At 34.7% G+C, this 57,671-nt stretch carries 45 protein-coding genes; 21 read left to right on the top strand and 24 right to left on the bottom strand.

The annotated features are described in order from the left end of the window. Nucleotides 1–141 precede the first annotated feature (141 nt). A complete protein-coding gene (gene ric / locus PBT89_RS02090) occupies nucleotides 142–870 on the bottom strand; it encodes an iron-sulfur cluster repair di-iron protein (RefSeq protein ID WP_270063184.1) in 729 nt (242 codons plus the stop codon). Between the two features lie 214 nt (nucleotides 871–1,084). After that, nucleotides 1,085–1,438, bottom strand: a complete 354-nt coding sequence (locus PBT89_RS02085) for a hypothetical protein (protein WP_270063183.1) — start codon at nucleotides 1,436–1,438, stop codon at nucleotides 1,085–1,087. Nucleotides 1,439–1,748: 310 nt separating this feature from the next. Here PBT89_RS02085 and PBT89_RS02080 point away from each other — a divergent pair, with 310 nt between their 5' ends. The 9 genes from PBT89_RS02080 (at nucleotide 1,749) to PBT89_RS02040 (ending at nucleotide 13,288) form a co-directional block, all read left to right on the top strand. Further along, nucleotides 1,749–2,621, top strand: a complete 873-nt coding sequence (locus tag PBT89_RS02080) for an alpha/beta hydrolase family protein (protein ID WP_270063182.1) — start codon at nucleotides 1,749–1,751, stop codon at nucleotides 2,619–2,621. A 19-nt stretch (nucleotides 2,622–2,640) separates the two neighbouring features. Then, entirely contained in the window at nucleotides 2,641–3,495 is an 855-nt protein-coding gene (locus PBT89_RS02075; protein ID WP_270063181.1) for an alpha/beta hydrolase, read from the top strand. A 22-nt stretch (nucleotides 3,496–3,517) separates the two neighbouring features. Beyond that, entirely contained in the window at nucleotides 3,518–4,021 is a 504-nt protein-coding gene (locus PBT89_RS02070) for a DUF3237 domain-containing protein (protein ID WP_270063180.1), read from the top strand. A 27-nt stretch (nucleotides 4,022–4,048) separates the two neighbouring features. Then, nucleotides 4,049–5,395, top strand: coding sequence for a serine hydrolase domain-containing protein (locus tag PBT89_RS02065; RefSeq protein WP_270063179.1), 1,347 nt, complete (start codon nucleotides 4,049–4,051; stop codon nucleotides 5,393–5,395). 105 nt (nucleotides 5,396–5,500) lie between these two features. Then, nucleotides 5,501–6,184 carry a response regulator transcription factor gene (locus PBT89_RS02060; protein WP_270063178.1) on the top strand — a complete coding sequence of 228 codons (684 nt, stop codon included), beginning with the start codon at nucleotides 5,501–5,503 and terminating at the stop codon, nucleotides 6,182–6,184. Between the two features lie 146 nt (nucleotides 6,185–6,330). Continuing rightward, the gene (locus tag PBT89_RS02055) at nucleotides 6,331–7,530 is read left to right on the top strand and encodes a sensor histidine kinase (RefSeq protein WP_270063177.1); all 1,200 of its coding nucleotides are present in this window, start codon (nucleotides 6,331–6,333) and stop codon (nucleotides 7,528–7,530) included. 230 nt (nucleotides 7,531–7,760) lie between these two features. After that, nucleotides 7,761–9,080, top strand: coding sequence for a TolC family protein (locus PBT89_RS02050; RefSeq protein WP_270063176.1), 1,320 nt, complete (start codon nucleotides 7,761–7,763; stop codon nucleotides 9,078–9,080). Beyond that, on the top strand, nucleotides 9,080–10,180 hold the full coding sequence (locus PBT89_RS02045; protein WP_270063175.1) for an efflux RND transporter periplasmic adaptor subunit: 1,101 nt from the start codon (nucleotides 9,080–9,082) through the stop codon (nucleotides 10,178–10,180). The genes PBT89_RS02050 and PBT89_RS02045 overlap by 1 nt, the downstream gene beginning before the upstream one ends. 18 nt (nucleotides 10,181–10,198) lie before the next feature. Further along, nucleotides 10,199–13,288 carry an efflux RND transporter permease subunit gene (locus PBT89_RS02040; protein WP_270063174.1) on the top strand — a complete coding sequence of 1,030 codons (3,090 nt, stop codon included), beginning with the start codon at nucleotides 10,199–10,201 and terminating at the stop codon, nucleotides 13,286–13,288. A gap of 142 nt (nucleotides 13,289–13,430) precedes the next feature. Here the strand turns inward: PBT89_RS02040 and PBT89_RS02035 are convergent, their stop codons facing one another. Beyond that, nucleotides 13,431–14,300: an SDR family oxidoreductase gene (locus PBT89_RS02035; protein WP_270063173.1), complete on the bottom strand. Its 870-nt coding sequence runs from the start codon at nucleotides 14,298–14,300 to the stop codon at nucleotides 13,431–13,433. A 262-nt stretch (nucleotides 14,301–14,562) separates the two neighbouring features. Between PBT89_RS02035 and gntA the strand changes: the two genes are divergently transcribed. The 3 genes from gntA (at nucleotide 14,563) to PBT89_RS02020 (ending at nucleotide 16,919) form a co-directional block, all read left to right on the top strand. After that, the gene (gene gntA / locus PBT89_RS02030) at nucleotides 14,563–15,249 is read left to right on the top strand and encodes a guanitoxin biosynthesis heme-dependent pre-guanitoxin N-hydroxylase GntA (RefSeq protein WP_270063172.1); all 687 of its coding nucleotides are present in this window, start codon (nucleotides 14,563–14,565) and stop codon (nucleotides 15,247–15,249) included. Between the two features lie 22 nt (nucleotides 15,250–15,271). Continuing rightward, the gene (locus PBT89_RS02025; RefSeq protein ID WP_270063171.1) at nucleotides 15,272–15,856 is read left to right on the top strand and encodes an urea carboxylase-associated family protein; all 585 of its coding nucleotides are present in this window, start codon (nucleotides 15,272–15,274) and stop codon (nucleotides 15,854–15,856) included. Between the two features lie 370 nt (nucleotides 15,857–16,226). Then, entirely contained in the window at nucleotides 16,227–16,919 is a 693-nt protein-coding gene (locus PBT89_RS02020; RefSeq protein ID WP_270063170.1) for a hypothetical protein, read from the top strand. Between the two features lie 72 nt (nucleotides 16,920–16,991). Here PBT89_RS02020 and PBT89_RS02015 read toward each other — a convergent pair whose 3' ends face one another. The 4 genes from PBT89_RS02015 to PBT89_RS02000 form a co-directional block, all read right to left on the bottom strand. Further along, nucleotides 16,992–17,672, bottom strand: coding sequence for a site-2 protease family protein (locus tag PBT89_RS02015; RefSeq protein WP_270063169.1), 681 nt, complete (start codon nucleotides 17,670–17,672; stop codon nucleotides 16,992–16,994). A gap of 304 nt (nucleotides 17,673–17,976) precedes the next feature. Then, entirely contained in the window at nucleotides 17,977–20,106 is a 2,130-nt protein-coding gene (locus PBT89_RS02010) for a catalase (RefSeq protein ID WP_270063168.1), read from the bottom strand. Between the two features lie 318 nt (nucleotides 20,107–20,424). After that, nucleotides 20,425–21,600: a BamA/TamA family outer membrane protein gene (locus PBT89_RS02005; protein WP_270063167.1), complete on the bottom strand. Its 1,176-nt coding sequence runs from the start codon at nucleotides 21,598–21,600 to the stop codon at nucleotides 20,425–20,427. Between the two features lie 134 nt (nucleotides 21,601–21,734). Then, the gene (locus tag PBT89_RS02000) at nucleotides 21,735–22,199 is read right to left on the bottom strand and encodes an Lrp/AsnC family transcriptional regulator (protein ID WP_270063166.1); all 465 of its coding nucleotides are present in this window, start codon (nucleotides 22,197–22,199) and stop codon (nucleotides 21,735–21,737) included. Nucleotides 22,200–22,361: 162 nt separating this feature from the next. Between PBT89_RS02000 and PBT89_RS01995 the strand changes: the two genes are divergently transcribed. The 3 genes from PBT89_RS01995 to PBT89_RS01985 all read left to right on the top strand — a co-directional run bounded on the left by PBT89_RS01995 (nucleotide 22,362) and on the right by PBT89_RS01985 (nucleotide 25,098). Beyond that, a complete protein-coding gene (locus PBT89_RS01995) occupies nucleotides 22,362–23,483 on the top strand; it encodes a 5-methyltetrahydropteroyltriglutamate--homocysteine S-methyltransferase (RefSeq protein ID WP_270063165.1) in 1,122 nt (373 codons plus the stop codon). Nucleotides 23,484–23,630: 147 nt separating this feature from the next. Beyond that, nucleotides 23,631–24,185, top strand: a complete 555-nt coding sequence (locus tag PBT89_RS01990; RefSeq protein ID WP_270063164.1) for a cysteine hydrolase family protein — start codon at nucleotides 23,631–23,633, stop codon at nucleotides 24,183–24,185. Nucleotides 24,186–24,534: 349 nt separating this feature from the next. Further along, on the top strand, nucleotides 24,535–25,098 hold the full coding sequence (locus PBT89_RS01985) for a hypothetical protein (protein ID WP_270063163.1): 564 nt from the start codon (nucleotides 24,535–24,537) through the stop codon (nucleotides 25,096–25,098). A gap of 139 nt (nucleotides 25,099–25,237) precedes the next feature. Here the strand turns inward: PBT89_RS01985 and PBT89_RS01980 are convergent, their stop codons facing one another. From PBT89_RS01980 to PBT89_RS01965, 4 genes are all read right to left on the bottom strand, one after another. Then, nucleotides 25,238–27,151, bottom strand: a complete 1,914-nt coding sequence (locus tag PBT89_RS01980) for a pectinesterase family protein (protein WP_270063162.1) — start codon at nucleotides 27,149–27,151, stop codon at nucleotides 25,238–25,240. A gap of 165 nt (nucleotides 27,152–27,316) precedes the next feature. Further along, entirely contained in the window at nucleotides 27,317–28,834 is a 1,518-nt protein-coding gene (locus PBT89_RS01975) for a RagB/SusD family nutrient uptake outer membrane protein (RefSeq protein ID WP_270063161.1), read from the bottom strand. Nucleotides 28,835–28,846: 12 nt separating this feature from the next. Then, nucleotides 28,847–32,077, bottom strand: a complete 3,231-nt coding sequence (locus PBT89_RS01970) for a SusC/RagA family TonB-linked outer membrane protein (protein WP_270063160.1) — start codon at nucleotides 32,075–32,077, stop codon at nucleotides 28,847–28,849. A 153-nt stretch (nucleotides 32,078–32,230) separates the two neighbouring features. Next, nucleotides 32,231–33,391, bottom strand: coding sequence for a FecR family protein (locus tag PBT89_RS01965; RefSeq protein ID WP_270063159.1), 1,161 nt, complete (start codon nucleotides 33,389–33,391; stop codon nucleotides 32,231–32,233). 109 nt (nucleotides 33,392–33,500) lie between these two features. On the opposite strand from PBT89_RS01965, the gene PBT89_RS01960 reads away from it, so the two are divergent. After that, nucleotides 33,501–34,082 carry an RNA polymerase sigma factor gene (locus PBT89_RS01960; protein ID WP_270063158.1) on the top strand — a complete coding sequence of 194 codons (582 nt, stop codon included), beginning with the start codon at nucleotides 33,501–33,503 and terminating at the stop codon, nucleotides 34,080–34,082. Between the two features lie 383 nt (nucleotides 34,083–34,465). On the opposite strand, the gene PBT89_RS01955 is transcribed toward PBT89_RS01960, so the two are convergent. The 13 genes from PBT89_RS01955 to PBT89_RS01895 all read right to left on the bottom strand — a co-directional run bounded on the left by PBT89_RS01955 (nucleotide 34,466) and on the right by PBT89_RS01895 (nucleotide 53,297). Next, nucleotides 34,466–35,563, bottom strand: coding sequence for a Fic family protein (locus PBT89_RS01955; protein ID WP_270063157.1), 1,098 nt, complete (start codon nucleotides 35,561–35,563; stop codon nucleotides 34,466–34,468). Nucleotides 35,564–36,500: 937 nt separating this feature from the next. Next, nucleotides 36,501–37,142, bottom strand: a complete 642-nt coding sequence (locus tag PBT89_RS01950; RefSeq protein ID WP_270063156.1) for a hypothetical protein — start codon at nucleotides 37,140–37,142, stop codon at nucleotides 36,501–36,503. An 84-nt stretch (nucleotides 37,143–37,226) separates the two neighbouring features. Continuing rightward, nucleotides 37,227–38,252: a hypothetical protein gene (locus tag PBT89_RS01945; RefSeq protein ID WP_270063155.1), complete on the bottom strand. Its 1,026-nt coding sequence runs from the start codon at nucleotides 38,250–38,252 to the stop codon at nucleotides 37,227–37,229. 90 nt (nucleotides 38,253–38,342) lie between these two features. Further along, a complete protein-coding gene (locus PBT89_RS01940) occupies nucleotides 38,343–39,659 on the bottom strand; it encodes a RagB/SusD family nutrient uptake outer membrane protein (RefSeq protein WP_270063154.1) in 1,317 nt (438 codons plus the stop codon). Nucleotides 39,660–39,680: 21 nt separating this feature from the next. After that, the gene (locus tag PBT89_RS01935; RefSeq protein ID WP_270063153.1) at nucleotides 39,681–42,974 is read right to left on the bottom strand and encodes a SusC/RagA family TonB-linked outer membrane protein; all 3,294 of its coding nucleotides are present in this window, start codon (nucleotides 42,972–42,974) and stop codon (nucleotides 39,681–39,683) included. A gap of 3 nt (nucleotides 42,975–42,977) precedes the next feature. Further along, entirely contained in the window at nucleotides 42,978–45,533 is a 2,556-nt protein-coding gene (locus PBT89_RS01930) for a zinc-dependent metalloprotease (RefSeq protein ID WP_270063152.1), read from the bottom strand. Nucleotides 45,534–45,628: 95 nt separating this feature from the next. Next, nucleotides 45,629–47,224, bottom strand: coding sequence for a histidine kinase (locus PBT89_RS01925; RefSeq protein ID WP_270063151.1), 1,596 nt, complete (start codon nucleotides 47,222–47,224; stop codon nucleotides 45,629–45,631). A 1-nt stretch (nucleotide 47,225) separates the two neighbouring features. Next, a complete protein-coding gene (locus PBT89_RS01920; protein WP_270063150.1) occupies nucleotides 47,226–48,002 on the bottom strand; it encodes a LytR/AlgR family response regulator transcription factor in 777 nt (258 codons plus the stop codon). Between the two features lie 585 nt (nucleotides 48,003–48,587). After that, nucleotides 48,588–50,192, bottom strand: a complete 1,605-nt coding sequence (locus tag PBT89_RS01915) for a type IV secretory system conjugative DNA transfer family protein (RefSeq protein ID WP_270063149.1) — start codon at nucleotides 50,190–50,192, stop codon at nucleotides 48,588–48,590. A 12-nt stretch (nucleotides 50,193–50,204) separates the two neighbouring features. Further along, the gene (gene mobB / locus PBT89_RS01910; protein ID WP_270063148.1) at nucleotides 50,205–51,230 is read right to left on the bottom strand and encodes a MobB family relaxase; all 1,026 of its coding nucleotides are present in this window, start codon (nucleotides 51,228–51,230) and stop codon (nucleotides 50,205–50,207) included. A gap of 12 nt (nucleotides 51,231–51,242) precedes the next feature. Next, nucleotides 51,243–51,770, bottom strand: coding sequence for a BfmA/BtgA family mobilization protein (locus PBT89_RS01905; protein ID WP_270063147.1), 528 nt, complete (start codon nucleotides 51,768–51,770; stop codon nucleotides 51,243–51,245). Nucleotides 51,771–52,363: 593 nt separating this feature from the next. After that, on the bottom strand, nucleotides 52,364–52,807 hold the full coding sequence (locus tag PBT89_RS01900; RefSeq protein ID WP_270063146.1) for a JAB domain-containing protein: 444 nt from the start codon (nucleotides 52,805–52,807) through the stop codon (nucleotides 52,364–52,366). Nucleotides 52,808–52,958: 151 nt separating this feature from the next. After that, nucleotides 52,959–53,297, bottom strand: a complete 339-nt coding sequence (locus PBT89_RS01895) for a single-stranded DNA-binding protein (RefSeq protein ID WP_270063145.1) — start codon at nucleotides 53,295–53,297, stop codon at nucleotides 52,959–52,961. A gap of 281 nt (nucleotides 53,298–53,578) precedes the next feature. On the opposite strand from PBT89_RS01895, the gene PBT89_RS01890 reads away from it, so the two are divergent. The 5 genes from PBT89_RS01890 (at nucleotide 53,579) to PBT89_RS01870 (ending at nucleotide 57,630) form a co-directional block, all read left to right on the top strand. Beyond that, nucleotides 53,579–53,719, top strand: a complete 141-nt coding sequence (locus PBT89_RS01890; RefSeq protein WP_270063144.1) for a hypothetical protein — start codon at nucleotides 53,579–53,581, stop codon at nucleotides 53,717–53,719. 263 nt (nucleotides 53,720–53,982) lie between these two features. Continuing rightward, nucleotides 53,983–54,660, top strand: a complete 678-nt coding sequence (locus PBT89_RS01885; protein WP_270063143.1) for a response regulator transcription factor — start codon at nucleotides 53,983–53,985, stop codon at nucleotides 54,658–54,660. Next, nucleotides 54,657–55,934 (top strand): sensor histidine kinase, encoded by a 1,278-nt coding sequence (gene porY / locus PBT89_RS01880; RefSeq protein ID WP_270063142.1) that lies wholly within the window; start codon nucleotides 54,657–54,659, stop codon nucleotides 55,932–55,934. The genes PBT89_RS01885 and porY overlap by 4 nt, the downstream gene beginning before the upstream one ends. Before the next feature lie 74 nt (nucleotides 55,935–56,008). After that, nucleotides 56,009–56,455 carry a PepSY-like domain-containing protein gene (locus tag PBT89_RS01875; RefSeq protein WP_270063141.1) on the top strand — a complete coding sequence of 149 codons (447 nt, stop codon included), beginning with the start codon at nucleotides 56,009–56,011 and terminating at the stop codon, nucleotides 56,453–56,455. After that, the gene (locus PBT89_RS01870) at nucleotides 56,455–57,630 is read left to right on the top strand and encodes a porin (RefSeq protein WP_270063140.1); all 1,176 of its coding nucleotides are present in this window, start codon (nucleotides 56,455–56,457) and stop codon (nucleotides 57,628–57,630) included. Before PBT89_RS01875 ends, PBT89_RS01870 begins: the two co-directional genes overlap by 1 nt. Nucleotides 57,631–57,671: the final 41 nt, after the last annotated feature.

Genomic DNA, 57,671 nt, shown 5'->3' with positions numbered 1-57,671 from the left:
TTACAGAACAGGTATCAGCTCGCGCTACTCCCTCTTCCATAAGGATACAACTTTATAAAGAATTACAGCTTTGAAAAACATAAAACCGGTGAAATTAATCCAAAATGAACTTCAGAATTAAAACAACCAATAAAGGCTGTATTATTCAGAATATTGAATCGTTTTTTCCAATTGAAGTGCTTTTGGAAACAGAATATTGTTCTCCAAGTGTATATGATGGTGAAGATCTTGTTCAAATTCATCTAATTTAGAGAAAAAAGCACGATAGGTATTGCAAGCACCTTCAGGTGGTGTATAGTTATTACTAAGCTTCGCAATTTTTTTTAAGATTTCACCCGCTTCTTCATGTTCAACCTCCATCATATTTATAGGATTGTCAACTTTACCAAATTGTGGCCGTGCTAAAGATGTATTTTCTTTTTTAGCTTGGAGCATTTTTTTTATAAAAGGAAATAAAATGAGCTCTTCTTTTCGTAAATGTCCGCTAAGCTCTGTAGCAACCATTGCAAAAAGTTCCTGTATTTTCAGTAGTTCTGGATTACGCTCGCCGTGAACTTTAGCCACCTTTGTACCATATTGCAGCAACATCGGGATGTTTTCTTCAACATACCGGTGATGGATATTGATAATATGATCAATTAAAAAATCTAGTTCCCAATTATTATAATCTGTAGCACGACTTGTAGGTTGGTCAAGATTTTGTAAATCATGTGCTACATCTTCAAAAGAAACATTTGCGCGCTCACAAGCTTTTTGAATACTAATTCCGCCACCACAGCAAAAATCGATATTATACTTTTTAAAAATATGTGCAGTTTTAATATTTTCAGTAACCATTTGGCCTACTGTTTTTGTTTGTAACGTATTCATAACGATGATTTTTAAGTTCTACGTTACAAAGTTGAAGAACTGCTGGCTTTTAGATTATGAGGGAGATCATAAGCGCTATTTTTTTTGATTTTGGAACTATTTATTCTAAGAAATAGATGTTTTTTTATGAAAACTAAAACAAAGCTTAAACATTAAAAAAGCAGACATTTAGCCTGCTTTTTATAAAATAGTTCAAATTTGTTGAAATTGAATTTTATTTTTTCTGGGTAAGAGAATAAGATTCTACAATAAGTCCTTTAATTTGATCCGGAATTTTATCTGAAGTATTTTTCTCCATTTTATCGATATCAAGCTCTGATCCTATAAGGTACTGATATTTTCTATTTTCATCTACCGCAAAAGTAACTGCTGCAAATTTACCTATTTGAGAAATCTTCATGGCAATCTGGTTGGGAACCATTTCTATATCAATCGTAAATTTTTGAATATTTTCATTGATTAAACGAGTATCGGTGGTAAGATAAAGACCTTTCTGCACCTCTGCATTAACATTAAAACCTAAGGTCTCGCCGTTTTCCTGCTTAATTTGTATTTTATCGTTTTCCATAATAAATATGTTTAGCTTGATAAACCAAAGATAATTCGGAATAAAGATTATTCTAAAAATTGTATACTATTACCATAAGTTTAACAGCTATGTTAATACATTACTACCAATTTGCTTAATGGAAATTTAAAAATGTAGGGGACCAATAAATGTCTAAGATTTTTATGACACCTATACTAAATATTATACAACTTACTTCTTCACTTCATTTAAAATAAAAGAGCCGGAAAAAAATTGTGAAGCTGATTGCCATAATTTTAATTATAAAAAACATCAGAATAATAGTATCTTTAAGCATAATCTATTACCAATGAAAACTATATCAATTCTTAGTATAGCATTTTGCTGTCTTTTCACTATTCAAACTAACGCACAATGGCTCAAAACGAAAACGATTGATGAGGGCGGAAGTGGACCTTACCATGCTATCGCAGTTTCAGAAAAATCACTTTCAGACTTTGTTATTTATCGTCCCGAAAATATTGAAGAAGCGGTAAGCACCGAAGATAAATTACCAATCCTAATTTGGGCCAATGGTGGCTGTATGGATTCTTCCATTCATCACGAACGATTATTATCTGAAATTGCTTCTTATGGTTATGTAATTGTTGCTATAGGTGATTTGCAGATGACTATTGAAGAAAGAACACATAAAAGTACTGAAGACGAAAAACTCTTAAAAGGTCTGGATTGGATCACGAAAAAAGCCAACACAAAAGGTAACGATTACTATAATAATGTTGACTTAAATAAAATTGCTGCCGGAGGGCAATCTTGTGGCGGTGCACAAGTAATGCGTATTGCCGGAAACCCAGCCATTAAAACATATATGATGTTTAATTCGGGTATGGGCGATATGACGATGGCTGGTGCCAGTACAAAATCCTTACAAAAACTGAACGCTGATGTTATTTATCTTGTTGGCGGAGAAACTGATGTGGCAACCGAAAATGCATTTTTAGATTATGATAGAATTGAAAACGTACCGGTAGCTTTTGGCAATAATTTAGAAGCGGGACATGGCGGTACATTTAATGAAAAAAATGGCGGTTCTTTTGCTAAAATGGCTAAAGATTGGTTAGACTGGCATTTTAAAAATAAAGATAAATCTGATATTTTTTTAGAATCTAATCTAGAAAATTATCCCGGTTGGACGATGAAATCTAAAAATTTTGATGAATAGAATTAAATTTTTCAGCATTATGAAAAACTCAAATTTGAGATTTCAGCTTATCATTTTTTTAGCTTTTAGCATTCCATTTTTCAGTTCAGCACAAGTAGATGCAACTAAGCTTTTTTCAGAAGAAAAAACAGTTACAGTTACTAAAGATATACCTTACCGTACAGGCGATAGCGATTCGTGGAAACTAGATCTTGCAATGCCGAAGAATTTTGCAGAAGGTGTTAAAACCGCTTTAGTTATTGTACATGGTGGCGGCTGGGCAGCAGGTTCAAAAAACGTAGACGTTTATCAAAAAATGATGCTCGCTTATGCCCAAAAAGGATATGTGGTTATTAATGTAGAATATCGACTTACCGGAGAGGCTGGTTTTCCTGCTTGCATAGAAGATGTAAAATGTGCCGTAAGGTGGTTAAGAGCTCATGCTGAAGAATTAAAAGTAGATCCAGATCGTATTGGGGCTTATGGCCATTCTGCCGGAGCTCATCTTGCTTTGATGCTGGCCATGACTCCTACTATTGAAAGTTTAGAAGGTGAAGGGCCCTTTAAAGAATATTCAAGTAAAGTGAATGTTGTTGCTGCCGGATCGCCTCCAACCGAATTAGGTAGAGATGTGCCTATGGCTAAAGCTGAATGGTGGCCAATTGGTTATATCAGTAAAAATCACCCACCAATGTTTCTTATACAGGGAGATTCCGACCGTATTGTCTTACCAAAGCGTACACGCGATTTTGTTGAAAAAATGAAAGCAGTTGGTGCAAACATTAAGTACCTAGAAGTTGAAGGCGGGCACGGGGTTGCTTATGCCGAGAAATTGGAAATTACAGATCCGGCTATCGAAGAATTTTTGGCGAAATATTTAAACCCTGTTGAATAAAATCTTTCTCCAAATTCAAATTATGAGAAATGTTCATCTGTATTTTTTCATTTCAGTATTAAGCCTTTTCAGCTTTAAAACAGTTGGTCAGGAATTTGAACCTCCGGAGTTAGAGTTCGCTTTTGAATTAAGAGTAACCATAGATACTCCTATTGAACTTGGTGAAGCTCCATTAGGAAAAAGAATTATGATACCTATTTCTGGTGGCACGTTTAAAGGACCAAAGTTAAAAGGTACAATTCTTAAAAAAGGAGCCGATTATCAATACATAACCAACAACGGGGAACTTGTACATTTAGATGCAATTTACGCGATTAAAACCGATGATGGTGTTTTTATAAATGTTAGAAATACTGGAATAATTTATAATCCAAAACAAGAAAATTCTGCTCCTTATTTTAGAGCAGCTCCTAAATTTGAAGCCCCCATAAATTCAAAATATGCATGGCTTAACAATGCCATTTTCATTTGTAAACCAGAAGGCAAAAAAGAGTATATCTCTATTCAGGTTTGGAAAGTATTATAACGATCTTCAATCAGCAATAATTAAATTATGAAAAAACTAGCCGCTACACTTTTCCTTTCTCTTTCCATTTTTTGTGCATGCAAGGAAAAAACAGATAAAAAAGAAACAGAGGAAGTGAAGGAAACTACTCCACAAGAATTTAAAACAAGTGCTAACCTAGAAGAACTGGGCGTTGACGAAAAAAGTATTCAAAACATGGATTCGCTATTACAATCTTTCGTGGACCAGAAGAAAGTAAATGCCGTTACGGGATTTGTCGCTCAGCACGGTAATATTTTGTACGATAAAGCTTTTGGATATAGAGACCTTGAAACTAAAACTCCTGCTTCAACCGACGATTACTATGTCCTTTTTTCGCAAACCAAAGCGATTACTACCGTAGCTTTTATGACTTTGGTTGAAAAAGGACTCGTAGCTGTAGAAGATCCGGTATCTAAATATTTTCCAGAAATACCTAATGAAGTAGTAACCAAAGTGAATGAGGACGGAACTTACGAAACCCGTCCGGTAAAAACACCGATGACATTTGCTCATTTAATGTCTCATTCTTCCGGATTAAATGCAGGTTTGGTTTCTGAAATCAGAAAAAACGAAGGTGTAAACAACACTGTTCCTAAAAATTTTGGTGAAGGAAATGCCGATAATAAACCCTCGGGGCAACGAAGTTTTGGCGGCGATGCAACGTCTAAATATTTAAAAGATGAAATGCTAGCCTTAGCAAAATATCCACTTGGTTTCGATCCTGGTTCAGAATGGAATTATCACATTAGTACTAACATGCTTGCTTATATGATTGAAGTAATTTCAGGTGAGCCATTGCAAGAATATGTAAAAGAAACCGTATTAAATCCTTTAGGAATGAATGATACCGACTGGTATTACGAGCCAGAAGCTTTAGACCGTTTTGTTAAGCCCTACACGATTACTGAAGAAGGTTTGGAAGCGGGAACAACAAACTTTGCAAAAGCTGCTATCAGCGAAGAGCAAACTTATGCTGAAGGAGCTATTGGTTTAAATGGGCCTATTGAAGATTATGCTAAATTTTGCCAGATGTTATTAAACGGCGGCACTTTTAATAATCATCAAATATTAAAACCGGAAACCATAAAGAAGATGACTTCAATTAATCGTTTACCTGAAAAAAATGCAGGCGGTGAAGGATTTCAATTTGGTTTAGGTTTTCAACTACAAAATGAAGATAATAAACATATTTCAGCAGTTTCGAATTCTGCTTATAATTGGGGCGGAATGTTAGGAACCGAATATATTATAGATCCGGAAAATGACCTAATCGCATTATTCTACATCAATATGTTTAAACGAGATAATTTGTATCCTCAATTTTTAGAAAAAGCCTATAAAATTGCTGAATAATTCCGCAACATTAAAGACTAAGGAATACCTGCTATAATAATCGTATTATTCTTAAGTTGAAATAGTACATTTGTGCATCATATTTTAAGTTCGGAATAATTAAAGATGAAAATTTTACTGGTTGAAGATAACAAACGATTAAGAGAATCTTTAAGCAAAGGATTGCAGGAAGAAGGCCTTTCAGTACAAACTGAAGAAGATGGTTACGCCGCTCGAGATTTAGTTTTTAATCAGGATTGGGATTTATTTATTTTTGATATTATGCTGCCGGGATTAACCGGAATAGAACTTTGTGAGCTTATTCGTTTTAAAAAAATAATCACTCCTATTATTATTTTAAGTGCTTTAGGAGAACCCGATGATAAAATAAAAGCATTAGATAAAGGAGCCGATGATTATTTAGTAAAACCATTTCATTTTAAAGAGCTTGTATCTAGGATTAAAGCATTAAATAGAAGAACCAATAATTACCAGCAAACAGTTGAAGAAGATTTATTTTGCGGTAATTTAAAACTGAATTACAAAGCAAATAAAGTAGAAAGAAACGGTAAAAACATAGACCTTTCCCAAAAAGAGTTTCTTCTACTCAAAACTTTATTAGAACATAAAAATGAAGTTGTTACCCGCCAGACTATTTTACAAAATGTTTGGAATACCCAGCAAGATACCTACACCAATGTAATTGATGTGTACATTTCTTACCTAAGGAATAAAATTGATAGCGAAAAAGAAGCTAAACTCATTCAGACTATCAAAGGAAGAGGTTATATGATTTCTGACGAGCAATGAAAATTAGGCAAAAAATAACGCTAATTTCAAGTATTCTGTTTGGGCTTGTTTTTTTGATAACTTCTGTTATCATTTATGTTGCCTTTTATCAAAGTTCTAAAAATATATTCTTTCAGGAGTTGTCCAGAACGGCAAAAATTTCAGCGATGTTCTACCTAGAAAGAGATGAACTTAGCCAAAAAGGATTTGAACCCATCCAGAATTCTTTTTACAATCTTAGTTCAGATCAAGAAGTCAGCATTTTTAATGAAAACGGAAATATTGCATTCAATACCAAAGAATTGAAGCAAAATTGGAGCGAAAGCATAGAACAAATTAAACAAAAAGGAGAACTTAATTTTCGGGATAACGATACGTATTATCACGGATTATTTTACAAGGATAATCAGGGTGATTTTGTGGTGCTGGTGAAAGCTACCAACCCAATGATCCAAAGTCAGAAAAAAAAGCTGATTAGTATTTTGGCGATCAGTTTTTTTGTGGCGATGCTTATTCTTATTTTTCTTACTTCCAGACTTTCCAAATTGGCTTATAAACCGGTAAGAAATATTATTCAGCAAGTAAATGATTTAAATTTAAATAAAAGTCCGCTGCAACTTTCATATCGAAGTTCTAAAGACGAGTTAGAAGAACTTTTTCAGGCCTTCAATAATCTTTTAAAAGAAATAGAAACCGGTTACGAGCAGCAAAAGAATTTTGTAGATTTTTCTTCGCACGAGCTAAAAACGCCACTTGCCAGCATCATTAATCAGTTAGAAATAAGCCTGCAACGAAATCGAAGCAACGACGATTATCGGGAAACTTCAGAGCAAGTTTTGCAAGACGCCCAGCAGCTTAAAAATATTTTAGAAAACTTACTTACCCTTTCTAATCTTAATAAAAGTATTCAGCTTAAAGAAAACATTAGGATCGATGAACTTATCTGGGAAATTATTGAAAAATTAACTCCCTTATATTCAGCAGAAAAATTTAATATTCAACTCGCTATTGCTCCGGAAGATTTTCATTTGCTGGAATTTAAAGGAAACGAGACTTTACTTTATATGGCATTATTCAATATTATCGAAAATGCGGCCAAATTCTCTAACGATGAAGTGATGATAAAGCTTAGCAAGGCGAATCATCGCTTACAGTTACAGGTGAAAGATCACGGAATAGGCATTTCAGACAAAGATTTAAAGCATATTAATCAGCCTTTTTATAGAGGAGAAAACACGGCTTCATTTCAGGGAAACGGACTTGGAATGAGCATCGCGTTAAAGATTTTTCAGCTTCATCATATTCAACATTCAATTACTACGCAGTTAAAAAATTATACTCAAATTCAGCTTAAATTTCCGCAGTGATCAAGATGATAATTCAGAAATAAAAATACCATCAACTTGAACTTGATTCAGGGTTGCCTCCTCCAAAAACGATTATTTAGCTCTTGATGAAATTCCAGATCAAGTAAGGAATAACGTAAAGAGAAGTTACACAACATTAGAAAATTCTAATCTATTTTAATCCGCTTTTAATATAGAACAAATTTCCCTCTAAGCTTCGTTTTCTTTTTTTGTATCATCAAAATAAGGAAATGCAAAAGAAAAAAATCTATCTATTACTTTTTGTTATTTGTTTTGGGCTGAATAACGCTGAGTCTCAAACTCAAGATACCCTACAGCTCAATTTAGAACAAGCTGAAGGTTTATTATTAGAAAATAATTTATCGCTTCTTGCTGAACGTTTGTCTATAGATATGGCAGATGCTGAAGTGATTCAAGCTAAAGTTTGGCCAAATCCTACGCTAGAAGTTGATGAAGTAAATCTTTGGACGGCAGATTACCAGAAGAAAACCGGCGAACCGCAACCTAGTTTGTTTGGAAGCGATAGTTTTGGAAGGTATCGACAGATTTCAGCACAAATCGAACAAGTGATCGAAACCGCCGGAAAACGTAAAAAGCGTGTGGAACTTGCTAAGGTTTCTGCGGAAATGGCACAATCTTACCTAGAAGATTTTCTGTTAAGCTTAAAAACTGAATTCAGAAAAACGGTGTATGCTTTCCAGTTTCACGAAAGCTATGCAGAAATGCTTGATCGCCAATTAATTTCTTTAGAAAATATCGTAAAAGCTTACCAAAAACAATACGATCAGGGCAATGTAAATAAAGCCGAACTTATTCGATTACAAGCTTCTTTATTAGGTATTAAAGATGAATTAATTGAGGAAAGAAAAGCACTAAACGAACTGAATGAAGAATTGGTCGTGATGCTGAATTTACCCGATCAAACCACGCTTTCTTTCGGGACAAGCTTTAATCCCGATAACGAATATCAGCTACCATTTAATTATACCCTCGATTATTTACAGGAAGAAGCGCTAAATAATCGCCCGGATGTTAGAATTAGTAAACTAGATATTCAACGATCTCAAAAAGAATTAAGTTATGAAAAAGCAATGGCGACGCCAGATATTGCCGTGTCTCTGGGCTATGACCGCGGTGGTAATATTCTGCAAGATTTTATTGGCTTTGGTTTTTCTATAGACCTTCCGTTTTTCGATCGAAACAAAGGAAACATCAAAAAAGCTGAATTTGCGGTACAACAGCAAAACTATGTAAATGAAAACAAGCTGTTAGCAGTTCGGGAAGAAGTTCGGAAAAGCTATAAAAATTTACTTCAAGCGGCTCACTTTTTTGACGATATCGATACAGAATATCTAGAAGGTTTAGATAAAACAATGGAAGCTTATACCGAGTATTTCAAACTACAATCCATCAACATTATCACCTATATGGATTTTCTAGAATCGTATATCGATACCAAGCGAACAATTCTGGAAAATCAGCAAGAATATTTAGACGATTTGGAAGAATTAAAACATAACACAGGACTCGAAATAAACATCCCTAACTAATGAATTACTTTAAGAACATAAAACTCCCATTATTAGTAGCAATGGGATCTGCTATACTTTTTAGCTGTAAAGAAGAACAAAAACCAATTGTAAAAAAACAGGAATGTTTTACAGAAAATGAAGTAGCCGAACTTCAACCAATGCAGATCACTAATGAAGATGTGGTTAAAAGCCTACGCTTAAATGGCGTTGTGGCTTACAATCCAAATGCAGTGGTAAATTACGTGAGTTTAGTTGGTGGTATTATTACCAACACCTACTTCACCTTAGGTGATAAAGTTGAAAAAAATCAGGTATTAGCAGAAATAAAAAGTACAGAGCTTAACGGGATTGAAGCCGAAGTAAAACAAATTAAAGCCAATCTTGAAGTAGCTAAACGTCAACTTCAATCTACACAGAGTTTTTACGACGATGGAATTGCTTCAGAAAAAGAATTAATCGCAGCTAAAAGCGAAAAACAAAATCTAGAGTCAGATCTTCAAAAACTACAAACCAATCTAAAGCTTTATAGCGCGAGTCCCGAAAAAGGCGTGTTTCAGATTAAAGCACCACGCAGCGGATTTGTTGTCGACAATAAGATTGCTGCCGGAATGCAAATTGGTGCTGAAGGTGATCCGTTATTTACGATTTCAGATTTAGATGAAGTTTGGATCAATGTAAATATTTATGCTACCGATATTGATGCGGTAAAACAAGGAATGCCGGTAAGCATTAAAACCAACAGCTATCCCGATAAAACTTTCCAAGGAAAAATCGATCGTATTTCTAATGTTTTAGAGCCTCAAGAAAATGTATTAAAAGGAAGAATTATACTTGAAAACAAAGATTTATTTCTTAAACCCGGTTTACACGTAGAGGCAATTGTAAGAAACAATACTGAAGAAAAAGCTCCGCATATTCCTGCAAAATCGGTTGTTTTCAGCAATAATAAATATTACGTAGTGAAACTAGCAAATAATTGTGATGCAAAAGTAAGCGAAGTAAAAATCCTATCTAAAGATGAAGATTCTTTTTTTATAAAAGACGGCTTACAAGAAGGGGATAAAATTATTACCCACAACACGCTTTTACTTTTTGAAAACAGCGCATCAATTAATTAAGCTAAAGTAAAAATTAAGATGGAAAAATTCACCAATGCCATAGTTTCGTTTTCTTTAAAGAATACCTTAATCGTATTCTTTTTAACGGGACTATTAGCAGTCGCAGGAATTTACAGTTATATACATACGCCTATTGAAGCTTTCCCAGATGTTACCAACACTAGGGCAAGAATTATTACGCAATGGCCGGGGAGAAGTGCTGAAGAGGTAGAGAAATTTGTCACCTTACCGTTAATGAAAAAAATGAACACCATTCCTAAAAAGGCTGATGTTCGTTCTATATCATTATTCGGTTTGTCGGTAGTGACTGTTATTTTTGAAGATGGCGTAGAAGATTTTTATGCGCAACAATACGCAGCAAATAGATTACAAGGCGTAGATTTACCGGAAGGTACCGATGCTGAAATCGATCCGCCGTACGGAGCTACCGGAGAAATTTTCAGGTATGTGATTGAAAGTGATCGGCCCATCAAAGAATTATCTGCCATACAAGAATGGGTAATCGAAAGAGAGCTTTTAGCCGTGCCCGGAATCTCTGACGTGCAAAGTTTTGGAGGGGAAGAAAAAACCTATCAAATACAAGTAAATCCAACCGCTTTAGAACAGTACGATCTTACGCCGTTAGATCTTTACGAAGCCATTACCAAAAGTAATATTAACGTGGGTGGCGATATGATTCAGAAAGGCCAGCAAGCTTATGTGGTTCGTGGGGTTGGTTTGTTAACCAGTATAGAAGATATTGAAAACACCTTAATCACCACGCACAATCAAACGCCGGTTTTAGTCAAAAATGTGGCCAAAGTAGAAATTTCGGCTAAACCAAGATTGGGTCAAGTAAGTTTAGATGACGATCAAGATGTGGTTGAAGGGATTGTAGTAATGCTTCGTGGAGAAAATCCTGCGGAAGTTATCGAACGCTTAAAAAATAAAATTGAAGAGCTTAACGAGCGTATTCTTCCCGACGATGTAAAGATCAAATCGTTTATCGATCGTACCGAATTGGTAAATTCTACCGTTAAAACTGTAAGTACCAATTTAGTTGAAGGGATTGTGCTGGTATCGCTTATCGTATTGGTGTTCTTATTCAATTGGCGAACTACCATCACGGTAGCGATCATTATTCCGTTATCCTTTTTATTCAGTATTATTTTATTAAAAATACAAGGAATGCCGGCCAATCTTATCTCAATGGGAGCCTTAGATTTTGGACTTCTGCTGGAAGGAACACTGGTAATCGTAGAAGCCGTCTACGTAAAATTAGAAGAAAAATCTGTAGAATTAGGGTTTGAGCGTTATAAACAAATTTCTAAAGGAGATATCATTAGAAAAAGCGTGAGCAAAGTAGCGCCCCACATTTTCTTTGCGCAGCTAATTTTAATTATAGCGCTCTTCCCTATTTTTTCTTTCGAAAAGGTAGAAGGCAAAATGTTTAGTCCGTTAGCTTATACCTTAGGTTATGCACTTTTGGGTTCACTCCTACTAAGTTTAACCTTAGTGCCGGCAATGTGTAAAGTATTACTCAATAAACACATCACGGTAAAAAACAATCCGGTAGTCAATTTTTTCCGCGGAAATATTTTCGGATTATTTAATGCTGCAAGTAAGTACAGAAAAGTAACAATGATTGCTTTTGCGGGTATTTTTATAGTATGCGTAGTGAAATTACTGAATTACGGAACCGAATTTATTCCGCAGTTAAATGAAGGCGCTGTTTATATTCGAGCCACTTTGCCTAACAGTGTGAGTTTAGAAGAATCGGTAAAAACCGGAAAAGAAATTAAGCAGAAATTACGCTCTTTTGATGAAGTAAAGTTTGTATTGAACCAAACCGGAAGACCTAATGATGGAACAGATCCTACCGGATTTTTTAATAATGAATTTCATATTGAGCTGAAGCAAAAAGACGACTGGAAAAGAAGCCTTTCTAAAGAAGAACTTATCGCAGAAATGAAAGATACGCTGGCAGAATTTAAAGGAATCAATTTTGGGTTCAGTCAGCCTATTCAGGACAATGTAGAAGAATACGTTGCCGGAGTAAAAAGTTCGTTAGTGATCAAGATTTTTGGAGATAATTTATTCCAAATGGGAGATCAAGCCAATCAGGTGGCAAAAACCATCAGTAAAATTGAAGGAATCACCGATGTATTGGTGTATAAAAATATAGGTCTTCCAGAATTGCGTATTAGTCTAAAAGAAAACAAAATGGCGCAATATGCAGTAAGCACTGAAGATGCGCAAGCCGTCATAGAAATGGCGATTGGCGGAAAAACAGCTTCGTCTTTTTACGAAGATGAGCGTAAATTTGATCTACAAATCAGGTTTGACGAGCCTTATCGTGATAGCGAAGAAGAAATAGGAAACATTCTTATTCCTACGTTAAACGATAAAAAAGTTCCGCTTAAAAATATTGCGGATATCGAATTTAAAACCGGCCCTGCATTTATTTACCGCGAAGGTAGCAGCCGTTATACCGGAGTAGGCTTTAGCATTGACGGACGAGATTTGGGAAGCACCATTGCCGATGCCCAAAAAGCCGTGGATGAAGAACTGAATTTTCCTAAAAATACAAAAGTAGAATGGGCTGGAGAGTTTGAAAGTAAAGAGCGCGCCACCAAACAACTTAGTTACATTGTTCCGGCAGTATTATTATTGATTGTTTTCTTATTGTATATGAATTTTGGGAATATAAAAGACACGATTATTTGTATTTCTACGCTTTCCTTTGCTTTTATTGGTGGATTTATTTCGCTATGGCTCACAGGAACCATTTTCGGGATTTCTGCAGGAATCGGATTTATTATTCTCTTTGGAGTTTGTACCATCGACGGTATTATTCTGGTTGCGGTAATGAAAGAAAACTTAGAACATATGCCGTTAAAAGAAGCAATTTCTGAAGGAGTTTACAGTAGAATACGTCCGGTAGTAATGATTGCTTTAATGGGATCGTTAGGATTATTACCGGCAGCACTTTCAAACGGAATGGGCTCTGAAGTACAAAAACCTTTAGCAATTATGATTGTTGGTGGTTTACTAATCTGTATGTTTTTATCGTTTACCGTGCTTCCGCAGATATTTTATTTATTCTATAAGAAGAAAGAAAGGAATTGAATGTTGCTGTTGTCTCAATTTAGAGTTTAAATAGTGTTTAGTTGGTTAAAGCTGTCTATTTATCAATAGGCAGCTTTTTTATTTTACTTCAAATTTCAAAAAAAACTCTTCTGAAAAAAATCCAGAAGAGTTTTTTTAAATTTTAAAGCGTATATCTACCACCTGTAATTTCAATGGTCGCACCAGAAGTGTAACTACTATCTTCTGAAGCCAGCATCACGTAAGCTGAGGCTAATTCGGCAGGTTGGCCTGGTCTACCCAAAGGAGTTTGTTTTCCGAAGTTTTTAACTTTTTCTCCTGGCATTGTAGCCGGAATTAAAGGTGTCCAGATCGGTCCTGGTGCTACCGCATTTACTCTAATTCCTTTTTCGGCCCATAATTGTGCCATGCTCGCGGTAAAGTTTCTTATGGCTCCTTTGGTTGCCGCATAAGGAACCAGGTTATCACTAGGCGAATAAGCATTTACCGATGTTGTGTTTATAATACTACTTCCCGGTGCCAAATGTTGTTCTGCAGCTTTACATAGATAAAAAGGAGCATGAATATTTGTTCTAAAGGTTTTATCCCATTCTTCAGCAGTAATATCTTGCAAGCTGTTTCTTGCCATTTGGAAGGCTGCATTATTTACAATAATATCTAATTGGCCAAATTTAGCTATGGTTTTCTCTATAATTTCCTTGCAATGCTTTTCTTCTCTAATATCACCATCGATTAATAAAACTTCTCCATTTTTAGATTCAATAACTTTTGCAGTTTCTTTCGCATCATTATGTTCATCAAGATACGAGATTACAACTTTAGCTCCTTCTAATGCATAAGCGTAAGCTACTGCTCTCCCTATGCCTGAGTCGCCACCGGTAATCAAGGCTACTTTACCTTTTAGCTTATCGTTTCCTTTATAGGTGTTTTCACCATAATCTGGAAGCGGATTCATTTTAGATTCAACACCTGGTTCATTCTGTAGTTCGGTGTCAAATGGTGGTTGTGGATACTTTGTTCTTGGATCTTTCATAATTATTTTTTTATCTCTATCAATATTATAACAGCCATAGCAGTTAGATGGTTAACAAAGAGTGAATTGTATAAATTTTAATGAAAAGAGCTAGAAAATCGAATAAGAAAAACATTACGATTACAGACAAATGCTTTTTTAATCACATTGTTGACGCTATTAAATTAAATATGTTAAACCATGTAAAATTTTGATCTAAAGTCTTCTTAAGCTCTTTTTTTCAGCAGTTCATCCTACCTAATTTAGATGAAAAAATGACGATATGCTAAAAGTTGTTGAAAATCAGGCTCTTGATTTTGAAGAAAACCAATCTGATAGTAAAATTTATAAGGATTTCAAAGAATTTATCATTGGAGAAGATCATCCCTGTATTATGGCTAAAACTGTTTTTAGCATGGATAAAGTAAATCTGAATATCTATAAAGATCTAGGTAATATTGAGTTTACAAGAAATCTTTATTCAGATTTAAAAACATACATTAATAATTACGATTTTGAATCTAACGATTTTGAAACATTTATTGCAATTTTTCCCGAGAGCGTAGATTTAAACGAAATGGAATTTGAAGAACAACTTTGGTTACAATTATATCTTGTGAATAATATGGATGAATATGATTGGGATCCTATGGTTAGCAGCAACCCACAAGATGAGAATTTTAGCTTTAGTATTGCGGGAAAATCATTTTACGTTGTGGGCCTACATTCTAATAGTTCTAGAAAAGCACGCCGTGCTCCTTACACAGCGATTGCTTTCAATTTACATTGGCAATTCGAAAAATTACGAGAAATGGGAACTTATCAACGTGTTAGAGATGCCATTCGAGACAGAGATAAACAGCTGCAAGGGACCATAAATCCCATGTTGGAAGATTTTGGAACACATAGTGAAGCAAGGCAGTATAGCGGTAGAAAAGTTGAAAAGGATTGGGAATGCCCTTTTAAATAATAAGTAATATAATTATTTTTATATGGAAACGATAGCTAAACAATCTGGTGCCTCACTTTCTATTAATAAAGGAGACCGTTTGAAGGTGACTGCTCCCAAAGGAGAACAGGTTAGTGATATGGTACTTTTTAATAAAGATGATATAAGAGAGAAAATTTCAAGTGGTAAAACTTTAGATTTTGAAGAATCTATCTTGATTTCTAAAGGAAATTTTCTATGGAGTAACCGTAGCCGTAAGATGATGGAAATTTTAGAAGATACTAACGGTAGAAATGATTTTTTACTTGCACCCTGCAGCCCTGAGACTTTTGAAATTATGTATAATAATAAGGAATATCACCCTAGTTGCTTTGAAAATTTATATACCAATTTAGCGAAATACGATATTACTCCAGATGATATTCCGACAGCTTTTAATATTTTTATGAATGTTCAGTTTGACAATAAGGGCAAGATTAGTGTGGATCCTCCATTAAATTCTGGGCAAGATTATATCCTATTCGAAGCGAAAATGGATTTAATAGTAGGCCTCACCGCATGCTCGGCTGAAGATAGCAATGGCGGAAGCTTTAAGGAAATTCAATTTGAAGTACTCTCTTCAAATTAATACACTTAGATTGATTAGCGGAAGTTAATTATAAATTGAATAAATAAAATTATTACTAAAGCAGATCCTAAAATTAAGAATGGTAGCGTTAGAATTTCAGGTAAAAGTTGAATTGCAGAGCAAATAGCAATAATATAACTTAACATCAGCGAGACTATCAAAAGTCTTTGCTTTCGTTCGCAAATTAATTTCATGGTAGGTAAATTTGGTTAGCACCTCTAAATTAACATAACTTAACTAATTGAACAACAGTATTATAAAAATTTAAGGATATGTGGTAATAAACGGTTGTAATGAGGTAATTGATCAATTTCGATCTATCAATAAATTATTTCCAAATCTTATTCAGAAATAATAAAAATTTAGAAAGATGAAAGAAACAAAAGACGATAATTATTACTCTAATTTGAGAGGAATAAGTATAGCAGATTGCATCTCTAAAATCGAATATAAATTTGAGTTGAATCATGAAGAAATTTCAACATTACATCAACTTAAAAATGCTTCAATTTCTGGAGTTTTCTTAACAGAAGAAGGTTCCTTTAGTGACGTAAATGGTGAGTATTTTTCAGAAAACATAGAAGGTAACGGTAAAGTATGTATTAAGTATTATGATAAAGAACCTTATCCTAAATTTTTGATTCTTAAAAGAATTTATATTGAAAAGGATATCGATTTAAATCAGTTATATACCACGTTAGAAAGTAGTATTCAATTTTTTGAGGAAGCTAAAAGAGCTTCTAAGCGGATGTTTTTTAAACAGCTTTTTTCTAGGCATCAAAAGATGACGCAATCTGCGTTAATTAAGCTTAATAAAACATTCAGACAATCCACAAAAATCAAAAAGTTAAACGCAAAATCCTATCCCAATCAATTATTAACTTTGCAAAGAAAAGGACGCGATTTTGTAATTGATCGTGCCATAAGCCTGGAAAATAAAATCTTGCAGATTATTAGAACAGATTTAAATATTGAAAATCAGGTATTATCTGGACTTGAAGAAGATTTGGTTATTAGCATCTCAGAATTGAAGAACATCCAGAGAAATGAAATTTTGCGCTAGTCTACAGAGTGATAATCTTAAATATTTTCATTACGGTTTACTATAAATATATAGTTAAAAATTGTACGATATTTAAATAGGATTTCTAGGAAAAATTTCAAAGTGACTGGTATTCTTTTTAATAACTTCAAGTTTACTGGGACGGGAAGCTCTAGCTCGCTGAAGGGCTTTCTCGTAGGCTTCATCATAATCTTCTACTTGCTCAAATTCTTCTTCACTTTCCGAAGAAAGTCGCCAGGATTTTTCATCTTCATCAAACCAAAGCTGAAATTGCTTTTGTTGCAATAATGTATGGTTACGCTTCAAGAGGTGATAGATAATTTTTCCATCACTGTAATTCCCATCTGGATAACTCATTGGTAATAAAGCAAAAAACACATAGTACAACGAAAAATATAAAAATTGATAGGTAAAAATAGTAGGAACCAGCGCCTGGCTAGTGACTATATAAATTACAACGCACGAAGATAAAATATTACCAAGTATTCCCCCTGAGTAAATGAAGAGATTACGCCATCTACTTTGGTCATAGATATTTTCAAAATAACAGTAGCCGTAATAAAAATAATACTTCCGAATTTCAAAATATCGGTTATCTACAAGAATTCTACCCGACCCTATAATGATCTTCACCTTTTTTGCACCTAGCAATTTTGCTATCAATACATGACCAAGCTCATGCACCAGGGAAACTGCAGGAAGGATTATAAAAAAGGCTACGAATAGCTTTGGTATGTCCCAAAATTCAATCATTAATTATTGCTTTAAATTTCAAAACTAGAATAAATTTAGTGCACAAAAATGGTTTTAACTCATTTTAAGTCAAGCATTAACGAGACTTTAAAGTACTTACTAATTTCAATTCTCAAAACTAAACCAATTAAAACTGGAGATTGATTCAATAAAAAGAAATTGAATGCATTTAATTATTTATGGATAGTAAAAATCAATATTTTCAATTGTTAGTACTGTACTCTAAATTATTTTTAGGTCATTAAAAAAGCCGCTATCAATTGATGCGGCCTTTTCTTCTAACACTCCCTGAAATAAAACTAAACTAGACAGGGATACTCATTGCTTTTGGTTGTCTTAACCAGTTTCTATGTGCAGCAATTTGCTTAATAAATTGCTCTGGTTGTTTTCCAATTAATATCGCGACATCATCGTTAAATAAGTTGATAGCTGTTTTATCCAATAACGCAGTAGTATCTTTTTCAGCAGCAAAAGCTTTACAGTGCTTAAGGGTTTCATTAATAAATTTAACCGACTTTGGTGCTTCTGTTAAAGCCTTTATACTCTTAGATCCTCCTGGCAAATAGAGCGCATCGTATAAGACACTTTCTGTAGTTAATAGTGCAGCATCCACTTTATGGTCTTTGTCGTGATCGCATTTTACAGTTCCGCCATGAGTTGCCACTAAATGAACAACAGCGTTTTTCTTAGTCAGTGCTTTCTTCATTTTCATTACCTGCTCACCATCAAAACCATCGCCTACCAAAAATGCAATCTTTCGCGTAGCTATACTTTCTGAACTTAAATGAGTAAGACTTAGCGCTTCAGATTTTTTAAGATATTCTTTCTTTGGTCCCGGTTGATGATCTGCTGGATCTGCATCGGCACCTATCGCCTGATTTACGGGTTGCTCGATTTCACTAGGGATCTGCATCCCTAAACCATCTGCTACTTTTATTGCAAGATCATTATCAATTTGATTAATTACATAGAGCATACGTTCCTTAATATGATCGTAGGTACATTTACCAAGTTCGAATGTATAGGCATCTGCTACGTGTTGCTGTTCCCAATCTGTTAAACTTCTGTAGAACAATGCTGGTTGGGAATAGTGGTCATTAAAACTAGTACTTCTCGCTCTAATTTTTCTCGCATCGATACGTTCTTCATAAGATGTAAATCCACCTTCCGCCATTTTAGCTAAATGCGGACATCCTCCACCAATTGAATTTGGAAAATAAGCGGTTTTCCCTTTATCAACAGTCATTCTCATATGCGCATCGCGCTGATTGTTATGCGTTGGATTTATAGGACGATTGATTGGTATTTCATGAAAATTTGGACTTCCTAATCTTGAAAGTTGCGTATCGGTATAACTAAATAATCGGCCTTGCAACAACGGATCGTTTGAAAAATCTATTCCCGGTACTACATGACCTGGATGAAAAGCTACCTGCTCGGTCTCTGCAAAGAAATTATCTGGATTTCGATTCAATGTCATTTTACCAACTCTTTTAACTGGCACCATTTCTTCAGGAATCAATTTTGTTGGATCAAGAATATCAAAATCGAATTTATGTTCATCTTCTTCAGGAATAATCTGGAAACCTAATTCCCACTCTGGATATTCGCCACTATCGATAGCATCCCATAAATCCCTTCTATGGAAATCGCTATCTGCACCATGTAATTTAACAGCTTCATCCCATGTAATAGAATGTGTTCCTAGAAGTGGTTTCCAGTGAAATTTCACAAAATGAGATTTTCCTTCAGCATTAATCAATCTAAAAGTATGAATACCGAAACCTTCCATCATTCTGAAACTTCTTGGTATAGCACGATCACTCATCACCCAAATATGGTTGTGCAATGTTTCTGTTGTTCGAGAAACAAAATCGTAAAAAGTATCATGCGCTGAAGCAGCCTGCGGAATATCTTTATCTGGCTCGGGTTTAACAGCATGGATCAAATCTGGAAATTTCATAGAGTCCTGAATAAAAAATATAGGCATATTATTTCCTACAAGATCAAAGATTCCCTCTTCCGTATAAAATTTTGTTGCAAACCCTCTAACGTCTCTGGCTAAATCGGCAGATCCTTTATTACCGGCCACCGTAGAAAAACGAACAAATACCGGAGTTTTTCTATTCGTATCGTTAAAAATACCGGCTTTTGTATATTTTTCCTGGCTTTCATAAAGCTCAAACACACCGTGAGCTCCACTACCTCTTGCGTGTACTATACGTTCTGGAATACGCTCATGATCAAAATGAGTTATTTTTTCTCTTAAAATAAAATCTTCTAGCAAGGTTGCTCCACGCTCGCCAGCTTTTAAAGAATTATTAGTATCATTAACTTTAACACCCTGGTTTGTAGTCATTGTCTTTCCTGTACCATCTTTGGTATTGGAAGCCAAATCCTGAGTTTTTTTGTTTTCTTTTCGCTCTTCATTCATAGCTCAACAAGTTTTTTTGGTATCGGGAATGTACTGTAATAATTTTAGGAAAGTGCGCGTTATTGGAAGTTGATGTGCTTATTACAGCCTTTAACTCAACTATAGCATATTATAACATAATATTAAGTACGGTAAGGTGAATGATGATTATTTCGGACCAACAATTCATAAACTGATAATCTTCAACTTAGAGAATTGTTACTTAAAATCTAAAATAAAGTTGAGAGTAATGCTTGAATTTCGCTAACGATCTGAAAAAAAACTTAGTCGCTAATCGTTGAATTTTGGCTAAAGAATTCAATTTCTAAAGCTTAAGTTTTAAAAAGCTTCACCAATACTGATGTAGAAATTGTTTCCATCTCTTGTAAAGGCATAATCAAATCGAAGATATACATCTTTTTTCTGAAAAATAAGAAATCGTGCTCCTGCACCGGCAGACCATTTTAGTTTGTTGAATTCTACCTCATCCCACTTATCAAAGACTTCTCCTACTGCGGTAAAAATTGTGGCACCAAGACGATCTGTAAAACCTAATTTTAATGGCAAAAATCGATATTCTACTTGTGCGGCAATTTGATTTTGATCTCTAAATCTTCCTTTAAAATAACCACGCATTAAGCTTTCGCCTCCCATATAAGAAAGCTGATTGAAAGGTACGTCTCCGCCAAAATTGAACTCTCCAAATAATTGCGCCGCAAGAACATCCCTTTCGTTTATTTTTTTAAAAACACGGTTGTCTATAGAAATTAGCTGATATTCGACATCGCTATCCCAAAACGGATTATAATTCAGGTAGGCAAATTCGCTAAAAAAAGCATCTCTTTCATTTAAAACATTATGTCTTTGATCATAAACTAATCCTACACCTAAGCCAAAGTTAGTTGACCCCTCGGCTCCAAAGGGTATTTTAATATCTTCTAAATCATTATCATTTTTTCCTTCAAAAGATACATTTGTAAGGCTTCTAAAATCTGTTTCTACACCTATATAAAAGTCTTCTAGTACTCTCCTTAAAACGCGCTCTTTGATTCGAAATTGGGTTGCATCTACCAAGGCTATATTTTCCTTCGGAACATCATTTCCTATCCCATAATATTTAAGCGGAAATTGCTCAAAATCGATATCTCCAAGAAAAAACCACTTATCCTTATCTGAATATAATGCATGGCCAATACGTAAACCATATTGCCCATTTAGAGTAAAAAAACTGTAGGCCTTCATTTCACTTAGCCTGTTATTTACATCCTCATTCGCATAATAAATATAGAGCGGGGTAACTCCAAATTCAACTCCGGTCTCTGGCCGATAACCAACTGTAGGAAAAACAAAAAATTGAGATTTCTCTTTAGATACCGTATCGTTTAAAATATTATTAATGTACCTTCCTATAAATCCCTTTTTAGACTTCTCTTCTTTAGTCTCCTGTCCAAACACGGTGGTACTTACAAGCATAAGGCTTACAGTAAGTAAACGCAAATAGGGTTTTCTTCGCATAATTGGGTATAAACGCAAATGTAAGCTTTTACAAATTCCTGTAGTATTTTTAACTTTTCGCAAACAATTTGAATAACAGGCTGTTATAAAAATATCAAAGCAACATTTTTGAGAAATAAGCAGAACGCTTTCAGCTAAATAATTCCTATCCCGTAGGTGTTTTTTATTTCAGTCATTACAAAAGTACTATGCGTACTTCCTATACTCTTTACGCCACCAAGTTTATTAAATACAAAATCCTGATAATGTTTCATATTACGCGCGTAAACTTTTAAAAGAAAATCAAAATCACCGGAAATATTGTAACATTCAACAATCTCATCAATCTTCATAATATCATCTACAAATTGATTTCCTATCGTCCTATCATGTTTTTTCAGCCTAATGTTACAAAAAACTATAAATCCATGATGCAATTTTTCAGCATCCAAAATTGCGATATATTTTTTGATATAACCGCTTTTCTCCAACCTTTTTAGTCGTTCAAAAACTGGAGAAGCAGATAAATTAACCTTTTTTGCCAGTTCTTTTACGGTAAAATTTGAATTTTCATGGAGTATGTTTAACAACTTAAGATCTACCTCATCTAAATTTTCCATAGGATATTATTCTTTTTGAAAGTTTGTAGCCTGCATATAAAAGTACAATATTCTTCAATACTAATATAAATAAGAGATTTAAACCTAATTACACCAAAAATTTAGATAAAAAAATGCTGTTATATAACTTTGACCGTTATAAAAACCTAACAAAATTTAATTATGTGCATTCATTCTACCACAAAAAACAAATCTGACGTTGTTGGAAGTTTTCTACGACCAGAAACCCTAAAAAAAGCTCGAGAACAATTTGCTAAAAATGAAGTTTCAGCCTCAGAATTAAAAAAAATTGAAGATGAAGAAATCGCTAAACTTATCGAAAAACAAAAACAAAGCGGACTTAACGCCATAACCGATGGAGAGTTTAGACGAAGTTACTGGCATCTAGATTTTTTTTGGGGATTAGATGGAATAGAGCATTTCTTAAAAGATCGGGGCTATTTATTTCAGGGGGAAGAAACCAGAAAAGATTCAGCCAGATTATCAGGAAAAATAAAATTCAACCCAAATCATCCTGTTTTCGATAGTTTTTTATTCCTAAAAGAACATGTTGGCGAAGATCATATTGCAAGACAAAGCATTCCCGCTCCTGCTCAATTATATGCTGAATTAGTTAGAGGCGATAACGAGGAATATGTGAAGAAATATTATTCAGATCAAGAAGAATTATTTAAGGATATTGCTGAAGCATACCAACAAACGATTTTAAAATTATATGATCTTGGTTGCCGTGACCTTAAAATCGATGATTGTACTTGGGCCATGTTATGTGATGCCGATTTTTGGAAAACAATGGCCGGTGAAGGCTTTGATCGCAACGATCTTAAAGAAACCTATCTTAAATTAAACAATTCGGCTTTAGAAAACTTACCTGAAGATTTACGTTTATCAACCCATGTTTGCAGAGGGAATTATCATTCTACCTGGGCGGCATCTGGCGGTTATGAGCCGGTAGCCGATACACTTTTTGCAAAGGAAGCAGTAGAAAACTTTTATTTAGAATTTGATGACGATCGTTCTGGAGATTTTGAACCGCTAAGATTTGTGCCGAAAGATAAAAAAGTTGTTTTAGGCTTACTTACCAGCAAAAACGCAACTTTAGAAAACAAACAAGTTATCATCGATCGTATTAAAGAAGCTACACAATATGTAGATTTGGAACGCTTAAGTTTGAGTCCGCAATGTGGTTTTGCTTCTACTGAAGAAGGAAATATTCTTACCGAAGAAGACCAGTGGAAAAAGATAGAACTCATCAATGAAATTAGCCAGGAAGTCTGGGGATAATTTGATTTTATATTTGAATTTCTAAGACCTCGCTATTTCGGCGAGGTTTTGGTTTTATATTCTATAGCGAATGAAGGTATTAAAATTAAGCTGCTTAGGAACTATCTTTATGGTTGATTTGAGTATTTTTACTTAAAAAAAGAACTTATGAAAAATGAAACTGCACTTATCTTAATCGATATCCAGAATGATTATTTCCCGAACGGAAATATGGAACTTTCTGAACCTGAAAATGCTAGTTTAAACGCTAAGAAAATACTGGAAGAATTTAGAAAAAAGAATCTCCACATAATTCATATTCAACATCAATCGCTTGCGCCAGGTTCTACTTTTTTTATACCAGAAACAAAAGGTGTAGAAATTCACAAAAATGTAGCACCACTAACCGGGGAAAAAATAGTGATCAAACATTTTCCAAATAGTTTTAGAGAAACAAATTTGTTACAAACGTTACAGGAAAAAGGCATTAAAAACTTGATCATTTGTGGGATGATGACGCATATGTGCGTAGATGCTACCACCAGGGCCGCCAAAGATTTTGGTTTTGATTGTGTGGTGATTGGTGATGCCTGTGCAACCAGGGATTTAGAAATCAATAGTGAAAAAGTAGAAGCCAGTGAAGTTCAGAAATCGTTCTTAGCTGCCTTAAATTATTTTTATTCTGAAGTGACTAATACAGAAGATTTTCTTGAAAGGAATTAAAGTTTAAATAGCAATATCCATGATCAAAACGAAAACTTTTTAATCATGGATATTGTAAATTCATTTATAACAGAAGTTTGCTCCTATCAAAAAAATGAAAATCACTTGGCATTCGGAATAGCAATATCTTTTATTTCCTGGATAGTTGGAACTATTATTAATTGAATTGACTGAAATAAGCAAAGAAATGGCGATTGCAGAAATAAGCCATCTAATCGAATTTTAATTCGTAGTTTTTTTGCTTTATATAAAAGTTACACAGAAAATTATTTATTCGGTTTAGTAATTATGATTGTGAACATTTTATTGAATTTATATCCTTCATTGTAGCACATAAAACCAAAAATCCGTGAATAAAACCATAATTTTATTTTTACTATTGACAATAGGATTTACGTCATGTAAAAACACGGAAAAGAAAATTGACAGAGTTAAAATTGCTAAACAATATTTTAAGGTGCTTGACAATTCAGATTATTCAAAAATATCAGACTGGTTTGCGGATAGTTTAACTATGATTGAAGGAGAATATAAACATACTTATTCCAAAAGCGATTATTTGGAATTTTTAAAATGGGATTCTGTTTTTGATCCTAACTATGAGATACTTAAAATTGAACAAAAAAACGAAATTGTAAAAGCAAAAATTTCAAAGATTGATAAAAGAATTTCATTTCTTCACAAAGAACCATTTATAACAAATCAGACTATAAAATTCCAAAATGAAAAAATAATTACTGTACAAACGGAATACGTGGATTTTAATGAAGCGACTTGGGAAAGAAACAAAAACGGACTTTTAAGCTGGATTGACGAACACCATCCTGAATTAAATGAATTCATATATGACCAAACGAAAGCTGGAGGAATTAAATTCTTAAAAGCGATAGAACTATATAAAAGTGAAAAATAACGTGCTACAACACCGTTTATAGCTCATTTCTGCTGAATTCCTAATCGGAAATCATTGCAATTTGTTATCTTTCGATAACGGCACATTAGACTACGTACACAGCCACTCGAAATGGCTAACATCGGTGACAAACCGAAATTTAATGTTTATACATAGCCGGTATCCAACCATTAAAGATATTTCTTAAGCTATATTGCTCGATTTCCCACTTACCTAATTGATGAGACCACTCCACTCGATTTTCTGGTGATGCTCCTGCTCCTCTACTTTCATATTCTGCATAATATGCCGTCTTTTCCTTTTCAGGAAACATAGAATCTCCTGGCCAGGAATGCCAACCTTCTTCTAAAATCTGAGCTCCCATTTCTGTATTTATAAATACCGTCTTAGCATAAGGCCGCCATGGTCTTCCTAAAAATACTTTAGTAACATCCTTATCTGCAATAAGTTTACACTTATAAAACACAAAACCAAACTCCTGATTTCTAGGGGTTGCTGCTGCCGTGATATAGGAATCTGTAAGACTTTTAATGGTACAGTCTTGAAATACAGCTATGGCCTGCCCGAAAATAAAATCTGTAGTACCCTGAATAAAGCACTGCTCATAATATTGCCTGGATCCTTCTTTAGCCGCGTATAAAGTATCCTGACACCCTAAAATCTTACAATTTACGGCTACAAATCGATCACCTTCCACATGCAAAGCGACAGCCTGACCATCATTACAAGAAGTATTTTGTATCGTCAAATTTTCCAAATGCACATCTGTTCCTTGCACTAATAAGGTATGCGAAGAAAAAGTGCCATGTTCTTTTTTAGTAAGTTCATCAATCTTGCCAGTATGATCATTATATGATATAATAGTTTTCTCGCGATCGCTTCCCTTTAATGTAAGCTTAGTTATATGTGAAGGAATAACAATCTTTTCTTTATAAACTCCTGCAGCAATTTCTATAAGTACTTCTCCCGGACCAAATACTCGAACAGAATTGATGGCATCCTGGATACTGCTAAAGTCTGCCTGATCATTTCTAGCTACCTTAATTGTACGATACGGCGGAGTATATGGTTCTTTTAAAAATTTATCCAGAAAATCGAGTGTATATCTTAGTGTAGTTTGAAACCAAGGATTAACCAGCCAAAAAGCATGAGGAGTATCTTTTAAAGTATGAACTTCACTATAAATATTGTATTGATCCAATAAATCAATATAGCTGTCACGTCCTCCATGGAAACGGGGTTGTGCACTATTTATAAAAAGTGTAGGAGGAGTTTTGCTATTCACGTATTCTATAGGAGATGCCTCTTTCCATATCTCGGATTTTTCCTCATACGTACCTCCTAACCAGGTATTCAAAAGCGGGCCTTTTTCTACTTCTGGATGCACAAATGTTGTGACTCCATCTATATTTACGATAGCTTGCACTGCAGAACTGAATTCTTGACCCTCTTCATTATAAATTTCAGAATCTGGAGTTACGCCCACTTGCATCGCTAGTTGTGCCCCTGCAGATCCACCTAATGTAGCTATACGATTAACATCCAGATTTAACTTTTTTGCATTTTTTCGCATCCAGCGTAGAGCATCTTTAAGATCTAAAACCGCAGCAGGATAAATGGCCTCTCCACCAAGCCTATAGCTTGGTGTTACTGCAACATAGCCATTAGCCGCAAGCGCCTGCGCTAATACACCCAGATTTTCTTTTTCTCCTGAAAACCATCCTCCACCGTGAATAAGAAGAACCCCAGGCAGTTTTTCATTATTTTTTTGTTCTGGAATATATGTGTCCAGCTTTAAATCTGAAGTTTCCGTTTTCTTATATCGTATATCTTTTAATTGCTTAACGGCCAGTGAAGAATCGAGCTGAACAGGGCTAAGAAAGTCATAATGGCTGGACAAATTTTGAAAGTTTGTAGCGATTGTATAAGGTCTTATATTCAGTTTTTCTTTCTGAGCAAATGAAGTTTGCACGAAGCAAAGAAGAAATATTAATGTTTTAAAGCATTGCATATTAATCTGATGTTTGGTGGTTGAAAGAGTTGCTTTCTGCAATTAAAATAGTTTTTTTATAGTGGATATTTTGTCTTTTCAGTAATTATAATTTTTTATTATTCTAGGCTTGTCGACCCAGTACCTGGCAATGATGACCTGCCAGATACTGATCAACAAAATGTATCCTAAAATCGCCCAATTTGGATTATTTTTTTCCAATTAAATTTAATAACCTGGATTTTGAGTAAGGTTTGGGTTAGCGGTAATTTGTTCCTGAGGAATAGGATAAATACCCCTATATTCTTCTGTCTGTGTAGTCTTAAAAGCCCAGGTGTCATTAAAATAACTTTCAAATCTAATCATATCCCTTCTACGATGTCCTTCCCAGATAAATTCCCTAGCGCGCTCTTCCTCTATTATTTCTAAGCTTAAGGCGTTTAATGAAGTTGCATTACTTCTATTTCTAACTTCATTTACCAAATTTAAAGCTTCCGTAGCACTGTTATCTAACCTAAATAGGGCTTCTGCCTTTGTTAATAAGATATCCGCATAACGGGTTAATACATAATCGTTATCCGCATTAAAACCTGAAAAACTAGCACCTACAGGTGTATACTTCAACACTTTGTATCCTTCATTATCTTCCGCACTTACTAAATCTTGTACCGGTATTAAAACAAGTTGCTCACCATTGTCCATTAATAATGGTTCTCCATTAAGATAAGTTTGCGGTCCATATTCTAAAAGCTCTTTACGGGCATCGTCGTCCTCATAACGATCTAAAGCTTCTTGATAGGTGCTATATCCATTTGCCGGAACAAAAGGCAAATTATATTTTAATTGATCTAAGGCATTTTGTGCATATAAAATAAATTGATTATTGCCAGCATTACTTATAGGATCATTTGTGAAAGCACTAATAAGTTCAGGCGAATTTGTTTGGGAGTTAGAAGCAAAATTATCAATCACTTCGCCAGAAAGATTATAACCACCAGAATTAATAATTTTATCACACATTTCAACCGCCTTTTGCCATTTTGGTGTACCAGTATAAACTTCTGCATTTAAATACATCATGGCTAATAGGGAATATATCGACTCTTTCGTAAATCTAGGATAATAGTCAGATCGATTAACTTCATTTACAGATGGCATATCCTCCAAAGCAGCTAGTAATTCGTTTTCAATAAAACTAAAAATTTCTGATCGGGAAGTGGTTTGTGGCAAATCGTTAGGATCAATTCTTGCCACAGTCACTAGGGGTACATTTCCCCAAAAATCCATAGCATAAAAATAACCATAAGCTCTTAATGCTTTTGCCTCAGCAATAATTGCAGTTAAATTCTCACTATTTGGTGATTGTTCCAAACTTTCTATAACGGCGTTAGCTGTTCCTATCTCCTGAAAGATATTTTTCCAGGCTCTACCTGTAGTTGCATTTGCAGGGTCCACCTGATGTTTAATAATATCGATATTGCTTTGATCGAACCATCCACCGCTAGCACGACCAGGGACGATAAATTCATCGGTTCCAAACTCTGCGATTCTCCATGGATCCCCAATACTTTGTACATAAGAAAGTTGCTGATAAATCCCTACAACAGAAGCTAGAGCTTCCTCTTCAGTATTGTAAAAATTATCTGGCGATAAGCTCCCAAAAGTTTCCTCATCCAAATCAGTACAACTTACAGCAAGCAAGGCAACGCTCAATATAATGGCTATTTTATATATATAAAACTTCATAATATGTATAAATTAAAAGGTTAGGTTTAGTCCCAAAATAACAGTTGTTGCTTTAGGATAGGCGAGATAATCAATACCCAGTGGAGCTATTCCGGCTCCAGAAACTTCTGAATTCACTTCAGGATCCAAACCTGAATAACCAGTAATTACAAACAGGTTTTGTCCCGTGAGATAGAGCCTAGCATTCGAAAAGAATAGATTTTCAGAATTTAAATTATAACCTAATGTAAGATTGTCTAATCTTACAAAAGATGCATCCTCTATCCATCTAGAGGAGTATTGTTTAGGCTGATCTCTGGTTACCCCGCTTTCTACAGCTTCTTTAAACACATTTCTTCCTGGCAAATTGCTTAAATACGCTAAATTGTTAGCCGTTAGGTTGTACACATCATTCCCCACAGAGCCTCTTAAGTTAAATGATAGATCGAAAGCTTTATAGTTAAAGTTGTTAGAGAATCCGAAAGTAAAATCAGGTTGTGCAGAACCAATAATCTTTGGCTCAGGATCAAATTGCTCTACCCCATCTTCTATTCCTAAAAATTCTCGGCCATAAAAAGTACCTACTTCAAATCCTGGTCGTATTAACTGGGCGTACGTACCACTTGTTAATCCCTGACCTCTTAAAGGTCCAACTTGTATATCATCGCCCTGATATTGCGCGTTGGATAAGCTTAACACTTCGTTTTTATTATGACTGAAAATTAAATTTGTTCGCCATTGGAAATTCTCTTTTTCGATGGCATATGCTCCTAATGATAGTTCAATACCGCGATTACGCACACTTCCAACATTGGCAAGCTGTGTATTTACCGCAGTAGGTGTAGGAACTGGAATTCGCAATAAAAGATCTTTTGTTTCTTTATTATAATAATCTGCAGTACCATAGATTTTACCTTTTAAAAGGCTAAAATCGATACCAACGTTGAATTGTGCCGTTTGCTCCCATTTTAAATCGGGGTTAGCATACTGCTGCGGCAAAACCACAGTGATTCTTTGTCCGCCCACAATATATCCTGTGGTACTGGCACCCAATGTTGTTATAGAATTCAAATTCCCTATTTCTTGATTCCCGGTTACTCCGTAACTTGTTCTCAATTTTAAATCGTTTATTGTATTAGATTTAAAGAAGTCTTCATCTGATATCCTCCAAGCTACAGAGCCTGAAGGGAAAACACCCCATTTATTTCCACTTCCAAAACGACTGGAACCATCTCTACGAACAGTAGCTGTGAGCAAATATTTACCTTGATAATCGTAATTAAGACGTGCGTACATGGAAATCAAAGTATTACTTTGTTTAAATGAAGATACCGTACGTACATTACTGGCTGCCTGTAAACCATACCATTTAAATTCATCAGACAAGAAACCATTAGCATCATTTCTTAAGCCTTCATCTACGAAATATTGGTACGAATATCCTGCTAATGCGTTGATGTTATGATCTCCATATTTCTCCTCGAACTTTAAGGTAGTTTCAAGTAACTTATTAAAACTTTTTAATTTTTGCACATTGGCATATCCTCCTAACCCCTGCCCTAATGGGTTTTCCTTACTTAGGTAAGAATTACGGTCAATAGTTTGATTGGTATATCCTAAATTTACATTGATACTAAGTGGATCTATGATCTTATAATCTGTAGTGAAATTTCCTAAAAATCTGTTATTAGTACGTTCATCAATAACCTGCTCTGAGAAAGATAATGGATTCACTCTATAGGGTAAGATATGATTAAAATTTCCATTTTCATCGTATACAGAATATGTGGGATTAAAAACATAAGCCTCGTAATTGATACTAGAACCAGCTTCACTCCCTACAGTATTAGAAACCGGAGCAGCATTTGAAACTGTTTGCCCGTAATTTAGCCTTAAATCGAAAGATAATTTTTTATCTAACATTTTTTGACCAATATTGATACGCGCAGTTCCTCGATTTAAATTAGAGCCTAAAACTACTCCTTCTTGGTCGCTATACCCCAGAGATGCCCTGTAATTTGTATTCTCAGAACCTCCACTTAAGGAAAGGTAATAATCTTGCACCTCAGCTGTTCGATATACTTTATCCTGCCAGTTGGTAGATTCACCACCATCATTTAATGGTAAATCGAGATCATTTACTACCTTTCGATATTCATCTGCAGAAAGGACGTCGATCGTATTAGAAACCACCGAAACACCATGAGACACATCCAAAGAAACATTTATTTTTCCTGCAGTTCCATTTTTAGTAGTTATCACAATCACCCCATTGGCACCTCTAGAGCCGTAGATAGCTGTTGCAGATGCATCCTTCAAAACACTAATAGATTCTATATCACTGGGATTTAAGGTCATTAATGGATTAACCGGTTCTTGATCAAAAAAATCGGTTCCACTACTACTTATGTTTGCTTGACCTGTACCAGAAGATGTAGAAATTGGCACACCATCTATAACATATAAGGGTTCATTTGAACCAGTTAAAGAAGTCCCTCCACGAATTAAAACGGTATTGGATCCTCCAGGCTTGCCACTATTTTGCGCAATATTAACACCAGGCATTTTACCTTGAAGAAGTTGTTGCGGACTTTGCTGCACGCCTTTATTAAAATTTTTGGCAGAAACAGAAGTTACAGCACCGGTAATATCTTTTTCATTTTGTGTACCATACCCAACTACAACGATTTCGTCTAAAGCCGCAGCATTTTCAGTAAGCGTGACATTAAGTATATTCTCATTACCTACTTCTTTTGAAACCGTGTTCATTCCCACAAAGGAAAAGGTCAAAACATCTCCTGGTTTCGCTTCAATAGAATATTTCCCATCAAAATCTGTAGTGGTTCCAATTGAAGTACCCTTAATCAGCACATTTACGCCAAGTAAAGGTGTTCCATTAGTATCCTTAACCAGACCTTCTATCATATTTTGATCCTCAGAAAAAGTAGTGGTATCCTCCGCTTTTTCTTTGAATATGATATTATTATTTTCAGTAATGGCGTAAGTTAGCCCACTTGATGCCAAACCAAGAGTAAGAATTTCTGTTACTTTAATATCGCCTTGATGAAGTTGAACTTTTGGTTTATTTTTAAATAATTGTTTTGGATAAATAAATCTGTAGTTTGTTTGACTCTTAATGATATCGAAGATTTGATCTACACTAAACTTTTGATCTTTATCGATGTGAACTTTCTGCTGAGAAAATGTTTCATTCGGGCTAAAAGCAAGAATTGTCGAGCAAAAGAAAATTAAAAAGGTTTTCATAATTAAAATTGAACATCGCTTAATTATATAAGCTTTGTTTTTTATAGTTTTGTTTTTCATACAAAATAGATTAGTTAAACACCATGTTTGATTAATTTAGGTGAGGGACGAAGTTCGATACCGCTAAATGTCAAAACTTCGTTCCCTCTTTTTTTAATTTATTATAATTATTTCTTGATTCATTTGATATGAATTGATAATCCCAGAACTTTTTATACCTTCAAGTATTTCCTCAATATCTTGGTCTTTACTTAAAACTCCTACAAACTCTTCTTCTCCAAGTTGGTGATTTCTCAAATCAAATTCTACATCATACCACCTAGACAGTACTTTGAGAATATCTTTCAACTTTTTATCTTCAAAACTAAAAATCCCATTCTTCCAGGATATTTCATTAAATACATTTACCTGTTGCTTTTTATATTCTGCTCTTTCTTTATTGTATATGATCTGGTCATTTGGTTTTAAAGCATATTTTTCATCTCGTGATTTTAAAAGAATACGTCCTTCTACTAAGGTGGTGTAGGTTTTAGTTTCTTCTTTATAACTTTTTACATTGAATTGGGTCCCTAGTACCTGAATAATACGCTCTTCATTGCGCACTTCAAACAAACTTCCATCATGCAAATTACTTGGCGAAACTTCAAAATAAGCTTCACCATAGAGTAGATGCACAATGCGCGATTCACCTTTAATAAAAGACTCGGGATACTTCAGCTTAGAATCAGAATTTAGCCAGACTTTCGTGCCATCAGATAGTTTTAATTCAAATTGCGCTCCACGAGGTACAGTTAAATAATTAAATACAACTTTATCACTATCCTCATTTTTATCATAAATAAGCTGCTTCCCATCACTCTTAACTCCGTTATTTTGATAGGTATCTCCATTTTTCAATAAAACCTCTGCACCATCCTCCAAAGTTAGAATGGCCCCAGGAACCTCATCAGAAACATCTACTATATTTGGTGTTACATTCTGTTGATTCAGATTATTCTTTTCAAATTTTAAATAGAAAGCACTGCCAAATATAATGAGCGCAACTGCGGCCAGAGCATATAAAGAAATCCTCATGTTTTTCTTTCGCATTTTTGCCTTTTGATGATGTTTTATTTGCTCATTTAATATTTGATGAATCTTAGCATCATTAAAATGATTTAAGCTATTATCAATCGCAAAATTCACCCTTAATAATTGTTTAAACACTTTGGTATTATCTGAAGATTTTAACCATACCTCAAGTTTATCCAGTTCTTGAGCTGTTGCTTCTCTACAAATAAATTTTACGATTATCGATTCTATTTCTGTGCTCATGGAGTTATAGCTTATTATTAATACGACTGAATTTTTACATACCCTACCTATTTAAATCAAAATTTTTATAAATTAGATAATTATTAAAGCATATTTTCATCAATACGTTATGACGAAAACCTTTTCAGATAATATATACTTAATAAATTCCTTAAAAACCGGAAACGAAGATGCTTACAAATATCTTTTAAAGATCTACCATCATAAACTAAGCGTTTATGCTTACCACCTAATAGCAGATAAGGATCTTGCTGAAGATATCGTTCAAAATGTTTTTATAAAAATCTGGAAGAATAAAGACAACCTAAAAACTACACTTTCAATCAAAAATTTGCTTTATAAATCTGTATATAATGAATTTATAGATCAGTATAGAAAAAATAAAAAAACGATATATTTAGAAAAGAAATATATCGATACCCTATCTAGTATTGTTGAAGAAGAATCTGAACAGTCACTTGAGCAACTTATAGCCATCGTAAGAAGTGAAATAGATAAGTTACCGCCAAAATGTAAAGAAACATTTTTACTGAGTAAAAAGGATGGGCTTACCAATACCGAAATTGCTGATTATTTAAACATCTCCATAAAATCTGTTGAAAAGCATATTACGAGAGCCTTTAGTACCCTAAGATTAAAAGTTGGAGAAACGAACTCGCATATTTTTCTGTTTCTACATAAATTGATTTAATTTTTCAGAAAGCTTAATCTCATATATTCAACTCAAATAACTTTTATTTTTAACTGCTATTTATAACTCTACAATGAAAAATATACGAATCAAGGCTTTTATTGCATGAACTGAATAACTTAGATAATCGGCTAACCTAAGCCCCCTCCCCCATCAACTACCTCCAATTTTTAAGTAAAATAAATTTCAGTCATAATAGCACACAAAAAGAAGTAAAATTAAAGCATAAAAAAAGCCTTTCATTTCTGAAAGGCTTTTTGCAATCTTGCGGTCTGGACGAGACTCGAACTAAATACACAAATATTTGTTTATCAGTGTTTTATAAAAAATGATATTTCTACATACACCGAATTAAGCACCTTTTAACAAACTTTAACATTTATTCATATGAATTTTAGCTCATAATGTACATTTCGTCCACCGCCTAGTGGTTTCAAAATGCCTTTAGAAGCCATATCTTGTAAATCTCGTGTGGCGGTAGCTTTTGAAGTTTTGGTTAGAGATATAAATTTCTTCGCTGTCATTCCTCCTTCAAAACCTTCAACACCTTTATCAAACATTTTTAAGATCACTTTTAACTGGCGATCATTTAAATTTCCCCGATGCTGATCCAGAAATTTTGCTTTTTTTAGAATAAATCGAATAACTGCTTTAGCATTCTTCTGGGCAGTCAAAATAGTCTCACAGAAATAAACAATCCAATCCGTAATATTAAGGGAACGTTGAGCCCTTTTTAAGGCTTGGTAATACTCTTTTTTATTTTGTTCGATTGCAGTGGATATACTTAATACTAATACTCTACCTAAAGATTCCGAAAGACATTTATCAGCTATAGCTCTACCTATACGTCCATTTCCATCTTCAAAAGGATGTATCGTCTCAAAATATAAATGAGCAATAGCTGTTTTTATCAATGAACTGCGAATATCATTATTTTCAATCTCAAATTCCTTGTACCACTTTGTGAACTGTTTCATCTCCACCGGCACTCGATGAGATGGAGGAGCTTCGTAATGAATTTCTTCTTTCCCATAGCTTCCTGATATTATAAGCATGGGATCCTTTCCAGATCGATAAGTACCTGCCTGAATATACCTGGATCTGGTAAATAACATTGCATGCCATCCCTTTATTAATCTCTCGTTCAGGGTCTTGGAAAAGTTTTCTCTTATCTCTACCATTAATTCTGCAATCCCCCTGGCATTGATATCCCTAATAGCAGTACCATCTCCAATACCCAATCGATTTCTGATCGATGACATTACATCCTGACGACTGTAATATTCCCCTTCAATCGCTGAAGTTTTAATGGCTTCATCAATCATGAACTGAATTATTGCATCTTGCCTAAAGTCAGAAGGCAGGCTATCAATAATCCCTTTAACTTCACCCGTCTCTGAGGCAAATTCAATGATAATATCATCGATCGCTTTAAAGTTATAGTCGAAAGAAGGCCAATTTTTAAGTTGCCAGTTATACATATGAGCCAAATAAATACATTATTCAAATCAAATATACAATTTTTTTGAGCCGAATAAATATAATAATCGGCTCATCACCACTTGTATCGAACTTGTTCATATATGGGACACTGCTTTAAAGTTTCACCAGTTTTAATTCAACCGCAAAAAATTTAAAAAAATAAAAAAGTGACAGTTTTTGGATTGTTTTTTTTTAATTTTTGATTCTCCCTTACTACTTCTTCAAAGTTAGAGCAATAATGATTTTGGATAATATCTATTTAAAAGCACAGTACCGTTAATTGTTCACTGCCTATTCATATATGGGATCTGCTTAAAAAGGTTTATTTATTGTTTATTACTAAGGTTTAATAAAAGAGACCAATTTTTGAACAAAAGCTGTCCAGAATTTGATCATTCCCTGTTCAATTTTTGATCAGGATGGGTATCAAATCTGAACATGTTCACTACTTATCCTATTTTGGGACTACTAGTGGGATGATATTGAAGGTATCCCCTATTTTGAAGCTCTATCAGTGACCTATTTTATCTTATTCGAGAGCATATTTAGAAAATCTAACCTGTTACATACAATGAACACTGCTCTTTTTAATTGCATTGTAATAGCCATTTATATTTTGATATTTTTGGGTAGAAATTTTCAAGACCAACAGTCGATCTAAAGATTCCAAAAGGTATTTAACGCTTAATCCTGCTACAAATTCATCTTCGGTAAAGTGGATAGTCTCGAAGTAAAAATTTGCTTGAGCTGTTTTAATTAATGAACTATTTCAATTTTAAACTCCGCATACCATTCCACCAATTAATTTATCTTTTTAATAAAATGATTAGATGTAGGCTCCAAATAAAAGATATGAATACAAGTATCTTCAAGCATATCAAGAAAAGAAAAAGTCTTACAAAATGTAAGACTTTTTCTTTTTCGAAATTCTAAAAATCAGTTCATTGTCCAAATAGTCTCAAATCGTTGTTCAAAAGCTTTTATTTCTTCTTTAGAACTGCAATCATCAATATATAATTTCATGGATAAGATTCTATTTTCTCCACTAGGATGTGTAAAAGTTTCTGCTCCAAGTATCTCTTGAAGTGTTTCAAAATCATTTTGAATCAATTCAAATGTTTCAGGAAGTTTCAGATGAATCAAATGAACAGCCATAAGATCTGCTAGATACTCAGCTTTTTGATAATCATTGGTGACATTTCCTTTGGGAATAGTCTCAGCAAGATTAAAAATCTTAGCCTGAGGGATAGTCGCCATATGGGCTACTTCATGGGCTAAAGCAAATATCTGAATGGCTTCATTCTCTAAATCTACCAATCCCTGACTTACATCAAGATATCCAGATGCAGCTCCTGCATCTATATTTAAATCTTCCGTATTAATTTCAATTTCAACAGGAGGATTCACATCGGGTATATCCTTAAATAGAGGAATGACCGAAACTTTGTATAAGTCTACCAACTTTTCTTCTTTGGTTTCAGATTGGGACTCAGCCGAGTTGGGTGAGTCCTCATCATTGCTTTGATTTTCGGAATGATGCTCATCACAAGAAAATAATATTCCAAGAAGGAGAAGCAAAAAGTATTTATTCATTCTTTTATTTTATAAAAAAAGCAAGCATTCCAGTGGAGTACTTGCTTTTTTATATATGGTTAATTTTTATTATTCCGCGTAATAAGTAAAAGTCTTATCCACTGTAGCTAGATTATCAAAATAAGTATATGAAGCGCTTACTGGATAACCATCCTCATTATATTCATAAGTAATTGTGTCATCAGCTAATGTTCCACTAATTGGATTATTCTGATTTACTGATTGAATACCTACATTAATTGCAGCATAAGCAGAAGGATATAATTCGATGAAAGGATTATTTTGATCATCATACTCAGCGTCATAAATCTCTCCATATCGGTTTTCTTGAGTTACATTTCCGTTCTCAATAACAAATGTAATTTCATCAATCGCATTTTCATTTGTATGATCTGTACGCTTTTCTGATGTAAGATCCCCAGCCTCATTATAAGTATACTCATAAGTGAAATCAACCTCACCATCTATAGTATGCTCTGCGCTTACAATTCTACCATCTTCATAAGAATAGGTAGTTTCTTCATTTGTAGCTTCTACCTGACTTGCAATGATTTGATTTTTATCATCATAAACAAAAGTAGAAACAGTAGTAGTGATTGTACCCCAATCATCAGTTTCTTTTGAAATCTCAGAAACAAAATTTGCATCATTATAAGAATAAGTACTTACTGAATTTTCACCATATAAATCAGCAACGGTATAAGTTTCCAACTTCGTACCACTACCCACTTCGCCGCGTACGTTTACGGTTACAGTATATTCTTTTATAGAACCATCTTCTGCAGTAACGGTGAAAGTTTTAGCTTCACCATCAACGAAATCCACCTGCTCTCCAGATGCAGGAGTAATCGTTGCTCCTTCAGAAATCGCAATATTCGGAATGATATCTTCTAAGGATGTTCCAAAAGGAACGCTTACAGTGATATTGTTACCAAGATCATAGTTAATATCGCTTTCATTGACATTATTAAATGTAAGACTGAAATCCGTAATTTCAGCCAATGAAGAAGGCTGCACGGCATTATCATCATCACTTGAGCAGGAGGTCAAGGCTATGGCGATAAAAGCAAAAATAATTGAAAATGTTTTTTTCATGATTAAATGTTTAAAGTGTTTAGGTTATCTTAGGGTTATATACTTAGGTAAGCTGCAAGATAAAATCAGCCCTACCCAAAAGCTTTCAGATTATAAATCAGGATTATTAATAATGGCGTCATTAGGGAGCAAAAGCGTATACCGCTCATCCCCTTGTTCCAAGGTATATATGGAACCCCTATAGGTTTTTCGTATCTCAGGTTGTGTTGTTCTTCTTAAGTCATTCCATCGATGTCCCTCAATAGCAAATTCTCTTCTACGCTCCTTTAAAATCTCGGTCAACAAGGTTTCATTATCCAGCGTATTTATAAAATCCTGATATGCTGAAAATCCAGCAGGGGTATACCTGTTTTCCGCAAAACCAAGTAGTGTCTCTTTGGCACTATCCGTTTGATTTAAATGAACGAGAGATTCAGCTATAATAAAGTATAACTCCGATGTCCTGTAGCTCACTTTAAATTTATTTTGAGCACTTTTCTTAGAGTGATATCCGCCATTATCATACTGTTCAAAATAAAGTGCAAACCTCAAATCCGATTCCTGATCATAGGCTGCTATCAAATCATCAGATATACTTGATTTCGTTACAAGCTCCAGATCAGCTACATTTTCCAGGGCTATAATGGATTCCACTGAGTTATATTCTGACGGCATTATAGATGTATTATCATTAAGATTTTGAATATCAGACTTTATGCTTAATGCTTCTTCCGAAAAGGCTATCGCTTCTTCCCAGTCTTGTTGATACAAGGCTACCCGGGCCTGAAATGCCAGTACTGCTATTTTTGAAAATCTATAATTTAGTCCTTCATCCTGTTGTCTCACATTCACTAAAACTTGTGCTTCTTTAAGATCACTCAAAATTTGTGTATAGACTTCCTCCAAAGATTTTTTGGGATAGGCTTTTTCGGCATCATATACCGTAACTATCGGTACTGCCGGTTCTTCGTTTGTAGCATTCTTATCATAAGGCTTTGCGTACAAATTAACCAGGTCAAAATACTGCATCGCCCTAAGTGCATAGGCCTCTCCCACTAACTGGTCGATACTGTTTTGATCGCCTTCAATGTTATTCTGATTTTCTATTATATGATTACAGTAGAAAATAATAGTATAAAAACTGGCATAAGGAAAAGACCTGGTAAGCGGACTCGCATTGCGATCGTTCCATATAAAAATGTCTTCATATTGCTCAATTCCGGAAGCATTTGGATTCAATTGTAGCTCATCGCTGCGATAGCTGGTTAGAATCTTACCAAGATTAGTAATCGAATATGCAGAAGTTAGAAAACTTCTATAATCTTCTACGGTTTTTGGAATGACCTGACCTACCGGTTGTACTTCCAAATAATCATCACAGGAAGTAAGGCCAATTATTAATGTAAAAAAGTAAAGTAGCTTTTTCATAGTACGGTTTTATAATCAGTATTATAAAGAGAGATTAAATCCTACCGAGATAATTTTCGGAATAGGTTGTGCGTATAAGCTGCCATAAGTTTCAGGATCAAAATACCCGTCGTAATCGGTTCCGATCACAAACATGTTTCGGGCTTCCAGATTAAAATTTAAACCTGAAATTTTCAGCTTTTCTAATTGTTTCTTAGGAAGCGCATAGCTTAGACGGATACTACTAATTCGTATATAGGAAATTTCTTTAAGCCATATATCTAAATCCCTATACGTATTACCCGCATCATAGGAATTATACCAGCTATACAGCAAGTTTGTATTGAAACCTGGCGAATTCGCACCAATTAAAGCCGGATAATTACCTGTACCCGCTTTTAAAATATCGGTATTGTAATTAGAACCTGGCTGAGCCCTAGTAGGGTTATAGGTCGGCTCAGCTCTTACGGTCTGTTTAATATTAAAATTGGTTAAAACTCGAAGATCAAATTGTTTATACGAAAAAGTGTTACGAAACCCTCCCGTAAATTTTGGCATTCCATCGCCCGCATACGTATATAGATCTCTATGCTCTTCCCGAGTTAATTGACTACCATCTACTCCATCTTCCAGATTATAAAAGTCAACAGCTGTCACTTTCTTTCCGTTTTGCCAGAATAACGGTAGTCCATTACTATCAAGTCCTGCCGTTTTGAGCGCAAAAATGGCATTTACACTATAGCCTTTTAATGATGGTTTCAGATTATTTTCTCGTATTTCTATATCCTCAACGACACTTTTATTATGAGAAATGTTTAATCCACTTGTCCACCTAAAATTGGGAGTATTGATATTGGTGGAGTTAATCGATAATTCATATCCCTTATTACTTATCGTAGCCCAGTTGGTATTTATAAAATTATAGCCATTCTCCAGAGGAATTGATCGTAAACCTATTAGATCTGTACTCTTTCTGGAATAATAATCTCCGGTTAGAAAAACACGATTATTAAACAAGCTCATATCGAAACCGATGTTAGACGAGGTCGTTTTTTCCCATCTAAGATTAGGGTTAGGCGCATTGGTTGCCTGTATGACCTCTTCATTGGTTCCAGGAAGTATCGAAACATTATCATACTTACCAACTACAAAAGGAGAAGTAGATTTATCGATATTTCCCTGCACCCCGTAGGATGCTCTAAGTTTAAGAAGATCTATAGTCTCAATATTTGACATAAAATCTTCTTTATGAACATTCCAGGAACCCGCGAAAGACCATATTGGCAGGTATCGATACTTAGGATTTACACCAAATAAGTTAGAGCCATCATATCTCAAACTACCAAATAAGGTATATTTTCTGTCCAGAGTATACGATGCGGTTCCATAGAATGATGCAAAAACATTCTCAATATAAGTCTTTTTATAGGTATCGAATGACGAATTCTTCAAAACCAATTCATTAGTAATTGGAATGGTAGTGAGTGTATTCGGATTGAAACCGAATCCCTTGGTATGAATTTCGGTATTCTTGTTTTGTCTAAACTCTGTTCCCAACATGAGATCCAGCTCATGCCTTTTATTAAATGTAGTATTATAATTAGCCGTTGTTTTCCAGTTATACTGAAATACATCTGCGTTCCAGTTTTGGATAATACCACCTTCCGGCATAAAATAATCATAGCCTCCAGTAACGCTATATTGTGATCGCTGTCGATATTTACGGGTATAATAGCTGTTATTGTCACTTATCTTTTCTGTGCTATTAAAATCTAGTTGAAGGCCAAGTTGTGTAGAAAACTTTAGTTCATTGTTAAAATCATAATCAATATTAAAAATGGATTTTAAAGAATTTGCTTTATACTCATGATCTGTATTTCTTCTTTCCTCAAGAACATTATAATTAAGATTTAGATCTGAGCGCTCTACCAGATCGGGATCGTAAACATAGTTTCCATTCGCATCGGTTAATTGAAGATATGGATTTGCATGTCTGGCGTAATATGCCGGGTTTGTGTAGGCATCAGCACCTGATATATAAGATGAAGTTCTGTTTTGGCTACCAAATAAAGCCACGCCCACCCTTAATTTATCGGTAATAGAAAAATTATCTTTGAGTGTAATATTAAAACGTTTTTGGCCAGTACCAACAGTTGTTCCTTTTTCATCAAAAAGCCCTGCAGAGAAATAATAGTCGTTGTTATCACTCCCTCCAGAAATACTAAGCGTATACTGTTGATTTAAGGCCATTTGATACAACTCCTCTCCCCAATTTGTATTTACATTTCTAAGCTCGTTAATAGCGTTTTGAGCATCTGGCGAAATTGCATCAAATCCATTATTCTGAAAGACATCATACTGTTCATAATCATTTAAAATTCTCGCGACACCACCTCTTTGTTGCTGATATGTAAGATCCGGTCTACTGGCCAAGTAGAGCTCCAAATCCACTTTTTGGGAAGAATTCATCAAATTCAATTTACCAAAATCTGGTCGTTGGGTCACGAATACATTCGCATTAGTATTAATTCGTGTTGCTCCTTTTTTACCTTTTTTACTTGTAATAACAATCACACCATTTGCAGCACGGGCCCCATAAATAGAAGTCGCCGAAGCATCTTTTAAAACGGTAATACTCTCTATATCTCCAGGATTCAACCCGGCTATAGGTGAAGACTGAAGGTTATCAATATTATCTTTATCTCTAAAATCTTCCGGGATATCATCGCCCTGCAATGGAATTCCGTCAAGCACCCATAACGGATCTGATGAACCATTTAAAGTGGCGATACCACGTATAGATATTTTTGAAGGAGCACCGGGAGCACCTGTTGTGGGCTGCACCATTACACCCGGTAATTGCCCTGTTAACATTTGATCTACTGTTGCTACACCTGCCTGCTCAATTTCTGATACATCAATTTTCGCATAAGAAGAAGTAGCCTTTCTTTTTTCAATTTTCTGATATCCAGTGATAATAACCTCATCAAGATTCTCTGAGCTTTCCTTAAGAGTAATCTTTAGATTTTTAGTGTTATTACGGAGTTCAATAGTTTTAGATTGAAACCCCATATAAGAAATCACCAGAGATTTTATATTGGTATTGACCTTAAGTTCAAAATAACCATCAAAATTAGTGGTTGTACCAAGCATCGCTCCTTCGAGTATACCTTTTTCATTGGTTTGATTTCCAATCATTGAAGAAGATACGTAGACAGAAGCTCCAGCAATAGGCATTTCTGAATCGCCTCCAACTACCGTACCGGTCACCAACACCTGATCCTGAGCAAAGACTGCCAAAGGCATCAATATTAATAGGTAAAATATTTTTTTCATCATCTAATTATTGAGATTGTATTCAATTCGAGATATTAAATCTCTATAGTGCGCTTTAGTTAAGGCGTCCCCTTTTCTCTTTTTCTTCTTTAAGAGTTTTAAAATTTGCTCCAATGCAAATCGCTTACTGGTACTAGCATCAGAAACCCTTGGTATATATGAGAAATGAACATTTTTAAAATTTCTGTGCTCATCCAGAACAGTATTTTCTTTCGTTTTCTTTAGCAGATCATTTCTATCTACTGTTAGTACGTCTACATAATTTTTCTGGGTAATTCTATCGAACTTATTCAGTGTTTTATTCCTTTTCGTTTTTTTGAAAATGGCTTCAAAAAGCTGATTAAACAGGTAGTCTTCAGAAAAAATTTCCTCTCCCTTATCGGCAAGAATTTCGTTTTCGGCAATTCGCATTAGTCGATCCGTTTTCAATAAAGCATAGATCATATTGGTTTGATAAATTCGCTGCATCGAAATTGGTGAATAATAGCGTTCGCCATCTGGAGCATCCCTAACCGCGAATACTTTATCTATCATATCAGGAGTAAATAACCATTCTTGTGGTAGTATCGCATTTTGAATTACATATTGGAGCGCTTCTTTTTGAAAATTTCCCGGAACCGGATCATAGGTTTCCTTTCCGTCTCCATACACCGTATTATTGAGATAGATTCCTCCAATATTTGCCATCACATGCTTATTATAGAGCTCCCATTGGTCAATAACCGCTTTATATAGTTTTGAAGCTTTATAATAGTCCTGCCCTTCTTCATTGGTCCACTCTAAGATATTAGGCATTATTCTTCTAAGATTTTTAAGACCATATTCACTGGCCTTTACAGCATTATCGCCTAGATCTTCACTTTGTGATCTGGGGTCAACAATATCCATCTGCTGAGGACCATAGAAATATAATGGATCATTTTCATGTTTACGAATCCATTTATTGGTAAGCAGCAATTCCTTATGAGCTGTTTCAGCACCTGTCCATCGATAGCCCCAGTCGATTGCATATTTATCGTAAACTCCTATTTTAGGAGTGATATGAACTACGCTGTCCTCCGGCTGGGCTACATAATTAAATCGAGCATAATCCATAATTGATGGAGCCGTTCCTCCCATTCTGGAGGTAAATTCTTTAGATCGTAATGAGTCTACTGGATAACTATAAGAAGCCCCCATGTTATGTTTAAGACCAAAAGTATGACCTACTTCATGAGAAGAAACAAAACGTATGGCCTCTCCCATATGCTTTTCAGAAAAAGTATTTTCTCTAGCTTTTGAATCGATCACACCAGTTTGCACACGAATCCAGGAGTGAAGTCCTTTCATTAGGTTATGCCACCAAATAATATCTGACTCTAAAATTTCTCCACTTCTAGGATCAACTACAGAAGGTCCCATTGCATTTTGTTGCTCAGATGCGGCGTATGTAATTACGGAATAACGAACATCATCAATATCAAAATCCTTATCTTCTTCCGAAGGTATTTTCACCTGTACCGCATTTTTAAACCCGGCTTCTTCAAAAGCTGCATTCCAATCTAATACTCCTTGCTTTATAAATGGAACCCACTGTTTAGGCGTAGAGGGGTCTATGTAGTAGACAATAGGTTCTTTAGGCTCTACAATTCCTCCATTTTTATAAATACCAACTTCATCTTTTTTAGGCTCCAGCCTCCATCGGGTAATAAGTTTTCTTGATTCGACCTCCTGCTGGGTATCCGTAAAATACTCCATAGGGGTTGAAAAGTATCCGATTCGTTTATCTCCAAACCTAGGTTTCATAACCTCTTTAGGCAACAACACTATATTTGTTGTAACTCCAATAGAAAGCGGCAATGCAGGACCTCCCCCTTCAGTAACCGAAGTCGTTATCAAGGATTTAGCCACAATATTCTCGGGAAAAGCTTTTATCTCTTCGATAAGCGATAACTTAGTTTTTATACTACCACCTAATCCTGTATTAGCCAATACATCACTAAAACTTTGCTCCTTTCCACTAAAAATTTTAGTCACTTTAAAAATACTGGAAGTAGAATCTGTATTTTGGGCGGTAAGATCGAATTCTTCAATAACTGACTCGCTAAAATTATCTCTCACTGATAAGGTAATAGCTGCATCGTCTGGAGATTGCACTCTTGGATTGATCGTTTTAACCCATACCTTACTTCTTAGGGTATCTTTATAAAATCGAATTAATTTCGTTTCAAATGCCATTCCTTTATTAAGTCCATGACCGTTTAAAGCGTAAGGGACACTAGAGATTTTGTTTACGATGAGTAAATCCTGAGACATTAAAGTGTCCGGTATTTCAAAATAATAGTCATCGTCAATAGTGTAGACATTAAATAAGCCCTTTCTTACCTTACCATCCTTTAAAAATTTTTCATAAGTAAGTCCATCGCTATTTACGCTTGTTGAATCCTTCGCATCTTCTTTCTTCTCTTCTTTATTCTTTTTTTCTTCCTGAGCATTAGCCGATAGTCCGGTACTTAAAAAAGTTACCAGAATAAGAAACGCCCAGTTTTGAATATATAAATTCAATAAGAATTTTTTCATGAAATAGATTATTTGAAGTTTAAATATCTATTTGCTTTAGTGTTAATAAAAACCAAATGGAGTGAACTCTTAAAAAAAAGGAGTGAAGTTTAGTTTCAGGGTAACAGAGGAAGTATACAAATAAATTTATCTTCTAAAACTTTTGTCTTAAAGCTATCAACTTCGTAATAATTATAAATATTCTTTAAATAAGTTAATCCAATTTTGTGACCTTCAGTATTATTTTTCTTTTTCGGAGAATAATTATTAGAGACTATTACATGAGTATTTTTGATTTTCAACTCAATATGCAGTGGATTATTTTTTGTGATTTCGTTATGTTTTATAGCATTTTCCACCAGCGTTTCTAATGATAAAACAGGAATTTTTTTATAAAGGATTAAATCATCGTCGCTTTGATTTGAAATATTAATCTTCAAACTATTTTTAAAACGAATTTTATGAAGAAAAATATAATGCTCAAGAAAATCCAATTCTTTTTTCAGGCTGGTTAAATTGTCATCTCTATTTTCTAGTAAATAGCGATACACATCAGCAAGCTGTAGTACAAATTTTTGGGATAGATTAGGTTTAGTTTCAATTAGAAAGTGTAACGAATTGAGTGTATTGAAGAGAAAATGAGGATTCATTTTCTTCTTAAGTTGGTTAAGCTGCAATACAGCGTTTTCTCTTTTATAATTTTCATTTGTTAGAGCAAGTTGCTCCTTTTCCTTATGGACTCTTAGATTCTGATTGTATTCTTTTTTTAACTGAAATCTTGCTATGAGAAGAAGTAATATAAAAGTGATAAACGCCAATAAGCTAATCCAGGAAAAATACTGTTGTATTTCAGCTGTTTTTTCCTGGAGGTCAAACTTCATAAAATTAGCCACCACTATAAGTCGATGATCTTCTATCATAATTTCATCGAAATAGCGTACGATATCCAATCCCAGATATTGAGAATTACCATTACTTTTCAGAACATTGTTACCAGGCTCTTTAATGATATCTGCAATAGAAAAGGACGTAAAATAAGGTTTTACAGTATAACCTATATTTTCAACATCCGGATGCAGGAGACAGATTCCATCACTATTAAAAACGGTGGTATACGATGTTCGTCCCTGATATTTTTCTGAGTAATATTTCCAAAATGCCCTTAAATCAACATCATAACCAACGATAATTGAGGTATCCTTACTTTTTTGAAAAACATAAGCTTTACGATTGATAACTTTGTCATCTGCAATAATTACAGTATCCAAATATCCTTTATTCGCTTCCAGAAGAATTTCTTTCTCCGATATAGACTTTTTAATTGAATCAGATCTGAAATGCTCCAATTCCCGAACCCCATCAGGAGTAATTACATAAACATAACTACTGACATTCACCGTGTTTGACAAGGCTAAATCACTAACAAAATCTAATTTATTTATTAGCTCCTCCGTGGAAATATCGTAGGAATCATTGATGATATTTTTCGAATAGCTTAAAAAACTGTTCAATTGTAGAAATTCAGAAGCTATATTATTTTTTTTTGAATAAAGATCTGCCAACCTAACATCTTCCATAAGATCATCAGCAACAGAAGTTATTTTAGGTGTAATTAATGAGCTTCCTATAAAAAATGCGATAATAATTAGAACGCTTAAATAGAAATATTTTTGATGTTTTCTAAATCTTCTTAAAAAATTGATCAGTTTCATTTTAATGATTTAACCACTCTTTAAAAGAGTTTATAGTCATTGAGCTTATCAGTATGGGGTCGTTGTTTCCAGGCGATGGGTTTAATTCTATTTTTAAGCGATTTTGGCTGTATTTCACAATAGATTTTATAGCACTATGACTGATAATAAATTTTCTATTAATTTTAAAAAACTCTTTAGAAGCCAATTTATCTTCCAAATTTGAGATCGTACTTTCGTAGAGATAGACCTGATTATCTTTGGTAAACAGGAATAAAGATTTATTCTCTGCCATGAAATAGGCAATTTCTTCACTTTTTATAGAAATTAATTCTTCACCCTGAGATACCAGAAAGCGTTTTTGAGTTTGTGATGATTGAAATTCTGGTAATGATGATTTAAACCGTTCAATTAAATTCTCCACATCATCCAATTTCCCTTTATCTCCAACAAAGTTCAAGTATTTATCTAACGCATTATTGAGTTTCTCTTTATTATAAGGTTTAAGAAGGTAATCAATAGCATAGAATTGGAAGGATTGTAATGCAAAGTGATCGAAAGCAGTGGTGAAAATGATAGGAGTTTGAATTTTTAGAGCATCAAAAATTTCGAAACTTTCACCATCTCCTAAACTTATATCGCTAAAAATCAGATCGCACGTATTATTTTCGAACCACCTTTTAGCTTGTTTAATATTCTCTAATCTAGCGGCTATTGAAATTTCATACTTAGATTTTAACAATAAGCTTTCTAAGGATTCTGCCGCTAAATCTTCATCTTCTATAATTACGACTTTCATTGTAGGGATAAATAGTCTTAAGTATTGATTTCTAATTACATATTGTAATAAGCACCTTGGCAATATTACTAAAAAGTAAGGTGTATGAATTAATTTTATTACTGAATATTTAGAATTTTAAGGATATAATTTAATTTTCGAACATATATTCCATTTATCGCAATTTTGGCCACTCTAATTAATAATACTGAATCTAGCGTTTTATCATATTAGGTCATTGTTAATTTAAAAGTTATTAAAAAGGAAACCATTTTTTCGACTGTTAGCTGTTCATTTTTTGATGAGGAAGAGCATCAAACCTAAACATGTTCACTACTGATCCAATTCTGGGACTACTAGAGGGATGATATTGGAAATATCCAAAATTTTGAAGCTCTCGTACTAACTTATGGTACGTAGTGCGAGAGCGTATTTTAGCCAATCCCATTGCCTGTTGACTATTGAGCATTAACTCTTTTGGAAAATGCTTCCGATTCCATAGCTCAAAAAAGGCAAGATATAGGCTACGATGAGATGCCGAAATCCTGTCATCACGCGAAAATTTCCGAAGCACTGCATTAAAATGCAGAATATAATTTACATCACTCATTTTTTTTGATTTTCAGCTGTAATAATTGCCCTCACCTCACGATATATTTTCTGAAAATTTGCTTCCAGTTCATCCTGGGTAACTTCATGTTTAGGAGTAGGCATCTCTTTATGCCAATTTGGAGTTGCAAATTTGACCTTACGATCTTTTCCATCCGAAAAAGTTACGAACTGCCCCGGTTTCAATCGGAAGAAAAGATCTGCCCTGATCTTGGCCACTTCCCGTTCACTTCTGGTGGTACGGGTATCAAAATTCAAATTATCACTTTTACTCACGCTAATACTCTTACGCTTTACAATCTCAAAAAAGCTTTCGTAGTATTTTGCGGTTTCTGGATCATTCACCTTTCCAAAGAACTGGTAAGACAGGTTACTCAGAATTGCTTTTCCTGCCTCTCTTCCATAAAGGATATCATTCTGAATCTTGTCTTGAATCACATAAACGGTGGAAATATCATAACTTCTGAGCGTTGCCGGAATACGTTGCATATTTAATAAGCGGATTGTAGACGCTTCCTCCATAAGAATGAACGACCCAAGTCGATCATGCACACTCATTTGTTTGGTGATACTATGAATGATAGTAGCAATGATGGGCGAATAGGCTGATTCAAATTTTGGATTATTCACTATTGAAATAACTCCCGGGTTTTCTGCATTATTAATATCCAGGGGAATCTCATCTTCAGAAAGCACCATAAATATACGCTGGGTACTGATCTTTTTAAATGCATTGGAGAGCGTACTTTTTACTGCAGCAGTTTGACGTTCTGAATCTACCCCATTGATAAAAGCATTCGCCATCGCCTGGGAAGTAAGATTGGAGTTTAATAATTCTACTAACTCATAGGTGGTACATTTTTGGAATAAGGCAATCATATGAGGAAGCGAACAATAGTTGGGATGATCGGTTTTTAGTTTCCAGATGAGCCCTCCGATGATTCCTTCTGCAGCATCATTAAAAAATTTGGAACTGCCTGAATAACCACTTTCTTTTTTCTCCAATAAATTTTCCAGAAGCACCCTTGAAATCTCATTGACGCTTTCCTCATCCTGCATATATCGCGTAGCTATAGGATTCACTTTATTAAATACCCGATCAAAAGAAATAAGGTAAAAAGGAACCTTACTTTCTTTGAATAAAGGATAAGCTATTCTAGAGAGTTCAAAATTTTTGTAGTCATGGATGATACCACTGAAGCTATGACGACTAAAATGTTTAAGAAACTGCGCCACCACACTTTCCGTTTTCCCACTTCCAGCCGCTCCAATGATAGACACCCCGCGTCGGATATCTTTTAGTTTCATGGATCCAGAAGAAAGAGGAATTCTAAATACATATTGCTTGGTGGCCTTCCCGCTACTCACATCAAATAGAAATTCATTCATTAATACATTAATGATAGTAAGCGGCATCAAGATTCGTATGGCGGTCAGCACCAAAACATCAAAATCAAACTGGGACGGAAAACTCACTAACAATAGTGTGAAAATATAGCTCAGGTTAATGGCATTTCCCCAGTGGGTATTTTTCAGCAGAAAGTAAAACATAACTGCAGAAGCAGCATTAAAAAAAACGATAACATAAATATTGGATAGCATAACAGATAGGTTTTAATGGCCGATAAAACTTGCTTTAATACCGGCTTCGATTACTTTTTTAAGTTGTTTATACGCAAACCCCACTTTACTTTGAGGCAGGTTTAAAGCAGGCAATTGCATCCCTGCTTGTCGGATCATTTTAAAGGCAAGTTTTTTCTCGTTGACCCCGAGACTTCTTAAGGATAAAAAGTATTGTTTAGGATTTTTACTCAGGAGTTTTCGTGCTGAGTAGCTCTCCACATAATTGCGATTGTACTGAAACATCTTATCAAAAGCCTTTTCCGAATACTGAAAAAACCGATCCCGTTCAAATCCCCGTTTCACCAGTTTCCCATGCATCTTCACTTCGGAAGCCTTATACTTACTCCCCGGAGACAGGCTATGGGAGTTAGAGGCATCTTTACGACTTACGATAATATGGATATGGCTTTGCAGCCCTTCCTTTTTCATTCCCGGTTCCACCATCTGTCCCCTAATTTTGTATGGCGCCTCCCGGATCAGCTTTTGAATGTTATTCTCTATTTTTTGAGTATTTCCGGGAATCTCACCACGTGCTACTTTTCGAAGCTCATTTCGCAGGTGTGCGATTTGCTTCGCATAAGGCTTATTTTCACGGATGGCTATATCATTAGTTTTATAAGATCGCTCCTGTTCAATTTTCGCGAAATACTTAATATCATCAATAGCAACAGGCCGACCGTTTATTTCCCGATGAAAAGAATTCGCATACTCTTTCATGGCTTTCCGTACAAATGCTTTAAGTTTATCCGGGTTATTATGAATATGTTTTAATTCATAACGGCTAGGGTTTATGGTGATCGAATAATACTTAGGCTCTTTCAATTTCAGTCGATCCGTATTCCCGTCAATTTCTTTAATCACCAGGAAAGGTTTGATTTCTTCCTCGTACTGATTAAAGAAAAACTCTTTTTCCGATGGATCTTTCCCCTGGTTTTCCTTTTCCAGATAATTCACAAAATCCCCAGCGCTTTGCGAAAAAGCACCACCAATTTTTTGAGGAGAGATGGAGATATACATATCAAAAGTTTTTTAAGATTTTCGTTTAATGGCTATTTTAAACTGCTCGAATTCCGTTCTAGGGATGTTTAATTTCAAATAATCTGACCCAAAGGCATTGCCTTTAATTTCAACTTGTTGGAGCAGATATTCCAAATCTTTCTGGGTAGCTTTTAAGGCCTCCTGCAATCGGGTGATTTCCAATTCCAATTGTTCACTGCTTTGGCCACTTTGTAATCCTTTTTTGCTTTTTTTTCTAGATGATGCTTTAGGGACACTACGACCTTCCAGCAGTAGTTCCAACATCAGGAATCCCGGTTTTGTTTGGGTTTTTTCAATATTTTTCAGGATAGCGATAACCGCATCAATTCTTTTTTTTATGAGCTGTTCGAGGCTCACTTTAGAAGGCACTAAAGTTTCAAAAGGCGAGAGGTTGTTTTTCTCGAAAAAGTCCAGAATCAGCTCTAAAGTATCGGACTGATTGGAATTATTTTTTTTTGAAAAATCCCGAAACCTATTCGCGGTATGAGCTTTCACTTGAAGTCTAGATTTTGCGGTCATGGCTACTCTTTTTAGTTTTAGTGGCTATAGTACTCTAGTATTTTCGGGGCTTTTCGGACATCTATATCCACCGAGGTGGCTATTTTTCAGCTCAAAAACTCTAAAACTCACCGAAAAACGGGGCTTTTGGCTCCTAAGAAATCGAACAACACCGTGCAACGTGTTACCCTCTTGCTATTCGATTTCGTCCCGAACACGGGACAAAATTTTCATACCTGTTGGTTTGCACCAACCGCATTTTTGGAATAGCATTGAAAATTCCCCGAACAACTATGATCCGGGGAATCAAAAAAGTGAAAGTCAAATATGAAGATCAACAATATCTATAAAATACATGATATCAATACTTTAATTTACAAATAATAAAGATTCATCCTACATTAATTTTACATTTGATTTGCTATGATTTGGTTCTATTTGTACTAAAAACAGGGATTTCTGAGAAATTCATAAAATCACGACGGCAGATTTTCAGAGTTCCACAACTAAAACCCGATAAAGAATTGAATATTAATTCATCAAATTAGATTCCTCTGAATACGACAAAAAGGGAGCTTATTACGGCTCCCTTTTATTTTGAACAGCTATAAGAATTACAAGACCCCTTCATCCGCAAAACTCAAATAGTTCCCTTCACTGGTTATAATCAAATGATCAAGGAGTTTAATATCTAAAAACTCACAAGCCCTTTTTATTTTATTGGTAAGTCGCTTATCGACTTCACTCGCTTGTAATTTTCCTGAGGGATGATTATGGCAAACGATAATAGCAGTAGAAAGACTTTTTAAGATCAGTGCAAATAAGATGCGCATATCCACTAAAGTAGCCGTAAGTCCACCCGAAGAAATCTGGCAAATTCCTTTTACGATATTAGAATTATTCAGTAGCATGACTTTAAAAGATTCCTGCAACTGAATTTCGTTTTTATCCCAGTTTTGATAATAGATATTAGCTGCATCCTTAGAGCAGGAAATTTTTGGACTTTTGGAAATGCTCACCCGATCTTTGTAGCATAGTTTTATTTCGTTAACTTTCATAATAATAAGTTTTAAGTTTAGGGGTGTTAATTCTGGTTAGGATACACCCCTTTTTAATGATATTGATTAAATTTATAAACCTAAGCTTAAGGTTTAGGAAGATCTCAAAAATAACGAGGGTGCGAAGGGGTTCCGCCCTTGTTATTTTAGTTTAAGTTTTACTACCCAGAAGTAGAATTTCACTGACTAAGATTTCGGTCACATAACGTTTATTACCCTTTTTATCTTCGTAAGATCTGGAAATCAATTTCCCTTCGATAGCAATTTCCTTTCCTTTCGATACATAATTTTCGATGAGTTCGGCATTTTTGTTCCATGCCACAAGGTGGTGCCATTGCGTATCTTGTATGGATTCGTCTTTTTGGTTTCGGTAATAGTCATTGGTAGCAAGACTTAAACGCGCCACTTTTTTGGAGGTGTCAAGATTGGTAATTTCAGGAGTGTTTCCCACATTTCCGATTAACTGAACTTTGTTTCTAATAGTACTCATAACTTTAAAATTTATACCTCCCCTTAGGGCAGGTGGATTAAACAATGATTTACTTTTTATATCCGAAGCGTTTTCTTTTTTTTGATTTTTTTCCTGACTTCCGAGTATGTTGTTTTGAGATGATTTCATAAGTGTTTTATTTTGATTTACTTCCTATAGTGCCGTGAGCTGTTCCCTTTTTTGATGCTGATACATTTTCAGCATTTAGAATTAGGGAGCATTTATAAAAAGGAAGCATGACTGGCTTATGCAATGTGGACTAACTTCTAAATGCTGGTATTTTGCATAGTAAAAAAGAGAGCAGCCACGGCTGGGAAGGAAATGAGAACACTGAAATCGAAAAACAACCGGAAGGCGGGAAAATGCAAGAATGCATATTCAATGCTTATATCGTTTTAAAATTTCTAGATCGGAATAAATAGTAATCGGGTATCTTAAAATGTTGTGTAGTATTTTTAAAATATATCACTATAAAAAATAAAATGTAGATATTTTTGTCCTTACAAAATTAGTTGGAAATTCGAGTAATAAATTAATTATTAAAAGCAAAAACATCTTATTTCTAAGATGTTGTAGCTCATTATGGTTTAATGACCTACCTGTTCAGAAAATTGAAATGATGAGTACTCCATTTTAAAATGTCGTATTCCCATTTCTTTCCAAAATCTTTTTGCACATTCAAATCGTGAAAATATTAATAATAGAAGACGAACAGCAACTGCTTAGCAGTATCCAGCAATCCCTGGAGAAAGAAGTATTTCTGGTAGAAACAGCCACAGATTATCATTCTGCCTTGGAGAAAGCACTTATTTACGAGTACGACTGCATTTTACTGGACATCATGCTTCCAAAAGGGAGTGGATTGGATATACTTAAGATCTTAAAAAAAGAAGGCAAAAGCGATAATGTAATTATTATCTCAGCCAAAGACTCCCTGGATGATAAACTTGCAGGCTTAGAACTTGGCGCAGATGATTATTTAACCAAACCTTTCCATTTAGCCGAGCTTAACGCTAGGATTAAAGCCGTTTTAAGAAGAAAAGATCTGAATGGCACAAACATCCTTCAAATTGCTAATACCAAATTAGATTTCGACAGTAGGCAATTCTGGGTTAATGAAGTCACGGTGAGCTTAAACAGAAAAGAATTTGACGTATTGTATTACTTTATGATTAATAAAGATAGACTAGTTACTAAGTCTGCATTAGCAGAACATGTTTGGGGAGACCATAGCGATAATGCTGACAATTTCGATTTCGTATATTATCAAATCAAAAACCTGCGTAAAAAAATACAGTCGACCACAGCAGATATAGAAATTGAATCGATTTATGGTATAGGCTACAAATTGGTCGCGTTATGAAATTACTAAACCAGTCTTTAAGATATTTATCTGTTTCAATTTTTGCTATTGTCACCATTTGGGCTGTGATTTTCTATTTCAATATGCTGCACGAAATTAAAAGCAGTATTGATGAAGGCCTTGAAAACTACAAACGCCTTATTATTGAAAATGCCGAAGATGATCCAAGTATTTTAACCAAAAAATATTTTGATGAAAGCTTTTTTACCGTTAAAAAAATCTCCAAAAAACAAGCGCTGCCACTAAAAGACAGGTTTTATGATACCATGCTCTATATGCAGGATGCTGATGACGAAGAACCCGAACTGGAACCCGTAAGAATGCTTATAACCGCCTTTAAAATGAATGGTGAATATTATGAGCTTAAGGTAGCAAATTCTATGGTTGAAGAAGATGATCTCATTGGAGAACTGCTTTACGATATCGTTTGGTTGTATTTTAGTTTAATTATTGGAATCATTATCATCAACAATATTATTTTAAAAAAACTTTGGAGGCCATTCTATCACCTTTTAGCAGAACTTAAAAACTTCCGGCTTGGCACAAATCGCAAACTTCCTACGGCTAACACAAAAACACGAGAATTTTTGGATTTAGAACAAGCTGTAAATGCTGTTTTACAACATACTACAGAAACTTATGAACAGCAAAAACAATTTATTGGCAATGCCTCTCACGAGCTGCAGACGCCACTTGCTATATCCAGGAATAAATTAGAGCTTCTTATAGAAGATGGAAATCTGCAAGATCAGCAAGCTCAAAATATTGCTAAAGTTATGAGTATTATTGAGCGTTTAATACGCTTAAATAAATCTTTATTGTTGCTTACCAAAATTGAGAATAAGCAGTTTTTAGAAAATCAAACAGTTTCGTTAAATGAAGTCTTTCAAAAAAATATAGTCGATTTAGAGGATTTGGCGTCCTTCAAAAATATTGATGTAGGCATCAAAGAAACCGGCCAGCTTCGCAAAAATATGGATAATGCGCTCGCTAATGTTTTGATTTCAAACTTACTGAGAAATGCTATTTTTCATAACATCCCAAAAGGAAAGGTGGAAATTGAAATTACAGAAACTACACTTTATATACGTAATACCGGGAGGGAGCACCCACTTGCCAGGGATTTAATTTTCACTAGATTTTACAAGTCTCAAAATTCATCTTCAGGGACCGGATTAGGTCTTAGCATCGTTAAAGCGATTTCAGATATCTATAACATCAAAGCATCCTATTCCTTTCAGCAAGGTTTACACAGTTTTAAGTTAGAATTTTAAGGATAGCGAGAAAATTCCCAAGTCTTTCCTAATTCAAGAACTTCATTTGTCTTGTAATTAAAAAAATATACAAGATGAAAAAACAAATTTTAATTTTAGGCACAGCTTTAACTATAGCTTCAGGCCTACAGGCTCAAGAAATTCCACAAACTGAAGTTCCTTCGATTATTGTAAATGAATTCAGTAAAAATTATCCCGAAGCAAAAGATATAGAATGGGAATTGGAAGGCAATCAATATGCTGTTGAATTTGAACTGGACTGGAATACCGATCATGAATTATGGTATGATAAGCAGGGAAAATTATTAAAGCACAAAGAAGATATTTCTGAAAAAGATTTGCCTAAAGCGGTAAGTGAAACTATTAAATCTGAATTTGATGGATATTCTATAGATGATCTAGAGCGCATCAGCCAGAGTGGGAAAGTTTATTATCATATAGATTTTGAAGCTTTACTGAAAGAAGACTGGGAGGTTGTTATAGATAATAAAGGAAGTATCATTAGTAAAAAAGCTGACTAATGCGATATCTTCTTTCATGTATCCTTGTGCTAGTAGTGAACTTATCACTACTGGCACAACAATCAGACAATTCAAAAAAATGGTACGACAATATTCATTTAGGAGGCTATATGCAAGTACGATATAACAGTTTATTTCAAACTAATCCCAATTTAGGTTGCGAGCAGTGTGACGAACATTGGGGAGATGTTGGAGGCGGGCTATCGCTTCGTCGGGTTCGATTTAAAATAAAAGGCCAGATTACCCCCAGAATATTTGTCTATTTTCAACCCGATTTTGCTAAATCCATCAACGAAGATCATCATGTAGGAAGACTAAAAGATGCGTATATTGATGTAGGCCTCGATCTTAAAAACGAATTTAGGCTACGCATAGGGCAAAGCAAAGTACCTTATGGGTATGAAAATATGCAATCCAGCAGCAATAGATTACCCTTGGATAGAAATGATGCCTTTAATAGTGGCGTTAAAGATGAACGAGATCTCGGTGTTTTTTTCTACTGGGCCACGAGCAAGAAACGAGCGCTTATCCGCCAGCTAAGAAAAGCTGGATTAAGTGGTGGTGATTTTGGCATTTTTGCTTTGGGAATCTATAACGGTCAAACCGCGAATCACTATGATGAAAATGACAGTTTCCATATAGTTACTCGCTTTTCATATCCAATCCAATTGGACAATCAGGTGATTGAGCCGGGAATTCAGGCTTATTCAGGAAAATATATGATTTTAAAACATAGTCCAGAAGTTACGGTAAATCCAGAAGGATATATTGATCAAAGAGTCGCTTTATCCTTTGTTTTGTTCCCAAAACCTTTTGGGATCCAGGCCGAGTATAATGTAGGCCGCGGACCCGAGTTTGACACTTCATCCCGTACCATTAAAATCAAAAAATTATCTGGAGGTTATGCCACATTTTCCTATTTCGTAAAAAAATGGAACCAGCGATTTTATCCATTTGTTCGTTTTCAATATTATAACGGTGGGAAAAAACATGAATTGGACGCACGAAGTTATACCGTAAAGGAAACCGAAGTTGGCATTGAATGGCATCCCCTGCCCCATTTTGAATTTTTAGCAGAATATACAATTTCTGATAGGCGTTATGAAGATTTCCAAAACCCAATCAATCATCAAACAGGTAACCTTATGCGATTACAGGCCCAGGTAAAATTCTAGTTTCAAAGAGTAACTACCTAATAAAAGAGTGAAACTGCACA

Origin of the sequence: Zunongwangia sp. HRR-M8 (assembly GCF_027594405.1) — a bacterium.
Taxonomy (GTDB): domain Bacteria; phylum Bacteroidota; class Bacteroidia; order Flavobacteriales; family Flavobacteriaceae; genus Zunongwangia.
The sequence above is the reverse complement of the archived record's forward strand: the minus strand, read 5'-3'. Positions and strand labels throughout refer to the sequence as shown.

Bases quoted from the DNA above. Each gene is read 5' to 3' on its own strand.
- ric (WP_270063184.1), bottom strand. From the start codon at position 870: ATGAATACGTTACAAACAAAAACAGTAGGCCAAATGGTTACTGAAAAT.
- PBT89_RS02085 (WP_270063183.1), bottom strand. From the start codon at position 1,438: ATGGAAAACGATAAAATACAAATTAAGCAGGAAAACGGCGAGACCTTA.
- PBT89_RS02080 (WP_270063182.1), top strand. From the start codon at position 1,749: ATGAAAACTATATCAATTCTTAGTATAGCATTTTGCTGTCTTTTCACT.
- PBT89_RS02075 (WP_270063181.1), top strand. From the start codon at position 2,641: ATGAAAAACTCAAATTTGAGATTTCAGCTTATCATTTTTTTAGCTTTT.
- PBT89_RS02070 (WP_270063180.1), top strand. From the start codon at position 3,518: ATGAGAAATGTTCATCTGTATTTTTTCATTTCAGTATTAAGCCTTTTC.
- PBT89_RS02065 (WP_270063179.1), top strand. From the start codon at position 4,049: ATGAAAAAACTAGCCGCTACACTTTTCCTTTCTCTTTCCATTTTTTGT.
- PBT89_RS02060 (WP_270063178.1), top strand. From the start codon at position 5,501: ATGAAAATTTTACTGGTTGAAGATAACAAACGATTAAGAGAATCTTTA.
- PBT89_RS02055 (WP_270063177.1), top strand. From the start codon at position 6,331: ATGTTCTACCTAGAAAGAGATGAACTTAGCCAAAAAGGATTTGAACCC.
- PBT89_RS02050 (WP_270063176.1), top strand. From the start codon at position 7,761: ATGCAAAAGAAAAAAATCTATCTATTACTTTTTGTTATTTGTTTTGGG.
- PBT89_RS02045 (WP_270063175.1), top strand. From the start codon at position 9,080: ATGAATTACTTTAAGAACATAAAACTCCCATTATTAGTAGCAATGGGA.
- PBT89_RS02040 (WP_270063174.1), top strand. From the start codon at position 10,199: ATGGAAAAATTCACCAATGCCATAGTTTCGTTTTCTTTAAAGAATACC.
- PBT89_RS02035 (WP_270063173.1), bottom strand. From the start codon at position 14,300: ATGAAAGATCCAAGAACAAAGTATCCACAACCACCATTTGACACCGAA.
- gntA (WP_270063172.1), top strand. From the start codon at position 14,563: ATGCTAAAAGTTGTTGAAAATCAGGCTCTTGATTTTGAAGAAAACCAA.
- PBT89_RS02025 (WP_270063171.1), top strand. From the start codon at position 15,272: ATGGAAACGATAGCTAAACAATCTGGTGCCTCACTTTCTATTAATAAA.
- PBT89_RS02020 (WP_270063170.1), top strand. From the start codon at position 16,227: ATGAAAGAAACAAAAGACGATAATTATTACTCTAATTTGAGAGGAATA.
- PBT89_RS02015 (WP_270063169.1), bottom strand. From the start codon at position 17,672: ATGATTGAATTTTGGGACATACCAAAGCTATTCGTAGCCTTTTTTATA.
- PBT89_RS02010 (WP_270063168.1), bottom strand. From the start codon at position 20,106: ATGAATGAAGAGCGAAAAGAAAACAAAAAAACTCAGGATTTGGCTTCC.
- PBT89_RS02005 (WP_270063167.1), bottom strand. From the start codon at position 21,600: ATGCGAAGAAAACCCTATTTGCGTTTACTTACTGTAAGCCTTATGCTT.
- PBT89_RS02000 (WP_270063166.1), bottom strand. From the start codon at position 22,199: ATGGAAAATTTAGATGAGGTAGATCTTAAGTTGTTAAACATACTCCAT.
- PBT89_RS01995 (WP_270063165.1), top strand. From the start codon at position 22,362: ATGTGCATTCATTCTACCACAAAAAACAAATCTGACGTTGTTGGAAGT.
- PBT89_RS01990 (WP_270063164.1), top strand. From the start codon at position 23,631: ATGAAAAATGAAACTGCACTTATCTTAATCGATATCCAGAATGATTAT.
- PBT89_RS01975 (WP_270063161.1), bottom strand. From the start codon at position 28,834: ATGAAGTTTTATATATATAAAATAGCCATTATATTGAGCGTTGCCTTG.
- PBT89_RS01970 (WP_270063160.1), bottom strand. From the start codon at position 32,077: ATGAAAACCTTTTTAATTTTCTTTTGCTCGACAATTCTTGCTTTTAGC.
- PBT89_RS01965 (WP_270063159.1), bottom strand. From the start codon at position 33,391: ATGAGCACAGAAATAGAATCGATAATCGTAAAATTTATTTGTAGAGAA.
- PBT89_RS01960 (WP_270063158.1), top strand. From the start codon at position 33,501: ATGACGAAAACCTTTTCAGATAATATATACTTAATAAATTCCTTAAAA.
- PBT89_RS01955 (WP_270063157.1), bottom strand. From the start codon at position 35,563: ATGTATAACTGGCAACTTAAAAATTGGCCTTCTTTCGACTATAACTTT.
- PBT89_RS01945 (WP_270063155.1), bottom strand. From the start codon at position 38,252: ATGAAAAAAACATTTTCAATTATTTTTGCTTTTATCGCCATAGCCTTG.
- PBT89_RS01940 (WP_270063154.1), bottom strand. From the start codon at position 39,659: ATGAAAAAGCTACTTTACTTTTTTACATTAATAATTGGCCTTACTTCC.
- PBT89_RS01935 (WP_270063153.1), bottom strand. From the start codon at position 42,974: ATGAAAAAAATATTTTACCTATTAATATTGATGCCTTTGGCAGTCTTT.
- PBT89_RS01930 (WP_270063152.1), bottom strand. From the start codon at position 45,533: ATGAAAAAATTCTTATTGAATTTATATATTCAAAACTGGGCGTTTCTT.
- PBT89_RS01925 (WP_270063151.1), bottom strand. From the start codon at position 47,224: ATGAAACTGATCAATTTTTTAAGAAGATTTAGAAAACATCAAAAATAT.
- PBT89_RS01920 (WP_270063150.1), bottom strand. From the start codon at position 48,002: ATGAAAGTCGTAATTATAGAAGATGAAGATTTAGCGGCAGAATCCTTA.
- PBT89_RS01915 (WP_270063149.1), bottom strand. From the start codon at position 50,192: ATGCTATCCAATATTTATGTTATCGTTTTTTTTAATGCTGCTTCTGCA.
- mobB (WP_270063148.1), bottom strand. From the start codon at position 51,230: ATGTATATCTCCATCTCTCCTCAAAAAATTGGTGGTGCTTTTTCGCAA.
- PBT89_RS01905 (WP_270063147.1), bottom strand. From the start codon at position 51,770: ATGACCGCAAAATCTAGACTTCAAGTGAAAGCTCATACCGCGAATAGG.
- PBT89_RS01900 (WP_270063146.1), bottom strand. From the start codon at position 52,807: ATGAAAGTTAACGAAATAAAACTATGCTACAAAGATCGGGTGAGCATT.
- PBT89_RS01895 (WP_270063145.1), bottom strand. From the start codon at position 53,297: ATGAGTACTATTAGAAACAAAGTTCAGTTAATCGGAAATGTGGGAAAC.
- porY (WP_270063142.1), top strand. From the start codon at position 54,657: ATGAAATTACTAAACCAGTCTTTAAGATATTTATCTGTTTCAATTTTT.
- PBT89_RS01875 (WP_270063141.1), top strand. From the start codon at position 56,009: ATGAAAAAACAAATTTTAATTTTAGGCACAGCTTTAACTATAGCTTCA.
- PBT89_RS01870 (WP_270063140.1), top strand. From the start codon at position 56,455: ATGCGATATCTTCTTTCATGTATCCTTGTGCTAGTAGTGAACTTATCA.